The organism is Ochrobactrum sp. CGA5 (genome assembly GCF_006345815.1).
Classification (GTDB): Bacteria; Pseudomonadota; Alphaproteobacteria; order Rhizobiales; family Rhizobiaceae; genus Brucella.
In genome coordinates this window covers 450575-502734 of the sequence record NZ_VCIG01000038.1, presented here as the reverse complement: position 1 = coordinate 502734, position 52160 = coordinate 450575, and the positions used below count along the sequence as shown (strand labels likewise).

Below are 52160 nucleotides of genomic sequence, written 5' to 3'. Positions count from 1 at the left end.
GTTCCCAGAGGAGAGCTCGTGCCCATCATTGAGAAAACTCACGCCGCCTTGGTCAAGGGCGGTGTCGTTTGGGCAAGTTTCAAGACTGGTACGGTTGAAGGCTACGACGCACTCGGGCGCTATTACAACTATCTATCACCTGAAGAGCTTCGGATATGCTGGCGCAAGCATGCCCAGTGGTCTGATATCGAAATGGAATGCTGGACGGGCGGCGCTTACGATAAACGTCCCACTGAGTGGTCTGCCGTTATCGCAGTGCGATAAGTCCAAGAAAAATACAGAAAACTGAGCCTGACTGTTTGGTCCCTTCAGATGCGGGGGATCAAACAGTCAGTGTGTGGAATCCGAAATTCGCGTCACCCTAGAGCGAGATTATCAACGAATTTCCGACTTAAATCTCACCAGGTTCTCAGTTTTCCGCGCCGTAGGCGTCGAAATCGAAGTACTTGTCGTTGACTTCTTTGTACTTGCCGTTCGCGCGGATCGCTTTGATGGCATTGTTGAATTTTTCAACCAGCTCGGGACGCCCCTTCTTCAAGGCCACGCCAACACCGACGCCATGGATGTTATCATCCGACGGATAGGTTCCAGCCATCTTGCAGCAGGCGCCATCCGGTGTCTTAAGCCACTCACTCAGCGTTACACTGTCGTCGTTAACGGCATCAAGGCGGCCATTGGCCATATCGAGCCGATATTCCTCGGCAGTCGGATAGGCCTTGATTGTGCTGTCAGTGAAGGCGTGTTCGGCATAGTTGGCGTGCGTCGTGGATACTTGAACACCGATTGTCTTGCCCGCAAGATCTTCCTTGGTCACACCCTTGATATCGCTATCCTTGGGTACGGCAATGCCCGGAGGCGTGTTGTAATATTTGTTTGAGAAATCAACCTGTTTCTTTCGCTCGTCCGTGATCGACATGGAGGAAACATAAGCGTCGAACTTACCGGCCTGAAGCGCCGGGATAGTGCCGTCCCACTCCTGCGTGATGAACGTACACTCGGCCTTCATTTCCTCGCAGAGCGCCCTTGCGATATCGACATCGAAGCCCGATAGCGAACCATCTGGATTGGTGAAATTGAACGGCGGATATGCGCCTTCTGTTCCGATTACCAGTTTCAGCGGTTCTTCGGCATTTGCTATGCCCACTGCCAGACCACCTGTAGTTGCTACCATCCCCACAATCGAAGATACTGCAGCAATACGCTTTAGAATGTGCATTCAAATTCCTCCCATTTCATTGTGGCTTTCCAGAATTGATCTTCCGGTTCGGCTCCTTACGGAGGGGAGGCTTCGCGCTTGCGACCTTCATCGCCGACTCGTCCTGTTTCTCCCCCGCTGCTATCAATAGATGGTTCGGGAGAGCTTGCACATGTCTTTTCGTCTGCGGAAACGGTTATCGCATCAGTCGCCATTCTGGCTGGAATGAACACGCGCGTGCAGCCCTTCACGCGCCGGAACACAAGACACAAGGCAATAATATTTAGCTTAAGCCGCAAAGATAAATGGCGCACCCGACAGGATTCGAACCTGTGACCTCTGCCTTCGGAGGGCAGAAACGCAGCATTTATCACAATTGATTTCGATTGCAACTTATTGATTTTAAAACTGATTTTAGTATCCCGAAGTTACTCACTATTGCCACGAATTGCCCATTTATGCTACCTATTAGCTACCTAGGAAGCAAACTCAAGGGGCATCCCCATGGCACAGGCTAAGAAACGCATTGGTATTCGGGACATAGCGGCCTTGCCGGTTAACTCGGTTATATGGGATAGCACCGTGACAGGTTTCGGGGCGCGGCGGCAGCGCGGCGAGTCCGTCTCCTACATTCTATTTTTCCGCACCAAAGACGGACGCCAGCACAAGATCACCATTGGGCGGCACGGAGCGCCGTGGACCCCGGATACTGCGAGGGCCGAAGCGCAACGTCTCCTCGGCGAGGTAGTCGTGAAAGGTAAAAGTCCGACTGCCGCGCGCCTCTCAGTGCAGACCGTGGCCGAACTATGCGACCAGTACCTCAAGGACGCAGGGTCAACGATGCGTCGCCCGAAGAAAGCTTCGACCCTCGCCACGGACGCCGGGCGCATCGAACGCCATATTAAACCGCTCCTTGGTCGTAAGTCAGTGGCTCAAGTCACCCGCCAAGACATCGAAGATTTCATGAACGATGTGGCAAAGGGAAAAACTGCGAAGATCGAGAAGACAAAGAAGCTGAGGGGCAAGTCGGTGGTGCGGGGCGGGACCGGCACGGCGAGCCGAACGGTTGGCTTGCTTGGCGGCATCTTCACATACGCAGTTCGGCTAGGTCTGCGCCCGGACAATCCAGTCCACGGCGTGATGCGGCCAGCGGACGCCCGCAAGATGCGCCGCCTCAATGACGATGAATACAAAGAGCTTGGCAAGGCGTTGGCCCGTGACGACATGTGGCCCCCGGCGCTGGCAGCAATTCGCTTCCTCGCCCTTACGGGATGGAGGCGCAGCGAGGCCAGCTTATTGCGTTGGGAAGAAGTGAACCTTGAACGCCGCACGGCTACACTGGGTGATACAAAGACGGGCTTCAGCATCCGTCCACTTTCACAGGCAGCTTGTGATGCGCTTGGCCCGGCGAAATCCTCCGGCTTGGTTTTCATTCCAGCGCGAGGCGAAACCTTGGCGCTGCAAACGCACTGGGAGAAGCTGAAGCTTCCAGCGGGTATTACCCTCCACACACTTCGGCACAGCTTCGCCAGCCTTGCCGCCGATCTTGGCTACAGTGAGCCGACCATTGGCGCGCTGCTTGGTCACAAGAGCACAACGATCACGGCGAGGTACGTTCACTTTGCTGACGCAGTGCTGGTTGCGGCGGCTGATGCAGTGGCGGACGAAACGGTGAAAAGAATGGCGGTATAGTCGAAAATGAAAACACGACCGGAAATTAACGATAGGAGATGAAACAAGCAGCGGTAGCCGCCATTTCATTGAACGTAACCTGTCGTTGCGATAAATTTGAATGGGTAATTGCCTATGGGGGGCACCATGAAACAGGCACAAACATACCTTTATTTCAGTATTCGTCCATCTCTGATTGCGTGGATTTCTGCCGGAATAATCGCCTTACTAGTACTTCTGCACTCCGTGGTTATGGTGTGCTGGTACACAAAAGCTTGTGGCCCGGCGATGGAGCCGATCAATCGCGTCGGCCACATGTTTGACCTTAACCGCGAAATGAACGTTCCGACTTGGTTTTCCGTGCTTCAGCTATTTGCGACTGCGTGCGCTCTCGCATTGGTCGCGTGGGTCCAGCGCCTCAAATCACTTCCTTCGACTGCGTGGTGGGGATTGTCAGCGATCTTCTTCTATATGTCGCTCGACGAGGGAACGGACATGCATGGCTTATGGCGAGCGGATAATTACGCCATCCCTGGCACCGCCCATCCATTTTTCTCATGGATCATTCCAGCTGCTTTCGTGGTGATCGTTGTTGGAGTTATTTACGTCCGCTGGTTAATGGCACTGCCCCGACGCACAGCAAGCCAGTTCGTCCTTGCAGGAGCGGTTTTTGTGACCGGCGCTCTGGTCTTCGAGGGTATTGGAGCGTTCTTGGCTGACGAAACCTTTTTCAATGCGTCCTACCTCGTCGTTTCAACAATCGAAGAGACGCTGGAAATGTCGGGCGTTCTAATTATGCTTTTCGCAGTGCTCGAATATCTGGAAGACCAAGGCGTTAGGCTTGCGCTCGCCCCTGAACCATACGACTGAAAAATTCACACAAAATTTGCGAGGGGCATGGTCAGGCAGACGGGGGGTGCCATCCGGCGAAACCACCCCCTGCGTTCGCGCAATGCAAAGGGGGCGGGAGGGCCTCGGCCTACCCAGCTTTTTGGTCGTTGAGCCGATAGCGTCCCTTGGCGACGCGAACGAATAGCGCAACATCGGGCGGCTGCTTGTCGGTGCAATGGTCAGCGAGGAACTCGAAATACCGTGGATAGGTCCAGCCGGGTGCAACCCGTCGCACGTCAAGGGCGCGAAACGGCTCCGCCAGTTCCCCCTTCCGCACGGCCATGCAGACTGCCGAATAAATGTCAGTCCCACCCAGTCCCATAATAGAACACAATAAGCAATGAAACTCGATGAGGCAATGCTGGACCATACCGATCTTCGCCCCGCATCCGCCGCATGGCGCGATATTTCATTCGATGGATAGAACTACCGGCAATCATTGCCGCGCTTGATGGCGGCACCATTCCGTCCCGTTTCCCGATACATTCTATCCACGGTTAGCCATGCCATGCGTCGCCCAACCCCATGCGTATGGCTCAACCTCACAGCACCGTATCTCCGCGCAGTATCAATAGGGCAAGCCCTAGCGATTCTCGGAGTAAAGCCAACTGATGGTATCATACACATTGGAGTTGACTTTTTGATACGTCAGTATCACAGTATCTGTAAGTTATGTGAGACTATCGGAGTCCGCCATGTCCACCGCCGCAATCGTTGGCTATGCCCGCACATCAACCACCGACCAGAAAGCTGGCCTTGAAGCACAACTGCGCGACCTGTCCGCTGCGGGGGCTTCACGCATCTTCCAAGAGGAATTATCGTCTGTGGCTACTAAGCGCCCGGAATTGGAACGGGCGCTGGATTACGTACGCGAGGGCGACACGCTTATCGTCACCAAGCTTGACCGCCTCGCGCGATCCGTCGCAGACCTCGTGGCGATCACAGAGACGCTTCGCACGAAGGGGGTGACACTCCGCATCCTATCGATGAACCTCGACACCTCCACACCGACCGGCAAGTTGATGCTGAATTTGCTAGGGTCGATTGCCGAGTTTGAACGGGAGTTGATGCTGGAACGGCAACGCGAGGGGATCGCGAAGGCCAAAGCCGAGGGCAAATACAAGGGGCGAGCGCCGACTGCGCGGGCGAAAGCGGAAGATGTACTGCGGTTGAAGGCCGGGGGAATGACGGCGGACGCCATCGCGACGAAGCTGGGGATCGGGCGGGCGAGTGTGTTTAGGATCTTGCGGGAATATCTACGCTCAGATAAAAATATTTCGAACGGATCGGCCTCAAAGACTCTGTAGGATATAGACCTAGTAGGGCATTTCCCCATCTGAATGAATCGAAGGGGCTGTGATAACTAGTTCGAGCCTGATCACACTGCCTGCGGATGGAGGTCGCTCACAATGCCCCTTTACGGCGACCGCAATTCTCATAAAATGGAGTTTGCCTTACTAAGTATGACTTGGTTGGTTAGCATCGCGAATGCACCTTGTTCAAACTGCGTAACGCCCGGTCAGCAAAAGGCGTAAACATCAGCAAGAGGTCATTGTATCGCTTTCTTATTCGGCACGATTAAACTTCATAAATGACAACAGAACTGCAACCAGTAGGGTATATGCATACATGGACGCTGCATCAAAGCGAGTGGCGGCGAATGGCTCACCACAAGGTCATCACGACAACGGCGCTTGTTGCCATGCTGCGAAACACAGGGCTGTTTGGGCCGCTTGTCGTCGGCGGATCAAACCAATGGTAAGCGGCATGAAGCTAATATTCATGTTGCCAATACAGTTCAGGCTCCAATCTCAAAGAAAAAGTGTTCTCCAAACTGGAAACCCTTCTGCAAAAATCCGCAAACCGGACCGTCCGCGCGCTGGCAAGATGAGAATGAAAAATGTTAAACTCATCATCTCACAGGAATCTCAAAGCGACTTCTTATTCTCCGGCACAATCCAAAATTAAATGGAAGCGTTTCAATATAGTCACTCCATAATTGCAAATATAAATTCAAATACCTAGCCACAAGTAAAGTTCCCCTATGTGAACAGCAAAATCTCTGTTTTCCAATGCGCCGCCTTTATGTATTACACCAGAAACATTATTATCAGTATCAAGCAACGGACCGCCCGACATACCTTGTGCGAGTTTCTGAGTGACTTCAATATAATTAACAGCGGACTTAACAGGGCGTGAACTCACCGTACCTGGACGAATGTTTAATTTATCGCCGGGACCAAATCCAGGATACCCTGCGGCAATCAGTTCTTCACCAATCTGGGCGTCTTTGAGCGATCTTCGTAGTTCAAAGTATTCAACGCTCGGTATATTGTGTTCAATAATAGCCAAGTCCCTATGAGAGCAAATACTCTTTATTTTTCCAGAAAATTTATTTGAGGGTTTGGAAGGGTGATATAATTCAATTTCAGTTGAACCTTCAACACAGTGTGCAGCAGTAACCAAACCGACTGACTCTAAAAAGAACGCGCTACCTTGGCACATTTCTCCATCAAAATGTTCAATAACCCAAACAGCCCGATCCCTCATCTCTGCCTGCGTTGGTTGAATTTTTATCGCCGACTTAGCGAAGGATCTATTGAATCGAGCAGCCAACCCGCGAAAAATAGGATCAGACACTCCTTTAATGTGGCCAAGCCAAGCAATCTTACCGCGCAAATAATCTTCTATACTCGCATTGGAAGAAAATCTTGACATTAACTCCTTCTGCGCATCCTTCAGACCAATAGTTTCAATCTTATACAGAGCTGCTCTAACATTCCGAATGAATTTTCTGTCGATATTTAATACTTCATTGACCCGAATACCAGTAACTGTTCTTCGTGAGTGCTTGTCCGCATAATGAGCTTTGTTGTCGTTCAACGTGAATCCGTTGGAAGTAAACAAGTTTCTTAATCCTTCCGAAAGCTGGATTACCGGAAAATGCCCTGCTCTTGGAACAGATTCTGCAAAAAGAAGACTTAAAGGCTGATGGCTTGAAAAAGTTATATCGTCAGCATATCTCGTGTATATACATCTCGTCCGCTTCGCAAAAGCTTGAAGATTTTTATCCAAGCGAAAACATATCATATTAGATATCAACGGACTACTTGGCGCTCCCTGTGGAAGGCAGCCATCGTTACAGCAAATCCATGTGATCGCTGCACTTACATTCTCATCAAGGCCGATTGCCTCCAAAAGACCACGCACACGACTTTCCGTTATCGACGGAAAAAAATCCTTGATATCAATATTTAAAATATACTTTTGCTTTATGTGTGATTGCGCATTCGTCTTAACGGATCGATGTGAAACGAATCCGTGAACGGAATTCCTCGGTTTATAAATTTTCGCAAGCTGTATAGAAATTTTCTTTTGTAGCATTTTTAATCGGTAATTCGGCGAATTAATCGTTCTTTTTTTGCTTTTTCCCTTTGAAATATCGAATTTTCTATACATTCTTCCACGAAACCAACGAATTTTATTTAGCTCATCCGGAGACATCTCCAAATATGCTAATAGTTGGTTTAGATTGCTGAGAGGAAGCGGAAGGCTAACGCGCGATTGACCGCCAAATATATAAAATGGATTGTGCACGAGGTCCCCCTTCCAATCACCCCCGTTGCGTCATTACATCATGGGGCGTAACGATTCTATATTCGACGTTAGCTCTTACGCCGCAGTTACTACAGCGCGTATGCGAGGGGAGACCTCGTAGGCGCTCTCTAGCAAATTGAATTCAATTCGGAAAGATGGCATCTGTGAGCAACCAAAGATTAGCAGGTCCAGAGCGTGTTACGAAAAGAGTGAAACGGTTTTGGATAAGACGCGCATGAGAACAAATATTAGATCGGTTCCGATGATCCTGTCGAAACAGGAGCCGCCCAATTCACGGCTGTGAAGGTTAAAAAATCAGACCGTGCCGAGCGCGTATATTTATATCCTGTCCCACGCCATCCAATCCTGGAAAAAGATTTCTGCGATCAATTCCCATACCGAACAGTGTGGATCGTAAACGTACAGCATACTTCCCAAGTATAACTATTTTTACAAATCCGCGAATTGATTGGCTACCTGTCGTAAAAGTATTTCCAATATCAGTCCGTTGATCAAGCGGCACAAACGGCAGGTTCTTTGGTCCGTATGGATGAAATGTAAAGATAGACTTCTGCGCAGGAATACGTCGATCAATCGCAGGTGGTTGCATAGCTATCACGTTATAAGGCCCTACACTCAACACTTCTTCGGGTAAGTGCTGCGCGTCGGGGGCAATCATATATACGGCTACATCTATGTTCGCATCAGCCTGTTCTACCGCAAAGAAAAGCGCAACTAGCGGATCCTGCGACCAATCAAGCAGGCGAGTCGGGACTCCAAAATGCTGTGCGATCACACGGTCATTGCTGAAACTACGCCTTATCGGCGGAATATAGGGAAGTCCTTCACGAAAAAACAGTTCGATACACTGTTGTTCGTATAGATCGTAGCTCTTTGAAAGCGTCTCAGCTCCGATATTGGGTTGCTTTCCGCGATAAAGCGCAGGAAGCAAACTCCACTGACAGTTGCCTTGTCCTCGAAAAAGATGCCGATAGCTACCGGGCTGGCTTTCGATTATTGCGAGGTAAGATGCCAACGAAGCATCTGGCAGTTCTACCGTTCTCATGTTGAAATATTCGCCCACCCACAATCACTTCGATTCCCTCTGAATATAACTCAAACATTAGTTCATTGAGCAGTCGTAGGAGAAGCAAAAATTTATCGCCCCATGGGTGAGACGCTACCCGCCATTTCTAGTAAGAATCACAAGGTTGCCGCCGCTTCGACGTTGTGATGGCGTGGAGTGTGGATCGACTAGGCCGCTCGCTACAGGGCCTCGTCGCCTTCCTTTCCGACCTCCACGCCCTCCGCGTCGATCTATTCCTCCACCCGCGGAGGATCGACACCATCACCCCGGCAGGCAAGGCCATGTTCCAGAAGAAGTGCGTGTTCGCGGAATTTGAGCGGGCGATGATTAGCGAGCGCCTCAAGGCGGGCCTGTCCACCGCCCGCGCCAAAGGAAAAAAACTGGGTAAACCGGGGCTACGTCCCGAAACCGAGGCGGCGATCCTCTGTGACCTTCACGGCGAGACCCCGGCCTCGCTCCGCTCCCTCGCAGCCAAGCATGGTGTTAGCCTCGGCATGGTGCACCGGCTAAGCCGGGAGCTTAACGACGAGCCGCTTTAAGCCGCTCCGCAAGACCCACCGTTGACATTTCCAAGGCCGGGTTATCGGCGCTCTCGGCCCAGCCCGCTTCACTGGTTGGCCACTTGCCTTCGGCAACGAGAGCCAGCCGTTGCTTGGCTCGCCCTAGCCGCTCGGCGGTCTCCTTATTCGCGACAAGATAGGCCGCAGGGGGCGGCGCCACTCGCCTCGCCTCCACCTTCCGCAGCAGCTTCAACGCCTCCAGCCGCAAATCCGTTGATTGTTCCTCATCTTCGGCCACCCCGAGCAAATATCGGTGGGTGAGGTCGTAGACCCCTTGCGGCGCTTCATACTCAATAATCGCTTTCGCGGCCTCGACGCACTTGGCCTCTGCCACCTCGGTAGAGGTCATGATTTGCAACAGCGCGGCGAGCGCGGGGCTTAGGATTTCACCGGCTTCGCCGTTATCCTTTGTCATCGGGCCTTACCCTTTCTTTTTCTGTTCGAGCGAAGTTGGGCGGCGCGAGCACTTCGTTTTCGGCAGACTGGTGCGCTCGCACCGCAAACAGCCTTATTTTTTGAACCATACCAAGCTGACGCCAAGGGCGATTTCGTGCGCTACCCGGTTAGGGGCCTTCGCGGGGGTTTGTAAAATTCACTACATTTTCAATGATATAGACCACAATCCTAACCCCTAACCGCTCTAACTTCAGTTGATTAATGGTATTGTGTTTTGCGATAGACTTTTTAGAACTATGGGTCTAACGGGTAACGTGCGGTTATACGGTTAGGATTTATTAAAACATTGATTTAATTGTCTTTTTCATATCCCTTTACCGCCGTCCCCCCGATCCAAAGCGGCTTCGGCCCATCCCACCCCAGCCTGCGCATACATGCCGCCACCCGCTTATTCTCCCGCATCGCCACCTCACGCATATCCTTCATGAGGATTTGCCCGAAGATTGCCTGCGTCGTGATCCGCTGCTTGCCCTCGGCAACCTTGGCGAACCTCGGCAGGAGCGCAGCGAGCGTATCTTCCCACGGGTCAGCTTCAACTCGCGCCTTCGCCCGCTCGGCAGCAACCGCCCAAAGATGCGCGGGGATAGTTACCGGATCAGCTTCGCCGGGTTCCGCTGCCGCCGCCTCGGCCCAAAGTTGGTCACGCACTTTGCGCAACGCGGGGAGGTCAATTTTCCCGGCGCGCACTGGCCAGAACCTCCGGTTTCCAGTCGGGTCTTTCAGATATGTCGCATCATTCGTCGTACCGATTAGGATACAACGGCGCGGCACCTCTTCCGTTGACTTACCATAGGCTTTACGGCCCCGATCGTGGGTTTTGGAGATAAATTGCTTTGCATACTGGACGGCTGCTTGACTTAGCCCGCTCATTTCCGGCGCTTCCACAATCCATTTCCCCCCAAGTATCTCCATATGCTCCTTGTAGCTTTGGCGGAAATCCAGCGCGTCGGTGAAATTATCATCCCCTCCCGCCAGAACCTTTACTACCGCAGACTTCCCCAGCCCTTGATCCCCTTCCAGCACGAGCATCGCGTCAAACTTGCAGCCCGGACGCCGCACACGACGCACCCCGGCAATCAAAACCGCGCGACCAATCGCCCTTGTCAGTTCATCATCCTCTGCACCGAGATATACCGAAAGCCAAGTATTTAGCCTCGGCGTCCCATCCCACGTCAGCCCATCGAGATATTCTCGCACCGGATCAAACGAATTCTCCAGTGCCAGAACTCGAGTTGCATCCTCGATGAAACCCTGCCTCGGATCGAACCCGAACCGCTCCACCACGGCATTCCGCATCTTCAGCGCGGTGTCGGAAAACGGCTCTCCGCTCGGTTTCCCATACCCCTCGAATTCTATACGGTCGTGAAATACATCATATTTCGGGCGAACGCCGAGGGAAGTGATCGCGATCTTCGCATTTGCGAGCGACGGCTCGTAATCCTCTGCATTGCCCCTGCGAATAAAACCCGGACCGTTTTTCGCGCCCGGCGTCTGTTTCCGGGTCAGTTGCGTAGCAAACGCGTCAACCGCCCTCGGCTTCGCGGGTGCAGGCGGAAGAATTTCGCCCAACCCCAAATCCTCCAACCGCAGCGGCTTTTCACTCTTCCCTTCGTCACCCATGACGCGCACCTTTCTCGCGGCTCAACAATATACGCAGTCCCTCATAGAGCTTGTCGTACGCGCTCTGGGCGCGAGCCGTTGGTATGTCCTCGACCAATTCCAACGCATCGAAAATCAGCATCCATGCTTGGGCGAATGCATCATCGACCGGCTGCGAGCCACTGCGTCGCGCCCGAACTTCATCCAGTGAAACAATATTATTCATCACGTCACCTCCGGGGCTTCTACCTCGCTTGAGAAAAGTAAAGGGGCCGAACCAATCCGGCACTCATCGGTTCGGCCCCGGCGCGCACCCACGGACTAGGGGCGCAGCCTCAATTCGCTCGCCGTTTCCGCAGGGCTTCTTCCGCCTTTGCCGCCAAATCCGACACATCCGGCGTCGGCTCGCCCAGCACCCGCAGCGTGGTCATTGTCGCGACAAGCCGCTCAACCCACGGCAACGCCTTGCATTCCGCCAGCCAGTCCTCAGCCCGCGCCAGCACCAGCCCACGGAAAGCGACCTCGGCATCCGTCCATCCTGCGGAAGCCAGCATTTCCAGCGCTCGCATCACCTCGGTCCAGTTTGTATCGTCAAGATGGCGGAGGACCTGTCGCGCCACAGCATCCGGCTCGCCCCGGCTAAACCGCAGTTCCCGGAGCATTTCTTCGGCGGTCGCGGCCATCACCTATCCCCCTCATCAGGCTTCACGGTGCTCGTAAAGAGGCGGCTCGCTGCCGACTCCACGCCCCCGTAGGTCTCCAGCCCATGCGTCGGCGCTCCTCGCTCGGCCCCTCGGTCATATGCGCCCGTGGCGGTGGAGTCGGCAAAGGCGTTGATGACGTTCAGGGCGTGGTCGCTCATCGGCAGATTAGAACGCAAATAGTGCTCCAGCACTTCCCGGTGTCCGACCAGCTTGTGGTCCTGAATGTACCGGGCGACCCGCTCGTGCTCTTCTGGGTAAAGTGCCGCCGACTGCTGATAGCGGTACGCTATGGTGTCCAGTTGCTCCGACGTGAAGAGGCGGGCGCTGGCGGCGTGATAAAAGTCTTCGGATTTCATCGGGCCTGCTCCTTTTCCGCGAGCGCGGCAAGCCACGCCTCGACCTTGGGATAGTTGTACATAATGGACTGAAGCTCCGCTGGAGCGTCCGGGAATGCGGCGAAGACCGAGGCCTGCACCGCTTCACGAGCCTTTAGGCGTTCCATGTCCCGCTTGTGCATCGCCGCACTTTCGCTAATGCCCAACGCCACCGTGTCCGAGCCTTTATCGTACGCTGGCACGGTTTGGCCGTTCAGGTGATCCGTGGCCGAAATGCCGGGACCGGCCCGGAAGCTTCCGAGCTTCGCCTCCAACCGGGCGCTTTCAATCTTGTCGTCTGAAATGTAGTTCATGGCTTTCGCCTCCGTGGGGTTACGCGGCAGCGGCGCTGCGCAGGGTTTCGCATTCGGTGGTGGTTGTGCCGACTGGGGAGGATTTCGCCTCGGCCCATTCCAGAAGGTCCGCCCATCGATAGAGCGGCGTCCGTCCAAACCGCCGAAACTTTGGCCCGCCACCTCGGCAAGCCAGTTTTGCCAACGTTGTCGGCTTTACGGGATATCCTGCGGCGCTTAGTGCCGTCGCAGCATCCCGTCTTAGTAAAAGTGTTTCCTTTTCCATCATAGACCTACCTGTATGGCTCATTTTGCTTCAATATCACTTGAATTCAACCACCATGACTTGTCATTAATACTTAGTCAACAATGTTAATCAGGATCAAAAACAAGCAATTTCAAGCAAATTAAAGCTGATTTCAGCCTATAATTTGAGGTGGATAATTTGGATATACTTGGGAAGGGAGAAGCTGTTGATGGCGGCAAGTGCGCAAAAGGCTCGACCGGCAAAAGTTGCCTTATGACTCTTTGGTCAAGGCAATGGCCTTCAGGTTCATATGGTCCATTCGCGAGGCGTATTGTATGGTCGAGAGATTCGAACCGCGTGCTCATCCGGATAACTCTTTGGTCAAGGAAGCGCGCGATCAGCTTTATATGGCTGCTAACATTTTGTTATTGTATGGCCCAAAGACTCCCGAGACGACAAATGTTGGAAAGACTGGTCCGAATAGAAAGTGGGGCAGGTTCGTATGGTCGCTTTCGAATGGAAGGTGGCTATACAGGCCTGTCGCGAGAACAAACGTTAAAGGTTTATCAGAAATGAGCGTGGGTAAAGGTTGGTATGGTCCATCACATGATGTGATAAGCCATACATGACTGAAGCAACAACGAACGCTAAAGAGACTCGTCCGCAATGAAAGTGGGGCAGGTTTGATATGGCTTACCGCATGATGCGGTTGACCATACGAGACTCGGACGGCTATGCCGCCTTCAGGTTGGTATGGCTCTACGCATCATGCGTACAACCATACAGGACTCAGGCGTGGCTAGACGCTTGAAGGCCCTTGCGCCGCAAACGCAGCTTCCGACTCCCCAATTGTAATGCTTTGAGTCGGATCGTGACTAAGCGAACTCGCCCGCAAAGCCCGGACGAAACCCGCTACGGCGCTACCTATTTGCTACCTAGGCCAAATTCCTAATATCGTTAAGTACTTGATTTTTATGGCGCACCCGACAGGATTCGAACCTGTGACCTCTGCCTTCGGAGGGCAGCACTCTATCCAGCTGAGCTACGGGTGCATTGCTGGCAGGCTCGAAGCCTTTTCATGCGCGTTTCTAACTGAACCGCGCATGTGCATCAATGGCTTATTTTTACTAAGCGACGCAAATTTTGTCGGAAATCATGCGCTACGAACGCAATCCCGGGGCCTCCTGCCCCGTGCGCTCCACATATTCCGTATAGCCACCGCCATATTGATGAATGCCATCTGGCGTCAACTCCAGAACGCGGTTCGACAAGGCACCGAGAAAACGGCGGTCGTGCGATACAAACAGCATTGTGCCTTCATAGGCAGCAAGCGCCTTGATCAGCATTTCCTTTGTGTCGAGATCAAGGTGGTTGGTCGGTTCATCCAGAACAAGGAAATTCGGCGGATCAAACAGCATCGCCGCCATGACAAGACGCGCCTTCTCACCGCCCGAAAGCACGCGGCATTTTTTCTCGATATCGTCACCGGAAAATCCGAAGCAGCCAGCGAGTGCGCGAAGCGGTGCTTGCCCTGCTTTTGGAAAGCGCTCTTCCAGCCATTCCAGTATCGTTGCATCGCCGTCGAGCACGTCCATCGCATGCTGCGCGAAATAGCCGAGCTTGACGCTTGCGCCTACATTGACATTGCCTTTGTCCGGCTCGGCAGCGCCTGCGACCAGTTTCAGCAACGTTGATTTTCCTGCGCCGTTGATGCCCATGATACACCAGCGTTCACGGCGACGAACCATGAAGTCAAAACCCTCGTAGATGGTGCGACTTCCATAGGCTTTGTGTACGCCTTTCAGGCTCACGACATCCTCACCAGAACGCGGTGCCGGAGCAAAGTCGAAGGCGACAGTCTGGCGTCGGCGCGGCGGCTCTACGCGGTCGATTTTTTCCAGCTTCTTTACGCGACTTTGTACCTGCGAAGCATGGGAAGCGCGGGCCTTGAAACGTTCGATAAACTTGATTTCCTTGGCGAGCATGGCCTGCTGACGTTCAAACTGGGCCTGTTGCTGCTTTTCATTCAGCGCACGTTGGCCCTCATAGAAGGCATAATCACCGGAGTAGGTCGTGAGCGAGCCTCCGTCGATTTCTATAATCTTGGTCACGATGCGGTTCATGAACTCGCGGTCATGCGAAGTCATCAGCAGCGCGCCATCATAGTTTTTGAGGAATGCTTCCAGCCAGATGAGGCTTTCAAGATCAAGGTGGTTGCTCGGTTCATCGAGAAGCATCACATCAGGGCGCATCAGCAGAATACGCGCCAGCGCAACACGCATTTTCCAACCGCCGGAAAGCTTGCCGACATCACCGTCCATCATTTCCTGCGTGAAGCTGAGGCCCGCCAGAACCTCGCGCGCGCGGCCATCCAAGCCATAGCCATCCAGCTCCTCATAGCGCGCCTGCACTTCACCGTAGCGCTCGATGATCGCATCCATCTCGTCCATACGATCCGGATCGACCATAGCCGCTTCCAGTTCACGGAGTTCTGCCGCAACCACGCTGACAGGGCCCGCCCCCTCCATCACTTCCGCAACAGCGGAACGACCGCCCATTTCGCCGACGTTTTGGTCGAAATAGCCAACCGTCATCCCCTTTTCGACGGAGATCTGCCCCTCATCGGGCTGTTCATCGCCGGTAATCATGCGAAACAGGGTTGTCTTGCCCGCGCCATTGGGGCCCACAAGGCCGATCTTTTCGCCGCGGTTCAAAGCTGCGGAAGCCTCGATGAAGAGAATGCGATGGCTGTTGGACTTGCTGATATTGTCGATGCGGATCATGGAACGGGAGGACTTTTTGGATGGAGTGAAGCTAAAGCGGTCGCGTTGCGGCCACCCTATGCCACGACGGCACGGGCGAGTCACCCCGCTTCAGGATTGAAGAGCGGACAGATCGCTTACGGAATGTTGCGCAACCATTGCTCGGTAGAGAATTTCTCGACTACCAGCTTTTCCGCCGCAGCATATTCTTCGGAGGTGATCTTGCTGCTCACACCGCCATTCAGTGATACAAAGGTATCCTTCATGCGCTTGATAACTTCCTCGCGCGGCAGCCCCGTTTGGCTGCGGACAGGATCGACACGCTTGACGGCACTTGCCGTTCCTTTGTCGCTCAGCTTCTCGCGCCCGATTCGCAGGACTTTCACCATTTTTTCCGCATCCATGTCATAGGCCATGGTGACGTGGTGAAGGACTGTTCCCTTGGAAAAGCGCTTTTGCGCTGCGCCGCCGATCTTGCCCTTGGAGCTCGAAATATCGTTGAGTGGCTTGTAGAAGGCGTCGATGCCAAGCGAATTGAGTGCTTTCAGCACCCAGTCGTCAAGAAATGCGTAGGAATCAGCAAAGCTCATGTCACGGACAAGTTCTCCGGGCGCATAGAGCGAATAGGTTATAGTGCTGCCTGGCTCCACAAACATGGCTCCGCCGCCGGTAACACGTCGGACAGTCTCGACGCCGAATTCCCGCGTTGCTTCCATATCCACTTCATTGCGCAGGGACTGAAACGCGCCGATGATGATCGCCGGGCGTTCCCATTCCCAGAAGCGCAAAGTCGGCGCGCGGCGTCCCGTTGCAACTTCCTGTGCCAGAACCTCGTCGAGCGCGAGATGCATAGCGGGCGAAACAGCAGGCATTTCAACAATCTGCCATTCAAAATCCCGCCATGTGCGGGCAACGCCCAGCGCGCGTCGAACGGCAATCGCAACCGCTTCCGGGCTGAAACCGAGCATCATGGCATCGGGTCGCAGCCCTGCCCTCACCGCGTCAGCAATCTGCTCCGACGAGGCGTCTGCAGAGAGGCCTTCGACAGCATTACAGATGTCCTCCAGCGCGTCGTCCGGCTCCAGGAAAAAGTCCCCCGCCACCTGCACATCAATCAAACGCCCTTCACGAACATCCAGATCGACAACGACAAGTTTTCCGCCGTGGACTTTGTATTCGCCGTGCATGGGTGCAGCCTTCCGATAAGTGAACGTGAGTGTTTCACTCTCATTTCATGAAAACTGCGGGAGATAAAGCGGTTCAGGAATGGCCGCTGGATTATATTCCGGCCTCTGAGGGTACAATATGCTGAACAAGCGAGGTTTGTCGCACTTGCTTGGTCTTGTGGCCAACATACAACCCGGCAGCAATCATGGCCGCCAGAACAACGACAATCGATTTGAAACTGAAAGGTAGATGACGCATTTCCTATCCTCATTCCTGCCACAACCAAACCAGAGCGGGAAATGTTTGTCGACTCTGTCTCCTTGGATTTTTAACCACCACGCAAAATTCCCATTGGGTGTGGCACATTCATCCTCTGTTCAAGATACCAGAACTAAAGCATATTTCACCTATATCGGAGGGACCATCATGATACCTGCACTCAAGACTACTGTTGCTTCGCTTTGCGTTGGCGGCTTGGTGGCCGTCTTTTCACCGCTTGTCACACAAGCGTCCGCAGCCCAGTTGCAACGCTGCGCAAGTGAGAATGGCATCTGCCAGCTGCCCTACCCGGCGGAAGTGGTCTATGGCACCGGCGGACGAAACACGTCGCGCTTTATCGACCGCCCACAGGTCAGATGCTCCAACCGTGTCTTCGGTGACCCTGCACCTGGCAAAAAGAAAAGCTGCTCTTTCGTCGTCCAGGATCGCTGGGACAGACCCGATCGCCCCGGTCGTCCCGATCGTGACCGCGACTGGACCCGTTGCGCGAGGGAAGGTGAATTCTGCGATTTCTACGGTCGCAAGCGTGTCCGCTACGGCGCAAATGGCCGATACACGGAAGACGTTTTCCGTAATGGCGTCCCATGTGACAACAGCTCATTCGGCGATCCTGCGCGCGGCAAAGCTAAGGCCTGCTACATCCTCGACTGAATGTTGAGCCTGAAAACTCAAATGCCCGGACCGCGCCGCCCGGGCTTTTCAGCTAATGTAATTTATGGAAAATATCTCTAGTATTATGTTTTTATTATATATTTTTCCCGCTTACCCGAAAACACTATAACAGTTGCGGCTTTTACGCTTTGCTTCATAAAGTGCAATGTCGGCATTGCGGGCCAAGGATTGTGGCGTAGAACCGTCAAGCGGTGCGGGGACCACTCCAACACTTGCTGAAACATCCAGATTGACGCCGTGGATGACAAAAGGTTTGCAGGCTTAGCAGCCGCTGGCAACCCGCGCGCCCTCAACGAATAGTCAATTCAAATGCATGGAATGTTGATTCGTCATTGTGGAACTGACGAAGTGATTTTCCTCGGTCATTCTCCCGCTTCATAAAGATAACGAAGGCAGCAGGGGTATTAAAATGGTTCTATTATCTATCGTCATGGGCGTGTTGACATCTGCAGTGGTGATTGCCGCGTGCATCCTGCTTTGGAGATATGAACGGTCCTGAAATTTGCGACTGGGACAGCGGGCGCAACAGTCAAAACCAATAGAAACTCGATCTTCTTCAGTTGATTACCATGTATTTCGTTCGCTTCCGTAGTTGCAGAGAGGGTGGCAACTGGGATGCTCCTCTTCGCTTTTTTCCCAATGTCGGCGAACACGCCAAGCCGCAATACGTGCGTCCAATCGGCATATTATGCCACTGTGAAACGCATTCCATCACTTCGCTTCAAAATGTTTTCATTTGCCTTTGGGCGTATTGAATTGCCATGATCAGGTTCAAACTGGGTTCGCTGATATGCGCGGTTTGCTATCAGACCTTCAGGCAATCCCTTTGCGAACATTTCCTGAGCATGCCCCCCAAAACGGGACCCGGCTTTTTGTGCAGACACGCTAAAAAGCGAAAAGATCGAGCGTTTCCAACAACTCCGTTTTAACCGCCCCTCTAGCTCTGCTTTTTTTGATACTGGCTTATGCCCAATACCATAAGGACACTCTCCATGATGAGATCAGAAGACGTCTTGTTGCTGAATGCTATCAGCGCCCAGGCCGACCGGGCCGAATTGATTATGCCCAAGCCCCTTTCGCTAAATCCGATTGCCAAACGTCTACACGATGAATTTCCGCATCGATCCACGGCAGAAATAGAAACTCAGTGCCGAGTAGTCTGGCAGGACCGTTACCTGTTCTGGAACTGATATTGGTCGTCAACGGGACTTAGCGTGAGCGCATCACTATCGAGACACAGATAAAGCCGGTGAAGTAGCGCGATGAAGGATCAGCGCCGCTGCCCCCTTTGGTGGGCTTTTCGTTGCTGCGATTAGAGCGCGTCTCGATCTGATTGTATCCGATCAGCGCGCCTCAACTATTCGTGTTGAAACATCTTCCCAAAAGCCATTTCTCACTGCGACGGGCTCTATAGCTGCGTGCAATACGATAGGCGCTCACGTCCCACTTATTTCGTTGTTTTTCTTCTTTTTGTCTTCATCATAATGCCACTTGATGGCGAAGAACATGGCCACGCCCAGCACAATAACCTTGAACGCTACGAAGAATACAGGAATCCATTCCATTGTCTGATTATGTCCATACAGTTCTCAATTGTGGGAAGCATTATCCTAGAACTGCTGATTCAGCATCTTCTTTTTTGCCGGAATAATGCTTTGAAAACGGCGGGTCATGTCTGCGGTCGGTATGCGCTTATGATAGCATATGACGAGGCACAACATTCAATCATTGCCGGATTCAGTGACCTTATCAGTATGGGATATCTGTGAATGGTGGGCGTGACAGGGATTGAACCTGTGACCCCTCCCGTGTGAAGGGATTCGGTGCGCGCGTGTTTACAATAGCTTGCGCACCGATTCTATCATTTTCCACGGATTCTGCACGGATTTCTCATCCTGTGGAATTTTGGGGTCGTCTAAAAGCTGGCCCTGAAAAATCAATTTGACTCTCCCAACCGACCGTGAACAGAATAAGAACATCGGAAGGCGGCCCGATAACCACACAGACATGCTTGGTGGCGTGTGTGTCTGCTTCAATGGAGCAGAACAATGAATGCGGTTGCGCAGGAAAATGAATACGAAGACGAAATTGAATTGGTTCTCGCCTACCACAAGGGCGATGTGCGGGCTGCGATTGAGGCACTTCTGAAAGATCGGGATTTTCTCGTCAAGGAAATCGAGTATGCCAGTCTGGCTATGTCGATTGGCTTTGCACGCGGCTGGAAACCAACAATCTTCGTGAAGTGAAATGCGAACGCCACTGCGAGAACTGCGCCCGCGAAATGTGGTGCGCTTTAGCTGCTTGAGTTGTCGGCATTATCTGGAAAAGACAGCGCCACTTATGGCCGCCCGGTTCGGAGAGTGGGTAACGCTGGAAGAGATCGAGCCCCGGCTTGTTTGCAGCAAGTGCGGGAACAAAGCGGGCAACTTCATCAGTTACGGACTGCCTGAGAAATGATGCAGCTTAAATGGTGCCGAACGGTCGTCGGGGGTGAAACTTGCCCCGGTGACTTCATTGCTTATACGGACTGGGGAAGCTTCTGCCGGATCCTGCGAAACAATTTTGGCCCCAGCGCTGGAACGTGGCGCTGGAATTTGGTTTGCTCTCGAAGCCCTTTTCAGGACATTCCCTATGGCATGTGCGACAGCAAAGAAGAAGCCGTAAGCCTTGTGAAAAGGATGTTTGTAGAACTTCGTGACACCAACCGGCTGGAGTTTCAGCGACCATATACGTGGAATGATAGAAAGAGCTGGTACAAATGAGCGGGTATAAGAACGACAATGCACACGTAGCAAAGGCCGGGAAGCTGTTTGAACACTGGTGTGACGCCAAAGGCTGCAAGGAATGGGGAACCTTTGGCTATAAATTGTCGAACGGCCAGCTTTGGCTTTGTCGCGCTCATAAGCAGGAAGGCGAAGACGCTCTGACTGGACGGCGCAAATAACCGCGCTATTCTCTTCGTAAAGGGAGCGAACAATGATCAAGCCAAAGCACGAAGGCGACTACCCGGATCGGGATATGGACTTGCACGAGGCGCTTGCAGGGAAGCTTGTCGAAGCGTTGGACGCAGCCGAGGCCGCAGGCTGGGACAGGACCGATGCTGCAACGGCCATGGTCGAGGCAGCTATCGCAATTCATCAGGGCGAGACTGGAACGGACCCGGATGAGTGAGGCTTAGATCGCCTTCAGACCGCCGCTGATGATGAATGTCACAGCCGCTCCGAGGATGCCACTAACCACAATCCACATGATCCGCGATAGCGTTGACTGGATGCTCTTGTTCGCACTTTCCAGCCCATTGAACCGGGTATCGATACGGGCTTCCATGGCAACCCACTTTTCATCATGGCGAGCGCTGTCGATGTCTCTCTGGCGCTGCCATGTCTCCAGGATGGTCAACCGCTGATTGTTCGACTGTGTCGCATGTTCAAGCCCGACCACACGGGACCGGAGATCGCTTTCTTCAGGCATGTTCGTTGCTTCCATCCGCCCAGCTGCCCCTATTACTTCTTGTCGTGAATAGCGCACTCGTCTTTCGACCAGACGCCGCCTGCACAACCGCGCACTATGGTGCGGTCGATCTTGCGTTGATCCGCTTCGGTTGCCCCACGAGCGCCTAACAGATCGGTTCCGAGGACATTACGGACGCCGTTCACATTTGCCGGTCCTGAATGTCCACACCCCGCCAGCGTCAATGCACTCATCATAAGAATGGGAAGCATCCAGCGCTTTGCCTGTGGCTTCATTGTTCTGTCTTTCGATTTTGGTTTCTGTGCTGGCCGTTCCTGAGAGCCTTCCGGCCACATACCCACCCGCCAGAAGCAGAAACGCCGCCACAAGGGCAGCGAGCAAGTATTTCAGCCATGAGGGAATGAGCGCCCAGATCATGACGCTTCCAGTTCAGCTTTGATGTCTTTGATCGCCTTCACGATCCAGCCACGAAGCGCCAGACCGCCGAGTAGAACGACAATTGCAAGACCGCCCATAACGAGCAGTTCACGCCAGCCGAAGCCCGCAAGGCCGAGCGCACCGATACCGCCGCCGGAGAGGATTGAGCCAATCCAGCCAGCCAGGCTGAACTTCTTCTTCACTTCCTTTTCGACGGTCGGCGGGACAACTGGCTTGTCCACTTCCACAGCAACAATCTCTTTCGGCTGAGCCAGATCGTGACGCTTGCGGACTTCTGCCAGTACCTCGCGGACACGTGCCGACTTAACCGCCGCTCGCTGACCGCCGTAGTAGCCAACGTCTTTCGTCGTAGGCAGGCTTGCCCACTCCTGAGCCAGATTGTTGATGAGCGTGTCTTCCTTCAGACGGCCAGACAGATACTTGTCGATCCCGCGAACGCCGAGAAGGTAACAGGCGCATCGGTCCTGCAACGCCTCATTGAACAGGAGATTGTTCGACAGTTGCAGGGTGCGCTTGATTGTCCGAAGCGTGGTACGGACTATCTGATACCGACCGAGAGCCGAGCTATTCAGCTTGTTCTTCGGGTGCGCCAACATCTTGCCTTGCAGATCATCAATCTCTTTCAGGCTCATTTTCACCAGATCGACATCGCCGCCGGTGTATCCGCCATAGCCAAGCGTCTCATTATAACCGTCGCCCTTATCCGTCCCTTCGGTGAACCCGATCAGATCGAGCAGCGGGCGATACACGTAATACAGGTCTGGTGTTGAGACATGCGGCATCGCTTTGGCAAAGGTTCCCTTGGCCATTGTATTTCCTCTTTTGTGGATTACCTGTGGATAAATGTGAATTTACGATGCGTGGGGTTTGTGTTACCCACCGATCAGTTGATGGAGACTGCGATGTTTGAACCGGGGGTTAACAACGCATCTGATCTGTTGGCCGACTATCTCCTTGCAGAGATGCGGGAGCGCGGAGAAATTCTCACGCCGCTCAAACTACAGAAGATGATGTTCTACGCGGATGCTTGGCACCTTGCTTTGTATGATCGTGAGATCACTGGCGAGAAGTTCAAGGCGTGGGTTCACGGTCCTGTACTTATCAGCCAGTATCATCGCTTCAAAGATTTTCGGTGGATGCCAATCACCACTGAGATAAAAACACCTGAGATTTCTCCCGAGTTGAAAGCGCATCTAGACGAAATCGTTGAGATTTTCGGGAGCGAGACAGCCGTGGCTCTTGAACGGATGACCCACAAGGAAACTCCTTGGATTGAAGCTCGCGGCGATTTGCCGGACGATGAGCCTTGCGATAATTACATCTCCAAAAAGACCACCGCTGAATACTATCGCAACCTTGGCAAAGATAACTAAAACCCGCCTGACAAAATCGCTGGATAGTGGCATTCGTGCAGAGAAGCCCGATGCAGATTTGATGCGCTTCTCGTTCAAACTATTCGACCATTCAGACGATGAGGTCTGCCCGGCTGTGTTCCGGAATGGATACACCCGCGCTTTGATGAGCCGTCTCAGGGACCTGTCCACGTGGAAGGTTTCTGAATTCACGTCAAACCGGAGTAGCGCCATCAGAGCGCATCCGATTGACTGGAATGGCACGTCTCGCAAGGATGGCTTTGATCTTAACGAACAGTACCAAGCCTACACGCCATGGCAGTTCTCGATATCAGCGAATGAAGACGGTCGTGTTATTGGATTGCTGATTGACGACTGCTTCTATGTCGTTTGGCTCGATCATCACCATAAGGTCTATCCCGGCGCATAAAGCCGGAACGTTGGTTTTCCCTTTCGGCAAAGAAAAAGCCGCCTCAGTGGGCGGCTAACTGTCAGTTGAAGATTTAACTTTCTCGAATTAGTCTCCGCTCACAGGCTTGGGGAGACTTGATATGAAGCGCATTCTTTTCGCCGCGCTGATCGCTAGCGCGTGGGCAAATACAGCTATTGCAGAAGACTACGACTGGTCAGGCATCTACGGCGGGTTAAGCGTCGGGGCCAGATGGTCGAATATGAAATACGACGGGCCGTTCACGGTGGATTATTGGAGTAGCAAGTCATCAGGTTTTACCGGAGGCGGATTTGTGGGCTACAACTTCACTTCTGGCCCATGGGTTTTCGGCCCGGAAGTTTCGGCATCGTTTTCAGACGCAACCGGGGAAAGCAGGACACGGGAATTTTATCCTGAAGGCCGATCCAGGTTTGATCTGCGCTCCAGAGCTACCGTTTCGATTAATGGACGTCTCGGTTATACCGCTGGCCGTCTTCTTCCATATGTGACCGCTGGATACGCACGTGCTTGGTACGAGACTGGTAACATAAGTTCGTCAGCTTTCGGCAATCATGACAGCACATACTCTTTCGAGCGCAATGGCTGGAATATCGGTGTCGGAACGGATTGGGCTATCTTCGACCACGTGTTTGCTCGTGCTGAATATCGCTTCATCGACCTGGGGAAAGATGACATTGGCAACGGATGGTCGGCCAAATACAAGCAACACGCCACTACGTTAGGGATTGGCTACAAGTTCTGAGTTGAAAGCCGCATCAATGTGGGCTTCTGATGTGATTGATCCGGCTTCGATTGCGGCCAGCACTTGCGCCTCGATGCCGTAGCTTTTTCGCACATGAAGGCGAACGGCTGCGGCAAGTTCGTCCATCTGTTCATTCGTCAGTTGGCGAAACTCGCCGTCGGCAAACTTCCACGGGTCACCATCGACACGTTCGCCCTTCTCGATTGCTACAGCCTCAGCAATGATCTTGCTCTGGCTTTCACGGTCAGACAGCACCGGCCAGCCATTCCATACGGTTCCGCTGACTTCACGCTCCCATCGCTTGGCGGCGGCATATTCGGCCAGCGTCAAGCCGGGATGACTGGCTTGAGGTTCGCCGCCTTCAACAGGAACTGTCTTCATAGGCGGTTCTAAACCGAGAGCCGCATAATGCATCGGGTATCCCTTTTTGCCGACGCGAACGCTATCTATGACGTTTTCTGTTGCAGGCATCACGCATCCTCCTTTTCGAATTCAGGCACAAAACGGCCATCGCTGTCGGTATTGGGATCAAGGTCCGACTTGACGAACGGATCGTTGCGCTCTGCGATTACGACCCACGAAACAACATCGGTGCAGGCTTCATCCTCGCAAATGATTTCGAACGAACCGCCGCTGATCGGTCCCGGCTTCAGACGCGCAAAACCGTCCTGATTTTGCAGACTGGTAACGACAGCGTTCGTCGTGAGAGCAGCGAAAGTGCCGGAAGTCATTTTGCTGGCGGCGTCAATATCGACCGTGGCGCGACCGTTAACGAGCGGCACAGTCCCACGATAGATAAGATCATAACGAGGCGCTTCAACGAAGCCGTGACGGAGATTTCTGTTGTACGGGTCTACTGGATGATCGATAAGGAAAGTACCGCTGCCCTTGGCGAGCACTCCGGTAACCTGCATAGCCCCGGTCACTTTTACATCATATGAACCAATGGTGACGCCGCCTATAATCAATATCTCGGCATTTGTCAGGACACGCCTGATTACAAAACCGCCATCGACACTATTTGAGATGTTGCCATACAGATCATATCCGACATTGCCATTCGGTGACCGATATTGGGTAATGGGAACGTCTCTGCGGAAATTGATATTCCCTGTCAACGTTCCGCCCGCAAGCGCCAATTTTGCGTCTAGTGCATTCTGTGTCGCGGTACTGATAGGAAGCCCTGCCTTTGCCTGCAAGGTTCCATCGCCCTGTACGTATTGAGCACTTGTGCCGGTGGCGAGCGCAAGTAAAGCACGACCAAGTGCGCCCAGGTCAATAGGTGAAATGTCGCCATTGCCATCGGTAGCAATCGCTTTATTCGCCGCCAAGGCAACCTGTTTCAGATCGCCCGCTCCATCAGTCTGCAATATCTGTCGATTACCGAGCGTCAACGCCGCCAGCTTGCCAAGGCTGCCGTTAGGGTCTTGAATGCCGAAGGTTGACGTGGCTACAAGCTCATACTCACCCGTTGGACCGCCGACAGGCGCTTTCCCTTCCTCGACGCCTAGTTCTGCCAGATTGGTCAACACGCCGTTACCTAGCAGTTCGATCACTGTTGCCGCTTGTGTAGATACACGACTTCCATCGCCAAGCTGTCGGGCACGGTACGGGCCGTCAACAATGGTCGTGCCAGTCCACGGCTCAGTAAGAGTGAGTTGGGTATCACTATCAACACTAGCGATGACCGCCGTCAGGTTCTGGATTTGGAGAGTGTCGCCCTCCTCAAAGCGGGTCACTTCAAACAGTGTCCCAGTGCCGGTAACGGTCACTGACCCATTGGCGAGCGAAATCGTTCCCGACGTGTAGTCGGACAGAACAGCCATAGGTTTACTCCTGAAAAGTCAGCTATTGGGCGATGCCGAAGATGTAGTACCGGACGCCCTGTATCGGGGTGCCATAGTCTACGGTTTTCCAACTGCTTCCATCCGCATAAGCGTCAGACCACCCACTGTCAGGCTGACAGAAGAAGTCGACGTACGTATCGAAAACATGAGCGCGCATAGCGATATTGGACATACCTGCACCTACGCCAACCTCATATCGTAGCATCGGCGTGGTCACGCAATTTGGAAACACAATCGAGTATTTAAGAAACGGTACAAAACCTGCGTTGCTGAAGTTCAGCCGATAGGTTTTCGAGCCATAAGTCGCGCTGTTGGAGAAGTCTCCGACAGGGATATACCCTTGAGCGATTATCTGAAATTGAGGGAAGCGACTATCGAACAGGATATCATTCGGTCGGCTGGCTGGATCGCTAGTACCTGGCTTCTTGATTTGAACGAAATCCCGCGTCCCATCATTGCCGCGGAACATCACTTGATTGCCACCCGTTGACGTTCCGAAATCGTCAACGTTGAAAACCACGTAACGGATATCGATGACGTCTTTATGAGAGTTATAGAAGGTAACGGCGTTGTTTGATATTTCGTAACTGACAACAAATTTCCCGGCTTCAGTCGTATCGGATAGCAGTCCTGGGACGCACCATGTCTGCCCAGAAACTCGAAACATCACATCGGCAACAGCACGCTGCGATAGGATTACACCGGGAGGTGCCGATATGGTGACAGAGCCATTCACAGGAATGGAATTACGAACTCCATTCATGACGCACAGCGCCGGGGAACGGTTGCGGCTGCTTATGATCGTACCAAACTCATTAGTGGTATTCACGTCAAAGCCAGGACGCGCCAGAATAAATTCGCTGCTATTTGCTCGAAAACCCTCTAAACCCGCGACGTAGCCATATGAACGCATCGGGCTGTTATCTGCTGGCAAGTCCCAAACGTTAGGAAAGAAAGCATTGGGATCACGATTGTCCTTGTAGACGTTCTTTCTTTCCCAAACAAACCATTCACCGATGCCAACACGACCGCTGTCAGTATTAGAAATCTGACCTGCATAAACAGTCGGCATCGTCGTTTCGTTAGAAATATACCCTGTGCACCGTCCCATGATTGTATAGAATTGTTGCGCATCAACAATTCTATGGCCGCCTTCGGCTACATAGACCTTATTATAGAAGCTTCCGCACTCAACACGGTTATTCAAAAGATTAACCATTCTGAATTCAGACAGCGGAACATAACCTATACTCGGATAGGCACTTGCGATCTTGTAGTATGTCGTGACGTTATAAAACGTCGACGCTTCACCATAGCGGCCAGTAATAACCGTGTTACCCAGATTATTCGAAATATTGAATGAAGTCGGTAGCGCGGATATTTCGGCAGCTCGATAATAAAAGGCGTTTGTCGTAAAGACATATGACAGGTTCTGCGTCTCCGAATTGAAGAAGAACCTGTCATACGCCGTGTTTGCCAGTGTTAGCGGATCGTCAGTGTCATATTTCATACACTTCAGAACCGGGCCGATCCCCGGTTTGTAGCCAATGAATGTCTGGGTCATGTGAATATCCGCAGATCGGCTAAGTTGTCATAACCGCGCATGATCATCTTGCCGTTGTTGGACTGAAGCACGTCGAAATACAGGGTGCCGAGACGGGCGTTCTGAATGTAGACCTGCCCGTTCTGCACGACGAACGGATAGGTGAAGCTTCCATCATTGTTCGGATCGGCAATCGCAAACTGGTTCGACACGACGACGAACTGGCTTCCCGTCGGGGTGACGTTGATAAACCAACCGGCCTGCTTCCAAGTGTCACCGGTATTGATGCGAGCATAGGCCGATATTCTGGCCGATGTGCCGCCCGCACCAACCGTCGATGTCATACGCCAGCCGGAGTTTGCCACAGTGCCATCTACCGAGGCGTTCACATCAGTGATTGCATCTGCGACGGCAGAGTATTGACCCTCGACATTATCCACTCGCGTAGACAGAAGCGTCACCACGCTGGCGTCAGCCTTTTCGTCAAGCTCAGCGTTGAGTTGCGTCAACTGCTGCACGATCGCGCTGTTTGGCCCGGTAGCCACATAGATATCTTCAGACCACGAGGCTTTCGCTTTGCCGTAGGTGCTGGCAAGCTCCCGCCGCAATGACCGGCTATCGGCATAACCGGCCAGCATGCCGTCAGCGGTCTTGGTGGCGTTTTCCTGCGCTTGCCGAATAATCTCGCGCCGGTCATCGGTCATCCAGTTGATGAGGCCGGTTAGATCATCATTCAGACGGCCATAATCGACCGGACTGTCGTCACCGCGAGCATTCAGTGTGGTCACCATGACCGCAGCCGCCCAAGCGACAGGGCGCGTCCCAGAAGCTACCCGAAGGCGTGTGCGCACCCACCATTCTGTCAGACTGGTCAGGCCGTTCACGATCTGGAAGACGGTAACATCCTTGGTCACATAGTCGTTGAAGACCTGTGTCGGGTCATTATCAGGCCAGTACTGTATCTCGACACCCGCAACCGTCACGTCGTCAATCGCATCCCACAGCAAGCGAATGCCGGGGTGTTCGTCGCCGTCATCGCCTACGACCTTGTTCGGGATGGCGAAAAAACCTTGCACCTCGCCCAAATAGTCGGGAGGGCCAACCGGGATCGGTACAGGCGGGTTGGTTTCATATGCCGTCGGATCAAAGATGCCGTTTCCGACTTCCTGCACGGAAATAGTTACGTCGCGAGTGCCATCCTCACCAAGCGGTCCAAGGCCCTTCGACTGGATTTGGAACGTCTTGGTGAAGTTATAGCGCTCCGACTGGAACACACCCCACGAGCCTACTTTCAGTTCGAGAAACTTCGGGTGAATGGTGAACTGGCCGTTCGCCTGATAACGAGATGCCCGGATCGCAATATCTGCCAGCCGGTCACCAACGCGATGATCTACAACAGCGGTGTAATCAACTTTCGATGCCAAGCGTTCGCGGTCCTGTGCCAAGGCGATTTCATCAATACGCGTTGCCAGTGGAACGGTCTCATAGAAGGCATCGGGGCTGACATAGCTACCGGCAACTGTATTCACCAACTCGGCACGGGGCCGCGTCAGCGACAGCGTAAACGGTTTTTCCCAATTGATGTCGTCATCTGTGATTGTGAAAACAACGGCCTGATTAGCGCCAACAATCGGATACTCGCCGGTTACACCTTCGATCCACGATCCTGCACATGCCTCTCGCAGAGGTGTCATATTGCTGTCGTGAGTAACTCCATCACCAGAAGAAGCGATCAAAGCGGCAGTGTATCGTTTACTGCCGTCCGGCATGGTCTCATCGCAAATATTCATCGCGGTGAACCATTCCGACAGCGGGAGACGGCTCGCAGCTACTCCGCGACCGACGATCCTTTCCGTGCCGTTGTAGATGCCCCTTTCCAGGTTGTACATTATGACGGCTGGATTGTCGGTATATTCCCATGTGTTCTGATCAGACCAACGATGCGAGCCAGACCCGCCGACTGTTGTATCCTTGCGGGGATCGTAGGCAGGCGCGCCCTTTACCTCGAACATCAGGCTAGGTGGTGCAGTGAGATTGTCTGCCTCCATGCGGGAAGTGACGACGACATAGCAACAGCCAGCACCACGATGCGCAGGCGTCCAGCGTCCAGCCGGATTTGCATGAGCGATCAGTTGCGGGTCTGCCGCCTGATCCATCGTGCCAGCATGAAAACGTACCCAGACTTCGCCGCCTTCATGCACGCCGAGAACCTTGCGGCCCCACGTGTCGCCATACTTGGTTTCCTCGTTCGGCGATAGGTTCTTCCATTCGCCGTCCATCGACACGCGGAGCAATTCAAGGCAGCGGAAATCCGACAGTTTATAGACGTCCTGCACCATCCGGTTGCCCTTGCCGAAGGCATTACGGTAAACGTGATGGCCCATCGTTCCGAACGTGCCAAAGCCAACTTCGCGGACAAGGTTTTCGCCATATTGCGTCTCGGTCTTTGACGCCTGCGATTTCGGCTTTTGCTGGAATATCGACCCCAGAACGTACTTCGCCGCAGCGGCCAAGCCGCCTAAGACGATATTCGCGAGTACAGTCCCGCCGAACAGCCACGATCCTGCACTGCTGAGAGCGCCGACCACAAGAGTAATAGGGTCCGCCGCCGCAGGCGTTGCCAGCAGCGCAAACAGGATAACCAGCAAATATTTCATCAGGAAACCTTGAAAGCCTTCTCAGCCATCGTGCGCGGGAGGAAACGCAAGCCGTCTTCGCTTTTCACGGCGAACCCATACTCGCAGAAGTACCCAGCGGTGTTCTCGTAGACGCCCAAATCGCCCCGTTGCGCCATGGCTGCGGGGATTTCCTCAAATTGGCTGGACAAAACATCGGACACGGTATTGAAGCCGCGCTGTTTTATCAGGCGATAAGCACCGGCATTGCTCTTGTACTTGCCTCGGATATCCGACGCGGGATCATCGCCGCGAACGGCCTCCACCACGTCAGCGGCCAGCAGTACGCAATCAGACTTCCCCCAAACCATAGGCGTGTTTAGGTGCGCCTCCGTAACTGCTACGAGGCGTTTTTCCCATTCTGGATGTCTCATGATTTACGGTGCCGTTATGTGGAAGTTTTCGCGTTTGACGGTGGAGGCGTACTCGAAAAACCTATCGCCGGGAGAGATCAGTTGCTGATCTTCATGGGATGCTGTTCGGTAGCCGTCACGGTGGTTTTCCTGCGCAAGCGAAATGACATTCGCCTGAAGCATGAAGCCGTCGCCGTCGAAGACGTGATCAATTGTGTCGATCAACCCACGCCGCATCGGTTCGACATGCAGAAGTTCCCGCGTATCGGGATCGAAATATGCGTCGTATAGGATCACTAGGCGGTTTTTGTAATCCAAGCTTTCTATCTGGGCCAGCTTGTCAGGCGTCACGCCGAAATCAGCCGCTGACGGCATGGTAATGACGAAAGGAACGGCGTCCGAACCCATCTGGTAGTCAGGCTCTTCAATCGAAATGAGCTGGTTTGGAATATAGGTATTCCCGTTCCATACCAGTTCAGACATGCCGTTCCACATATACCACGCACCTGTCCCGAACATGAAATCACCCATAGATCGGACGATGATCCGTCCTTCGGTAAGGCACTGTTGCAATCGCGTAGGGAAAGCCATTAGCGCGGAACCTCCGTCAACTGGAAGGTTGCAGTCGGAAACGGCCCCCTACTCATCTGGAATGATCCCGGCACAAGGCGGGTATTCAGTTCGGGTTTCTTGAACCTGACAACAGCACCCGCCGCGATATAGGAGGCAATCGGCTGATCGACCGTAACGGTCAAATGTGTGCTTGCTGCCGTTGCGCCAACCGTGACTTGCGCCATCTGCCGATAGGTGCCGCTCGTGAATGAAATCAGATCACCCGCCATCAGTATCAGGCCGGGAACGACGTTCGTAAGCTGCACCTGATAGCCGTTCGTCACCGTGCCACGTGAAGCGGTACCGGTGATATGTGGATCGTCGGGATTGCCCCAATAGGCTTGAGGAATGCAGATGTGCGTTGGGCGATAGACAATGGTTTCTATCCCGCCACGGGCTGATGCAATGAAAGCCTGAAGCGCAACGGCCTCAGAAGCTCTCATTGGTATGGTTTCCATGTCGATTGTCCGAAAAGGATCGGCATATTCCACGAACGAAATAGCCCGGTTGCCGTATTTGGACATGCTGACCGGGCTGATAAGCTGGGGATAGGACGGCTGGAAACGAACCGTCGAAACAAGATCGATCATGTCTGATCTCTTTTCTGCGCTCTCTTCAACCGTTCAAATTCTCGATCACAATCAACAGGCTTAGCGAAGATGTGCAAATGAGCTTCTTCGCCCTCACCTTCGAGGATAATTCGCTGAGACTTAATTAAGGTCTTCATACCACTCCCCAGGTCTTTGCTTTCTGGCTGTCACGTCTCAGGCGAATAGGCCCGGTCTTGTCGTAAGCCTTGATCCCTCGCTTCGTTGTTTGCTGTGAGATGTTCTTCACGTAAGCCTGAAGGTTGCCGTCATTATCGACGCTGACGCCTACATCAACGCGCATCCCGCCGTTGCCATTCTCGTTTGCAGCAGAGGGGATGGATGGTACACGAGGGCCGCCGACAAGGCCGCCACCCGCATAGCCGCTAAACATCCTCTGGATGTTTGGCACACCGATACGGTCCACGATGTTCTTCGGAACCACATACTCGCCCTTATGGACTATGCCTGCCGGGTCGTACTTGCCGCCCTGCCCTGTGTACCCACCGTCTGCCCATAGCCCACCTATGCCACTGGCAAAGGCATTCGCCACTTGACCGCTATTCGCGAATGGGGAGCCACCAAGCCCACCGGCCAAGTTTTGGAACAGCGAATTAATGGCTTGGTTGAGTGCCATATCAATCAGCTTGTCGGCAAGACGTCCAGCCGCATTAGCGAGGGCGTCCATCGCAGAAACGCCGTTCATGAGGTCTTGCGTGAAGCCTTGTGCGAAATCTAGCGTAAGGTCTTTTGCTTCCGCCAGCTTTTCATTAAGGCGGATTTGGCCCGCAAGCATTTTTCCGTAATCGCTATCGGGATTTATCCCTGCGCTCCGCAACTGTCCGTAAACCCGCTGCTCTGTCGGGCTGCGGAACATCTGGGCGCGTTCAAACTGAAGCTCCTCGGCCAACGACATAGCCGCGACTTTTTCAGCAGCTTTCCCATATGCCTCTGCGAGTTTCTCGATTTCCGCCCGTTGGGCAGCACTGACATTGCGCCCCTTGTCCTGCGCCCGCTGAAGAAGCTCCAGCTTCATGCGCATGGTCTCGGCTGCTACGCCAGTCTTGCCTACTAACTGCTCTTCAAGCTTAAGCTGGTCGATACGGTCCTGAGCGGACTTGACCAGATCGCGGTAGGCGTTGGCGTCACGTTGGGCCTGCCGCTCTGAGGATGACTTTTTCTCCTTAGGAAGAGCAATGCTCTCAAGGTTGGGCTTTTCGCCCGGAGTAGGTAGACGTGAAAGACGCTCCTGATCGTAGATGCGTTCAAGTGCAGCTTGATACGCCCGGTAGGCATCGTCGCGCCCTTCTCTATCCGTCGCCCGGTTCTTGGCGATATTATACTGCTGTTCGGCCAGACCTCTTTCATCCAATTGAGGCAGGCCAATACCGGCAAGCTCCCTTATCGCGGCGGTGAATTGGCTAATCTGCTGAACTTGCGCGGCGGCGGCTGCCCCAATCAGGCCGATAGACGCTTTGGCCGCCCTGACCTTTTGATCGGCATCCTGCATCGCTTCAGCAAGCGTAATGGTCTTGTCGCCTATCTCCTGAAGGTTTTTCGGGTCGGTAGCAACGATCTCGTTTATCTGGCGATAAAACGCATCAAAATCCGGGCGGCCTGATTTCACGCTATCCCGCAAGCGATTGATCGCATCCTCAAACGGCTTGAAACGCTGATCGACTAGCCGGGTAGGCGCGCCACCTGTGATCGACGTGCTAAGGCTTACAGCGGTGCTGAATGCCTCCTGCGCCTCTTTTGACGCCTTTTGGAATACCTTCAGATTTTCACGAGCGTTTTTCTCCATTACAGCAGTACTTTGCTGCATGTAACGCTCCATGCCCTCGGTCGCCCCAGGCCAGCGCCTCCCTATCTCCTGCACTATGTCGGCATGTCGTTTTAGTGCTTCATCCACAGTCGGGAGATCAGACTTCAAGGACATGATGTACTGAGCTAGCGCGGTTCCACCAGCAATAATACCGATTGTCGCCAATGAAACAGGGCTTACAATCGACATGAAGGCAGCGCCGATGCCTTTAATAACGTCCCGCCCTTTCCCCATCTCATTGAACACGGCGGAAAGCTGGGTTCCCTGTTGCAAGGCGATCTGGATAGGCGACATACCCATAGCGGACGTGACGGCGATATCCTGAAACTGCGCAGCGATGTTTGCAGTGTTATAACGGCTCGGCCCATTGCTGGCAGACCGCATCGACGCAATAGCGCCATTCCGCTGCTTGATCGCGGTAATGCTATCCAGTGTGGCTTTACGCTCGCGCTGAATGGCCGCCGTCATTTCCTGGGTCGAGATAGCACCGAGGCGATGCGCCTGCTGAATATCAATAACCGTCGCTTGATACTGCTTCACGGCAGCGAAAACCGGATTGTACTTCGTCCGAAGGCGATCAAGCTCCGCGCCCTGCTGCGCAAGCGCTCCGGTCCATTCTTTGGCTGATTTCGTACCGATCCCGACCATGTTCTGAATACGGGTTTGAACCGAGGTCGGGATTGCCTTGTCGATTTTCTTCCCCAAAGCGTCAAAGCTTCGGGATGCGGCCTGAGTGATGTAGTCGATATCGCCCACAACGCGGTTGACGCCAGTCTTGATCGTCTTCGTATCAAGGGATACGCCAATGACAATATCGTCCTGATTGCCAGCCATCGTTGTCTTGCCCTATAAGAAAACCCGCCACGAAGGACGGGTTGGGAGAAAATTGAAATGCACAGAACGATAGCAGTCATCTTTTTGATGACCGCCTCCGCTTCGGCGCAGGTGATTGTCGATGAACCTAAGGATGTTGATGCAAAATTGGCTGAACAGATCGCTTCAGATGTTGCCGATCAGTTTACCGATCCGGTTTCCACTCAAATTAGGCGCATTCGTCCATCTGAAGAGCACGAAGGTTCGTTCTGTGGTGAGGTGAACACGAAAAATCAGTTCGGTGGATATGTCGGGTTCAAACCGTTTCGGTACATCGTTGACCGCCGAAAAGTTTATCTAGCCAATTCAGGTTGCGAATAAGAAAAGCGCCCCGCAGGGCGCTACCCATACTTGGCCAAAAGCTCATTCATCTGGGCTTTTGTCGGCCCTGTTTCCTTCTTGATGCCCTTCGCCTCGCAGTACCCGTCAATCGCTATGACGAGTTCGGTAAGGGTGGAACGCCAGAATGTTTCCGGCGTCCATCTGAGCGCACCGTAGGCAATAGATTGCCACTGCCGCCAAGGGAAGGCTTCTACTCCCCCGTCTTGGCGGCTTCCCCGTTTCCCTCATCGTCATCATCGAAGTGATGCTTCAGTGCTTCTGCAATGCCTTCCGCAATTGCAGGGAGATGCTTCAACTTCATCTTGGATACGGCTTTGCCCGCATCTCCGCGAACGGCCAATGCGGTGACTGCTAGGCTTGTGGCAGCAATTTCCGCGCCCGACAGGCGAAGGTATAAATCGTGAAGCGATTTGCATTCCAGGCGCGTCGAAAGGATCGAAAGGCCGCCAATGGTGGCGGCGATAACCACTTCCTCGCCGCCTACATTGATGAGGACTTCGCCACGCGCTCCGTTAACTTCGAGAGCCATTTCTTACACCTCTGCTTCGAAGGTGAGCACATCGGCGGCAACGAAAGTTGCATTGAAAGTCAAGTTTCCTTCCATTTCGCCGGTCAGCTCAAATTCAGAAACGAACCATGGACCGGTATAAGTGCCGAGACCCGGAACAACGACCTGTGCATTGAACTTAGTGGCATCATTGACGTGCTCAATGAATGCGGAATTGTCGGCACCGGCGATGAACTGGCCCTGACCGTTGAAGGTACGGTTCTTGATGCCTGGTTCGGCTGTCCGCTGCGGTGTTTCTGCTGGGTTCAAGCAGTTCGTAACAGTGGTTTCGACCTCATTGGCCGACATGTTGAAACTGCGTGTGGAAAGGCCGCAGAGGTTCTTGAAGGTTTCCGGGCCGGGTGTGGTGTTGCCGTCACCGATCTTGATGAGAAGAAGGCGGCCAATCTGCTGTCCGTCAGCCATGGGTAATATTCCTCTATTGCCGGATCGACTATCGAACCGGGTTAGTTGCTCTCAGATGTTTGGGATTGGCGGTTAGATCGCCTCGATGTACGCTTCGAACTCACAAACAGCGTGGGAAAGTATCCCATCCGGTGCGCGTAAGTTCTCGGTACCGATGTGGCTGATGCTGATCAGCCGATAGCTAGGAAGCACCAACGGGTAGTTGTGAAGCGCGTCCTCAATTCCTGCGGAAATGTCGTTCACCTCTGGATATCCGGGCTTTTCCGACCACGCATCCACTCGCAAGTACGCCCGCCACGATCTTTTGCAGGTCACATCGCTCTGTTTGATGTCGGCGTATCCAATGGTGATGTACGGGAATGGTGTATCCGCTCGCGGTAGGTCATAAACCTTCGTGCCGTTGAGCGGCGCATAGCCTGTCAGACGGTCGTATAGCGCCTTCTGTATCTCGTTCTTCAGCGAGGCCATTATTTACCCCTCACGCGCCTGATGGCTCGATATACGGCAGCATTGATTTTTCGACGTGCCTTTGGCCTCATCTCGCGCCAAACGCTGAATACGTGCAGCTGCGCCTCAGTGCCAGGGTGCTCTTTCCCAGCGAATATCCCGCTCTTCATCATGTGCGGCTTGGTGCCAAATTCGAGAAAGCGCCAGATATAGTTTGCAAAGACGGCTGCCGCGTATGGGTCTTTGGACTGTCGCTGATTTCGCCCACGCTGAGCGTTCGGATTGTCTTTCTGGTACCCGCCACGAATACTCGCCCTGTATGCGCCGGGAGCGCGTGGCTCCCCCGTCACTGGATCGGTTGAAGGCCCGACTGGAGCGCGAGCAGCAATAGCCTTTGCCGCCTCCTGCGCCACCTTCAGCTTCTCTTCAGCGGCTTCCTTTTCTGCCTCCGGTGCTATGGCGCGAAGCTCGCGGGCAAGCCGTTCTCGGCCTCTAATCCTCGCCTTCATCGCCATGGGTAGGCTCCTCGCCTTTGCGCGGCGCTTTCACTGCCTCGGCGCACCCCTTGGCAATTGCCTCGTCAGCGCAGTCCTTTTTGACGTTGAGCGTCATCCCAGCTTTGTAAGCGATGGTAAAAGACGGCTTCATGTAGTTGAAGTCTTTGACGAAATGTACCCAGGCCATCAGGTCGCAACTCCTCTTTCTACCAAGAACGAAATGTACTGTCGGTCCAGCTCTTCAGTGACATCGCGAACATTGAAAATCTGGCCATTACGGCTATCAACCAAGCGCCATTCACTGTTGATCAAGAGCGTCTGGCTTGACCGGCGAACGGTGACAATCATGGGATGTTTGTTCTGAAGCCGGGAGGCTATGACCGTTTCGCCGCCGCGCAGGTGTCGATATCCAGCACGCACAGTCGCAATGGTCTGCCAGTCTCCCGTGACTTCATTCCCCATGCCGTCATCGATCTTTTGACGGGTCTGGCACTCGACCTTGTAATAAAGGCTTCCTGCGGAGCGACGGTCTACCATCAGAACAGAACCCTTCGGTGCGGGGTTATCAGGGCATCAACTGCCAAAGGAAGCTTGCGAATATCGATCTCGCTTGTTGCTTCCCGGTTCTCATACCAGTGGCAGGCCAGAAGCAGGATCGCCACCTTGATCGACGGCGGAACCCTCGTGGCATCGGCACCGTAACCAGTGGTGAACGTGATCTGGATCGCTTCTAACGTGTCGCTGGAAAGCGCCGGACGGTCGAATGTGCTCCGATACCGGATCATCGCGCCGGTAGCCGTCTCCACGATCTCATAATCAGTGTCCGGCAACGTCTGCTCTGCGCCGGAAACATCGACATACTTGATCGTAGCTGCGGACACATCGCCAAACGGCAGCACGAAGCCGAAAGACGGCCACAGAGCGGAGGTAATCTTCCAGTCCTGATTGACTATCGCCCGACCAAGAATGCCGCTCCAGCCGTCCAAATGATCGATTGCAGCATCCAGATAGACGCCCAATATCGTATCATCATCGTTGAAATCGACCCGCGCAGCTTCCTTGAGTTCTTCCAAAGTGACAGGCTTGACCGCTGGAGCGGTTACACGGATCGGCTTCACGGCTTATTCCTTGTCCGATTTCTTGGCTTTCGGGCGTTCGACTTCGATAGCACCGGCCTCGGTCGCTGCCCGAATAAGGTTCTCTGGGCATTCGTCGCCAATGTTGAAATCTGTCGGGTATGGGCTTCCACCCGTCGCGCCCTTGAATGGCTTGATGAATTTCATCGGTCTTGCTCCGGTTGAATTTGGTGATCGGGCGGCGTGAACCGCCCGACTGCAAAGCCAACCTATTACGGATTAACGGCCACGCGGTGGTAACGGATGAACTCTGGGTTCCAGAGGCCACCGCCTACACGCTTGCGGGTGTAGAACATCACGTAAGGTTTGTTGGTGTATGGATCGCGGAGAACCTGAACGCCGAGGCGATCAAAGATGCGATAACCCTGCGCCATGTCACCGAAGATGACCGGGATGGCGTCTGCGGCCACATCCGGCATGCCCGACAACTCATTAACCGCATAGCCCAAAATCTGGGCAGGCTGTCCGGCCTGATAAGGCGGTTGCCACAGATAATTGTCCTGACCGTCCTTCATCTTGCGGATGATGGCATGGGTCTTGCGGTTAGTGTAGAAGGCCGATGCCTGGGTAACGCGCTCCGAAGGAATGCCATAAACCAGATCAATCAGGCCATCAGACGTGAGCGCAGCGGCATCGCCTGTATTGACTTCGAGCACGGGGCCGAGCGGGTGACGCTCCGCTGCCGGGAGCGCTGCCTCTGCCGTGGCATCGAACATCAACACGCCCTTCGGCTTGTTCACGCCGTCACCAGAGAGGAACGCAACGCCTTCCTGCTGGGCGAACTCCAGATCAACTTCGCCAGCCAGATAGGCCGCAATGTCGATTTCGCTGTCTTCCAGAAGGATTTGCGTCACGCCCGGATTGGCATAGATTTCACCGAACTTGAACGCATACTCGGCAAACTGTGGCGTGTTCGTCTGTGGCCGTGCGGCAGTTTCACCCACCCAGCCCGAACCGGCACCATGCATGTTGTACAGGTGCTTGAAGCCCTGACCGCGAACGTTCTGGATCGAAGCGAAACGGCGCATCGGGGAAACAAGAGCCAGCTTGTCGGTAATCTGGCGATCCCATTCCACCGGAGCAGTATATCCGCCGTCTGGGTTGGAGCCGACAGACATGGACGCCATGACGCCCGACTTGTTCGCCGAGCGGATTTTGCCCTCGCCTTCGCCGGTACGAACCCACTCGTTAAAGTCGGCCTTGTATTCCTTCATTTCGGCGGTTTCTGTGTCGCCTTCCTTGCCGGGGACATTGCCGAGAGCCATCTTAACGTTCAGTTCGTCAATGGCCTTGGACATTTTGCCAAGATCATCGTTGATGCGGTCAACCTTCTCAGCCTGTACAATGTCCTTGCGAACGTCTTCCAGTTCCTTCTTGTGTTCGGCCTTGAACTCTTCAAAGGCACGGTTCACACCGTCGATTGCAGCCTTGATATCGCCAGTTTCAGCGCGCACAGCCACGATCCCGCGCACCTTGCGCGAGTTGAAATGCTTGGTCATGGGAAACCTCCTGTTATGACCTGAGTGTGGAGATAAGCCGCTCAATGTCGGCTTTCAGATCAGCAGCGTCGTGCTTGCTGTGAACGGCAGCGTCCGGCATGCCGTCTTTGACCCCTGACAGAAGCGCACGGCGTTCCGTCCGAGGAATACCTGTCTTCGCCAATAAAGCGTCAACGCGGCGCACCGCATTGATCGACTGGTTGGCGTCTGCCTTGGTCTTGTCTTCTTTGACCTGATCGGCAGCTAGATAACTGTCTGCGAGACCGGCCTCTATGGCCTGTTCGCCGTTGAACCATGTCTCGGCGTCCATCCATTCGGCGGCCTTTGCCTTCTTGACGTTGGCACGCTCCGAATAAAGCGTTGCCATCGCGTCATCGAATGGTTCCATCGTCTTCGCTGCCTCGGCCAGATCGTGGCGGTTGCCCATAGCCACAACCCAGGCGTTGTGCACCATGATGAACCCTGCTTTGCCGATCAGGACTTCGTCACCTGCCATTGCGATGACAGATGCAGCAGAAGCGGCCATGCCGAGAATGCGTACCGTGACTTTCGCCGGGTGAGCGCGCAAAAGATTGTAGATCGCCACGCCTTCGAAGAAGTCGCCACCGGGAGAGTTGATATCGACAAAGATTTCATTGTTGCCGATGGCCCGAAGTGCCGCTGCAACCCGTTTCGACGTGACGCCACCGCCCGACCAATAGTCCTCACCGATCACATCAAGGATGGTGATTGTGTTCTCAGCGGTCTGCGATGCCTGAACACCCGCATTCCAACGGTCAATAGCGTCCGCATCCGGCTCGAAAGCGCAGATCGTCGGCAGGCGCTCGGCCTTAATCTCAGGCAGGGTTTTGAGGCTCATTGCCATTACCTTTCTGCGCTAGTGGGTTAGGCGCAATGTCTTTCTCAGGTAGGTCCATCGTTTCGCGAACCTCCTCGTAATCCATCCATGGCTGATGCCCGCCAGAACCGAGCGCCTTGGCGAAGAAGTCAGCCTGATCTTTCATCGAGCCGCGCAACAGAGCGCCAGCGTTGAATTTGACTTCGTATTGTTCGCGCTCTTTGTCGGTCATGCAGGATCGTTTGATTGCCTGCTCCCAGGCCGTGAACCACGGATTAAGCGCGTACCGAACGAATATCTGGCCCAGAACGTCGATACCTGAACCCCAGCTTGTATCGTCCACGCCAAGGAATGGACGCGGCACACCAAAGGCGCGGCCAATCTCCTCGATCTGCATGGATCGGCTTTCAATCTGCTGGCTGTCCTTGGCGCTGCCGGTGAACGGCTCAGGCTTCATGCCTTCTTCGGCAATCATCCACTTTCCGGCGTTTTCCGAACCGCCGTACTGCTCATTCATCGACGCTTTTAGGCGCTCATAAGCCTCAGGAGACAGCTTATTGGGATGAAGCAATGCGCCACCGAGGTGCATATCGTTCTTGAATAGCCTGCGCTGTGACGTTTCCAGTTCGCGCGCCAGATCGATTGCGTTAGCCGCAATCTTCACCATCGACGTGCCCGAAATCCCATCATCACTATCCGCATACACATGCAGAACGTCTTTCGGCTTTAGAATACGAAGCTCGCCCTGTTTCGGCGTATATTCGTACTCAACAGACCAATCCCGGTTCTGCTTTACGCGGATCGTTGTCGGATCGAGTGGCACCAAGCGGATAACCCGGTCCATTGACCTGACGATAAGGGCATAGGCATTGCCATGGACGAGTGCATTCCGCTGCATATACTGCCTGAAATTGAAGGCCGTCTGCCAGTCATTCGGCATTGAGTGCAGCAATGAAAAAAGCCCGCTTTCGCGGGCCTTCTCTTTCGTCTCGGTATCAATGACATGCATCGGTAGCATGCCAATAGAATACGAAATCAAGGATACGCACCGAAACACCGCAGTATTCCGCATCGCCTCCTTGATCGACATCGGTGAAGCCACGCCATCACCGCCGTTGCGCATCCACTCCTTGAAGCGCGGATCATCGAACCCGATAAACTGTCCGTCCGACTGGGCATGAACCTGCGGCGCAGTCGCCTGCGGCTTACGGCGGAATATGTTCAGAATGTCCATCAAACCACCAATATTCCGCGAGTTTCGTAAATGGATGGGCCTTCATCAGCCTCTTGCTGGATGAACCAACCGAGGGACATAATGAGCGCCACCGCTCCGTCGATCTTGTTCTGTGGCATTTCCTTGCGCGGATAGACGTTCTCTTTCGCGTCGTAATGCCCGACCACGTTGCCAATCATCCAGTTCATCACTGCATTGCCGGTATGATGGATGCGGCCTTCGCGCATGAGTGCATCAAGCGTCTTTGTCGCCTCGCTCATGGTTGCCACTGTCTGCCGGTATTCCTCCGCTGGCATTCCGTCCCGCTTGAGGTTCTGGATCATCTGCTGGGCCTGCCAAGGATCAGTAGCAACCGCCTGCAAGTTCAAGCCGGGTGCTTCCGCCCTGATATCGTCTTCGATCACTCCGAAGTCGATTGTCTCACCGGCTGTCGCGGTGATATCGCCCTGCATCTCCCAGCCGCGATACATCGGATGACGATCTTCGTCTATTGCAACCCGTGGTAGGTAAAAACGAGGGAAAATATAGTAATGCGCCTTCCCGTTTATCAACCTGCGGTATGTATTCACACGAGCCGCAATGTCGATCTTGCTGGCGAGATCAAGGCCGATGACACATTCATCTTCGGTAAAATCAGCCTCATCCAGCGACCGATCCTCGCATTTCCTCCACCACTCGGTGTCGAACAGCGCCGAATTGGCATCAACCCAGACATTCAGATGCTTGGTGAGGTAATTCGCCCTCGCCGTCGCAACCTGACGCGCCTTGCCTGCCGTCTGCATCACGATTTTTGGATCGACCGACACGCCCCAATTCGGGTTGGCCTTGCGCAAAGTCTCCTCTGAAAAGGGATCATCACCCTCATCAATCGTGTAAATGATCCCGAATACGGCTTCGGCAGCCTCTCCGCTGACGTGACCGGCCAGAACATCAAGGACGAACTTGCGCACCTCGTAGCAGATGCCATGCTTGTTGCTGCCCGCCGTGGTGATCATCCAGAGCATCGACTGAGGACGCTTGCCAAGGCCGGTTTCCAGTACGTCGTAGACATCGCGGTTCTTGTGAGCGTGAAGCTCGTCCACAATCGCCAGATGGATATTCAGACCATCCAGCGTGTGGCCTTCTGCCGACAGCGCCTTGAAAGCACTGGAGGATTTCAACTGCACAATTGCTTGCGCCGTCACGTCCACACTGAAGCGATTGCGGTATCCTGGCATCTTGCGAGCCATGGCTTGCGCATCACGGAATACGATACGGGCCTGATCGCGGGTTGTGGCCGCCGAATAGACTTCTGCACCGGCTTCGCCATCCAGCGCCAGCATGTAAAGACCCACCGGGGACGAGAACGACGACTTGCCGTTACCTCTGGGAACCTCGACATACACCCGACGAAACCGCCTATTACCATCTGCATCAACCCAGCCGAATGCCGTGCTCAGGACGAATACCTGCCACGGCTCCAGTATCATGAGATCGCCACGGGATGCGGCAGGCCCCTTGATATGTGGGCAAAGCTCGACAAACCGGCATACCCGATCAGCCCGAACAGCATCGAAATGATACCCTGCTGGCGGGTTATCCAGATCGTTCAACTGTCTTGCACATGCCTGATAGACATACTTGCAAGCCGGTATTGCGCCCGAAACCACGCCGCGAGCGTACTGATGCGCCTTCTGCGAATAGTTCAATGCGCCCTACCGTCAAATTCTGCGAATGGATCGTCTTCCTCGCCCTCGTGAGGCTGGTAAACCTTCGTTCTGTCCACTGGCGTTGCACCAAGTGAGGAAAGCGCCATGCGGTAATTCCCGAAGAAGCTGGCAGGAAGTTCAGCGGTATTCCCGTCCATAATATGCGCTCTCATCAATGAGACGATTTCCACCGCGCCCCGATCCTCGAAGGTCAGCCACGGCAATTCGTCTGCAAACGTGGCCCACGCTTTCTTGGCCGTCTTTGGCAGGTAATCCGGGGCTTTCCCCAGACCTCTCCCTGACGTGATTGGCTCGCTGCGGGGCTTAAACCGTCCAGGGTTTACCTTGTCAGCGCCGGTCAGCGCCGCTTTTGCAGTCGGCGTTCGCGGTCGTGCCATTTCAGCCCTTTGCCTTTTTTTGAATTGCAGATGCGTGTAAATGCCTGGCACGCGGGTCTACAGCCGAACGCGATCCAGACTTTTCACCGCCCCCGCCCCATGCTGTTTGCCTCATATCAAGCCACAGAGAGCGATTTGCTAGTTTTATTATGCGATACATCCAATCAAACCAAACGCTTGCCAGCGGTCAGATATGAAGGTTTATATCAACCCATCGATCTTTTGGCGCGGTTGGGTATCCATCCAGTCCGACGATGCGATGCTCTATCTTCTTGCGTCTGATCAAGTCAGGGCTTCGATAGTGAAGGCGCTCGATAGACTGACATGCTCCATCGTGGCAGCTATCACATACTGCCCATAGGTTAGAGGGTGAGAAGAACAGAGCCTCATCACCCTTGTGCGGTATCAGATGGTCGCATACTGCGGGTCTTAGCCCGGTTGCGCCCTTTTCCGATCTACCTTCTCTCAGGATCACGCCGCACATCTGGCAGGTGAACAGGTCACGGACGAGGATGGACCAACGTAGCTTCTGCCATCTCGCTGTCTTGTACCATTGCCTATAAGGCTGCGCTGTATCTCGGTCTGACCTGTGTGACCTTCGCCTATCGGCCATCGCTGATCCTTGGCTTCATCGTGGATACGAGAGGCTTGAGGGTGCGGAGCTTAGCCATTCGGCCTCGTGCAATCTGGTACGAAGTTTAGCGCGTTCTCTACATGCTCAGTCAGGTCTTCAACTATGGCGTCACGCCATGCCGGTTCTTCATTTGGCATCGGCAGGAGACCACGGCCAGTGCTGAAGTATCTACGTGTCTGCACTTGAAGGACTATCTTGCCATCTGTGTCTACGCGATACCGGCGATTTCCAGTTAGTCGAACCATCCTCTAATCCTTCAGCGCGTCTCTCAACAAAGGACAAAGCGCCCATCTGTGTAGGTGTATTGGTAGGTTGCTTGCTCGGTAACTATGATTGCTGACTGAAAGCCTTGCTGGTCTGGCGTCGTCGTCACTGACACGGTGATAACGGATGTACTATCCGGCTTTGTGATGCCGACATCCTTCATCGTGTTTTCCAGACAATAGGCCATGCCTCTACCCCTTCGCCTTTAGCTCTGCTGCTACTGCTGCCTCTGTCTGGTGATCTAGGTAGGCGTCTAGACAGCTATGCATGGTCTCCCGGATTTCATCGGCTATATCCATGTTCCCGCGCAGTACCGCCGCACGGTGGAGGTGCCGTGATCCGAGTATGTCTTCCCATGTGGCTTGCATGAACTGGATGGGCTTGGGCATTAGAGCGTTACCGAATAGTGCAGATTGCCTGCCTCTCGGATGAGAAGGCCAGCCTCGATGCGCTCGTGTAAGTCCTTCGTTGCTCTTACTCGGTAAGGGTCAAGCCGAACGATTTCCTTTACCTTTTCACGAACGAGCCGGTTCACTTCCGCATCATGATTAGGCCCAACGGTTATTGTGACTTCCAGCTTATCAATCTCGGTCGGCTTCTCCGGCCTTGGCAGCGCCATTGCAGGAACGGCAGCAGCTACAGGAGCGAAGCCGAGGAAGGAAAGGAAGCGTCTGCGGTTCATATCAGGCCCCTTTGCTTGGCTGACTTGTATAGGCGGGCGAAGTCGGCAACTTCATCGATTGTTGCACCCCAGCGGCGCTCCGATCTGATCTTGTCATCGATAAGGGCGATGGCCGCGTCTAACTGCGCATCGGACATCTGGCCGTCTCTGTGAGCTACCAAGCAAACATCCGTGCCAATCGCGACATTCACGTATCCATGCCTAAGCACATAATAGAGCCGTTCGGCGTCTGTCATTTCTTCGGCCATATCCGATCCTCTGTTGGTATCTTCCGGGCTTGCCCACTTCACACCGTGATATGCAGGGTTCTCACCCCGGAGCGACCAGTGTTGAGTTCTACACCCGCGAGTGAAAGCCATGGTCTAGCCGCCCGGTGGGCTAGTGAAAGGAGTGTCGCTCCCTATGAAGGCTATTGAAATTTGCGCTCTGACTGTGCTGAATTGTCAGCGGGAGGCTTATCATGTTTGAAAACCAGACAATCGGGGTGACTTGCCCTAAATGTGGAAATCAGATCGAGCAGACTATCGGCTGGCTTAAATCCAACGACAATGTCACCTGTCCTGGGTGCGGTTCTGATTTCATCATCAATAGCGAAAAGTTCTTCGCCGGAATTGAGAAGGCCGAGGAGGCCATCGCGAAATTCGGGAAATCGATCCCAAATATCGGAAAGCGAAGATAACACTTCATGCAATCCATTCGTATCAACGGAAAGCCTTAGATAACATAATGCCATCTGAACGCTCCAAACAGAAAACCCCGCGCGGTGGCGGGGCTGATTGTTGATCACATATTTGATGATGCGCTATCCTGATGAAAACAGGAGGGCAGCAATGTATCAGATCAAAGTATTGGAACTTCTCGAAGACGGCACATCACGGCCATATGAGTTCACCGAGATGGAAACCGCTCAGGATTTCGTCAGACACGCAACCTTCGACTTGAAGGTCTGGATAGAAAAGTACGGCATCTTTGACCGCGATGACTTCTTGAAACTCCGGTCTATGCCGCAGGATGAAGCCATCCCGTTTTAATTCTGTGTGGCACTCTCTCCACCCGTCACCTTGCGCTTATCTACAGGTCAGCTAACCAGTCCGTCGAACTGATGCCTCCATTCGGGAGCGTCAAAGGTCCAAACCCGATTTGGCGGAAGGTGTAGGATTTGAACCTACGGGACGTTGCCGTCCGACGAGTTAGCAACCCGCTGCAATAAGCCGCTCTGCCAACCTTCCGTGTCTGGCGCTGTGGGAGGATTTGCACCTCCCGGCAACCGGTTGGACATTCGGTCGCCTGCTACTTGCACCCGCTTATGTCTACCGCCCCTGTAGGACTTTGACTATGTTCGGGGTTACCTGCCCACGTGAAGCAGCATTGATATCGGCATGTGTGAGGCGTCCAGACGCCATGCCATTCGTCAATCTGGTGCAGTACACCCTTGGGGCGGATGATACCGACGTATTCGCTATTTTCGCTATTCCTTGACGCGTCTTAAACGGCTTACTGCGTATTCTCTGCGTGCAAGTGCGGATGAAATCGCTCTTTACTGCCGGACTTCCCTTTAATGCTTGCTGCCCTGTCGCGTAGGTCGATGCGCTCACGCCGCAACCGGATAAGAAAATCCCCGCTATAATCGCCGGAATAAGTGCTTTCCCCATGTCCTCTCTCCTTTTAGAGAGAAGATTGGGGTAACCAAACGGGCTGGTCAATGAAAAATCAGCCCCGAAGCCAACACCACTTAGCCTAAATGCCTGCCCAAAATGATCGTAAGCCCTGCCACTAATGCGATCACCGCCAGATACACGAACTTAAACAAGGTTGGCATTGGCAGCTTAAGGCAAAGATACGCCACAGGCACACAGATCAGCAATGTGAAGGCCGCTAAAAATGCGGTGAACATCGGCTCGCCTAAAACAACAAAGCGGCCCGAAAGCCGCTGAAAATCAGACACAAGCCACCATGCGCAAGAAGCCGTTTGGCCTCTCTGGGTCAAGGTATACGCCTATAGCGCAGGGGTCCTTGGTCGTCCTGTGCAGAATTTTTAACTGCTTTGCAGTTACCTGTCAAGCTGCTTCAAGTAAACCAGCATCAATCTTGATCTTATGCTGGGCGCCGAACAGGTCCATGAAAACATAAGCGTCCCTGCCCTTTAGTTCATGCACCGGGACAATCATGCCATCGAACGGGCCATCGCAGATGCGTACCAGATCTCCAGCCTTATATTCGGCATGGGTGCGCATGTACTTCTCTTCCTTCGGGCGCTGAATGCCGTTTGGATAGCGGCGAAGCAAACCTTCCATGGCAGCATGATCGAGCTTCATCGGTTTACCGTTGATGCCTACGCAGCCCTGAATGCATGGAAGCTGGAAGAGATTGAACCACGCCGGGACACCTGGAACGAAACCAGCGAAGACATACCGGACAACCATCGGGTACGAGATAAGCTGTTTTTCCTTGGTGTAGCGGTTTTGTCGGCGCCATCGCTTGTCTGCCGGGCAGAATGTGACCACACCACGCTGTGTAAGGATTTCCTGAGCAACAAATTCCTTCTGTGGCGGCGTCCTGATCGCATACCACTCCAGATCCATCACCATATCAGCCAGTTTCCCGCTTTCCATAACGGGCGACTGTCTGCGTTGAAGTCTGCCTTGTGCCGCCATGTCCGTTCCTCGCTGACTGGGGTTATTGCCGTGCCTGTTCGAAGCCGTGGATGACCTTGCCAGCGAAACCGCCTATTTCCTCCGGGGGCGTGCGCATCGCCCAGATCAAGATCATCAGCATTCCTATTGCTATTACGAGCCTCATCGCCCTCTCCTATGCCGCTTGTTTGGAAAGGCGGGCCATGGTCGCCTCTCTGCCATGAAGTGAAATGAAGGCCGCTGCTTGCTCCCTGCTCTCAAAACCGAACAGGTTCACCGAATGAAGAATTGTCGTGTGATCGCGACCACCAAAATGCCGGCCGATTGCTGGCAAGCTCATATCAGGGCGGAAGGCCCATGCTGACAGGACAGCGAAATGACGGATATTGCTCATGGAGCGCGTTCGGCGTGCGCCTACAACATCGTCATGTGTAAAGGACGATCCCGCCACCGCATCGGAAATAATATCCCTGATCGATAGGCGAGTTTCAGCATTTCGAATCCCTACTTCGCGATATGATGCGATGATGTTGCGATAGATTTCCTGCCGTTTGCGCTCGGCTTCTTTTCGCTCTTGTTCGCGGCGCTTGGCCTCAAGGAGCAATTGCTCCTTGCGTTCTCTCTCCGCTTCAATGCGATCAGCGTTGCGTTTGGCAATCAGCGCCTTGGCTGCTCTGTCAGTGTTTCGTGAATAGGCTGCGGCGAACATCACGCGGACTCCTCATTGAGTGCACGAATTTTGGCCATTGCCTTTTCGTACTGATCTGGAAAGAAAGCCTTGAGACGGGCCAGACGCTTGCGCTTCCCGCGTGTGAGGCCCTGTGCGTCAGTCTTAGGTGAAGCTTTCAGCTGTCTGAAACCGTCGCCGCCACGCAACGCCGCGAAATGGCTTTGGCGACGGCTAATCGCTATTTCATCCATCAGGGGGTTACCGAGGGTGATTTCTTTCTTCGTCTGATCAATTACAATTTTGTTGAAGATGTTCATTATGCGGCCTTCCCTACTTGTTTGACGGGTCCGTAGACCGTTGCTGTTTTTGCTACCCAGAGCGACCCAGTTGGATAATCGTGTTTCGCTCTCGAAACCCATGTGAGATGATCAATCCCAACCGCCAGCACATCTCGGCCTGCGGTATTGTCTCGCTTCGATGAATTGCGGCGATGCTCGGCTGTCGCCACCTTCGCTTTCTCCACTTCGCGGGTATAGGTCAGGCTGTCGAGGATCGGCTTCATTACGCGCTCGCACTCGCGCCGAAGTTCTGGCGGTGCGGGCATGAACGAATGCTCGCAATGCGAATGTCCGGTGATGAAGTTCTGCACAGCCATTTCCAAGCTGTGCCGAGTGACGCCACGCAAGGCCATCATGTAGACCGCCCTCGTCAACTTCTGGTCAGTAGGTCCGCGTCCCGGCAATCCTGAGAGGGTGTACATTGCCTTCTCGATATCCGTGTCGGTCACCAGCATCGAGTAAGTCTGGTTCGTGGCTATCTGGTTCATCGGGTAGAATTCCTTTTTCGCGCAACGCAATGGCCCAAACATCTGTGTGGGTCATGGGCTTTGGAGGAGGCTCCTTGCGGTGGTTGACTTTTCGGTTTTCGATCCACTCGGCCTTGATGCCTTGCCAGCCATGAAGGATCATCATGTCGGCGGCTTCCCGTGGGTTGGCGCACTTACGCAGCTCCCTTGCCATGAGCTTTCCGGCCTTGGCTGTGATCGGGGCGCGCTTTTTCTTCCGGTGATCGATGATGGCTTCGATAGTTTCGGCATCAAGCAGCTCAGAAAGTTCAGAAACGAAATCCTGCTTCGGAGTTGAGCGCACTTGCGCGTCAACATCTGAACGAAGTGAAGATGTATTTGGTGTATTGGTGTATTTAGTGCGTCCGTCTTGCGTCCGCTCTGCGTCCTGAGTGCGTCCTGCTTCCTGATATTTCGAGTAATTACAAATAATTACGTGCGTCTTTCCTGCGTCCGTTTTTGTCACGATCATTCCGTTGTTTTCGAGGGCTTTTAGGAATGTCCGGACGCGCTTGTCGGATTTCCAATTCCACTCTTTTGCTAAGCCTCGGAGTGTAACGAACATCTCGCCCACGGCGACCCTGACAGTGTCAGTACCTATGCGATGTAGCGTCGGAGACCATGCGGCATGCGTGATAAGCCATATCCAAGCATCGCTTTCTGAGCGCTCAGCATTGGCGAACATTGGATGGTCAAGAATGTCGGATTGAATGCGGACCCAGCGGCTCATTTCACTACCTCCACATCAATACCAAGGAATGACTTCACCAGCTTGCGCTTGAGGCGGAATACAGGTGTTTCAACACCCTTCACGTCGATCACGCGGAAGCGGTCTTCCTCGAAATCCCAGAAGGCAAAATCTGCCCTGTAAGTGGTGATGAGTTCACCCTTAGGCCCGAGGATGACGAATGGACGCTGTAGCTCCACCCCGCCGACTTCTCCGGCCTTCTCGCGCTGTTTAAGCTCAGCGTAGAAGCGAGCTTCTGCCTTGCTATCGAAGGTGATGCCGTCGAGCGTGGTTTTCTTCGCGCCGTACTTGTTGCGGCGGGCTGTCTGGTGAAATTCTGCGGCTGACATTCTCATGCCACCTCGCCTTCTGCCTTGCGGGCGAATAGAGGCATAGACAGTGCATCGAGCTTTGCCGCGCAGTGGGGGTTGATCCACAGCACTTCGGTTCGCTCTCTGGCACCATCTGCAAATGCGGCACGCTCTATTCGGCGCCAATCTGGCAAAAAGTCGTCGTAGACCTGAGACGGATAACCGGAAAGAACAACCATCCCTTCAAGCCCGCATAGCACCTTAAGCAGATGCTCGTGGTCGTCATTGCTCAACTCATGGGAATAATCGTCTTTCGCATCCGTTCTTGTATCGAACATGTAGGGTGGATCGACATAATGCAGAGTGTCCACGCCATCGTGAGCCTGCATAACGTCTTTGCCGTCACGATTCAGGATGACAACGCCTTTTAGTCGCTCAATCGTCTTGAGCAGTGCATCAGGATAATTAACCCAATCATGCGCTGGCGAAGTGCCTGAACGATTGCTGTTTGAACGGAAGCCACTCGGCTGCGCATGGCTATTTGATCCAAAGCCCATGAAGCTGCGAATAACGAGCCGACGCGCTTTCTCCAGCGCGCAATCTGTAGGTTCATAAGCGTTGCTGAATTCCGTTGAAGCAAACGGCGTAAGTCTGAGCTGCTCAACCAGTCGTGCCGCATCGTCAGAGCGCAGGACACGAAATAGATTGACGACATGTTCGTCCAGATCATTCCAGACCTCTGCATAGCTGCGCTCTTTACGCATCAGCACAGATCCCGCGCCGCCGAACGGCTCGACGTAGACGCGATGCTTTGGAAAGTGTGAAATAATCCATGGTGCAAGCATCCACTTGCCACCATGCCAACGAAGAACAGGACGAGTAACGGCCGTCATGAGAACCTCGCCGCAATGAGCAAGCCGATCAAACAGACCAGCAGGATTGTCAGGAGAGTTGAGAGAATGGCGGCGAGAAAAGGGTTCATCGTTCACCCTTCTCTATTCGTGTCGGGAAGGTCTTTTCGTCCTTCTTTCGTTGAACCAGTCTCAACCAGTACTGGCGCAATTTCCGCCACGCTGCTTGCAAAAGGCGTTCCAGCCAGAGCATCCGCGATGCCAAGAAGTTTCGAATTGCGCGCATGGGCTAGTTCCCTCTCAGCCGCATAGGCTCTTTCTGATGCTTCAAGCGCCGCTTTGTAGGCGCGAGCGATGGCCGCATATGCGGAAACAGGCATATCTTTGATCGATCGATAGCGGAGGCGATGCATCCAAGATGCCGGAGCGCCATACATGCGCTCAGCCCGGTGCATGGCAGCGTCAACGGTATCACCCGGCCCCCGGTAGGTGCTTTGAAGGATGAAATCACTCATCCCTCTGGCGCTGCTGACAAACTCGACACTCATTTTGTCAAATCCTTCAAAACCTTTGTCGGACATTGCAAAGCTCTCCAGCTACGTTTCAGGACAGCAAAGAGAGCCTGAGACAAAACGAGAGCAGGAGTTGAGATTTGGAGCACATCGGGCATGCCGCATGGCGCGTTTTGCAGAACGCACGAAAAGCAGCGATTGCCCGAAACGAAAAAGGCGCGGGTGCCGAAACGCGCAACGAAGAGGTTGTTCCAGGTATCTCTGCCTTGAACGCTGCGCTTCGCCCGGAGGCACCCGCTACCGTCGAATATCCGGGCGAACGGAAAAGATCGCGACACAAAGGACGCTCGACGGGTTCTTGAATTGGAGATTGAGCGAGGCTTGTTCCTCATCGCCGCCCCTCGCTCGAAAAGGGAGCCGCGCCACGCTTATTGAAGGTGGCGCGGCTTTCTTCGTCAGTGTGGGAGGAGTTCACCAACGAATGGAAATTCTGCAATGCATGTTCATGCGTGCGACCGCTCGCGCTCCTGCCGGTCTTACGGCAAGAGGCAATAAATGTTCCGTCATGGGTTGGAAAAACGGTCGCAGACATGGCTTACGACATCCCCAAAGCGTCCATGTAAAGCTGAAGTATCGCTTCTTCTTCCTGACGCTCAT

General features: G+C 53.8%; 69 protein-coding genes, 3 tRNA genes and 1 pseudogene (2 of these 73 running past the window's edge). 17 read left to right on the top strand and 56 right to left on the bottom strand.

Going from position 1 to position 52160, the window contains the following annotated elements; translation table 11 throughout:
* Positions 1 to 264: the 3' portion of a hypothetical protein gene (locus FJQ48_RS22770; RefSeq protein ID WP_247870396.1), read on the top strand. It extends 69 nt beyond the left edge of the window; 264 of the gene's 333 nt are visible here — the last part of the coding sequence; its start codon lies beyond the left edge, outside the window; the stop codon is at positions 262 to 264.
* Positions 265 to 409: 145 nt separating this feature from the next.
* On the opposite strand, the gene FJQ48_RS15545 is transcribed toward FJQ48_RS22770, so the two are convergent.
* Together FJQ48_RS15545 and FJQ48_RS22455 are read right to left on the bottom strand one after the other, a co-directional pair.
* Complete coding sequence (locus tag FJQ48_RS15545) at positions 410 to 1171, bottom strand: ABC transporter substrate-binding protein (protein ID WP_139976312.1); 762 nt, start codon at positions 1169 to 1171, stop codon at positions 410 to 412.
* 330 nt (positions 1172 to 1501) lie between these two features.
* Positions 1502 to 1585 (bottom strand) — tRNA-Arg (locus tag FJQ48_RS22455).
* Between the two features lie 114 nt (positions 1586 to 1699).
* Between FJQ48_RS22455 and FJQ48_RS15540 the strand changes: the two genes are divergently transcribed.
* Together FJQ48_RS15540 and FJQ48_RS15535 are read left to right on the top strand one after the other, a co-directional pair.
* Positions 1700 to 2887, top strand: coding sequence for a site-specific integrase (locus FJQ48_RS15540; RefSeq protein WP_139975874.1), 1188 nt, complete (start codon positions 1700 to 1702; stop codon positions 2885 to 2887).
* A gap of 126 nt (positions 2888 to 3013) precedes the next feature.
* Positions 3014 to 3736, top strand: a complete 723-nt coding sequence (locus tag FJQ48_RS15535; RefSeq protein ID WP_139975873.1) for a hypothetical protein — start codon at positions 3014 to 3016, stop codon at positions 3734 to 3736.
* 109 nt (positions 3737 to 3845) lie between these two features.
* Here the strand turns inward: FJQ48_RS15535 and FJQ48_RS15530 are convergent, their stop codons facing one another.
* Complete coding sequence (locus FJQ48_RS15530; RefSeq protein ID WP_070997471.1) at positions 3846 to 4079, bottom strand: hypothetical protein; 234 nt, start codon at positions 4077 to 4079, stop codon at positions 3846 to 3848.
* 373 nt (positions 4080 to 4452) lie between these two features.
* Here FJQ48_RS15530 and FJQ48_RS15525 point away from each other — a divergent pair, with 373 nt between their 5' ends.
* Positions 4453 to 5064 (top strand): recombinase family protein, encoded by a 612-nt coding sequence (locus tag FJQ48_RS15525; RefSeq protein WP_139975872.1) that lies wholly within the window; start codon positions 4453 to 4455, stop codon positions 5062 to 5064.
* A gap of 706 nt (positions 5065 to 5770) precedes the next feature.
* Here the strand turns inward: FJQ48_RS15525 and FJQ48_RS15520 are convergent.
* Entirely contained in the window at positions 5771 to 7354 is a 1584-nt protein-coding gene (locus FJQ48_RS15520; RefSeq protein ID WP_247870395.1) for a reverse transcriptase domain-containing protein, read from the bottom strand.
* A gap of 307 nt (positions 7355 to 7661) precedes the next feature.
* A complete protein-coding gene (locus tag FJQ48_RS15515; RefSeq protein WP_139975871.1) occupies positions 7662 to 8420 on the bottom strand; it encodes an FRG domain-containing protein in 759 nt (252 codons plus the stop codon).
* Positions 8421 to 8578: 158 nt separating this feature from the next.
* Between FJQ48_RS15515 and FJQ48_RS15510 the strand changes: the two are divergent.
* Positions 8579 to 8980 (top strand): annotated as a pseudogene (locus FJQ48_RS15510) (recombinase family protein); the annotation flags it as partial.
* On the opposite strand, the gene FJQ48_RS15505 reads toward FJQ48_RS15510, so the two are convergent.
* The 10 genes from FJQ48_RS15505 to FJQ48_RS15460 all read right to left on the bottom strand — a co-directional run bounded on the left by FJQ48_RS15505 (position 8961) and on the right by FJQ48_RS15460 (position 16623).
* Complete coding sequence (locus FJQ48_RS15505; RefSeq protein ID WP_139975869.1) at positions 8961 to 9416, bottom strand: hypothetical protein; 456 nt, start codon at positions 9414 to 9416, stop codon at positions 8961 to 8963. The pseudogene FJQ48_RS15510 and the gene FJQ48_RS15505 sit on opposite strands and share 20 nt — an antisense overlap.
* A 332-nt stretch (positions 9417 to 9748) precedes the next feature.
* Positions 9749 to 11077 (bottom strand): virulence-associated E family protein, encoded by a 1329-nt coding sequence (locus FJQ48_RS15500; RefSeq protein WP_139975868.1) that lies wholly within the window; start codon positions 11075 to 11077, stop codon positions 9749 to 9751.
* Entirely contained in the window at positions 11070 to 11282 is a 213-nt protein-coding gene (locus tag FJQ48_RS15495) for a hypothetical protein (RefSeq protein WP_104756829.1), read from the bottom strand. Before FJQ48_RS15495 ends, FJQ48_RS15500 begins: the two co-directional genes overlap by 8 nt.
* 109 nt (positions 11283 to 11391) lie before the next feature.
* Positions 11392 to 11739: a hypothetical protein gene (locus tag FJQ48_RS15490; protein ID WP_139975867.1), complete on the bottom strand. Its 348-nt coding sequence runs from the start codon at positions 11737 to 11739 to the stop codon at positions 11392 to 11394.
* A complete protein-coding gene (locus FJQ48_RS15485) occupies positions 11739 to 12116 on the bottom strand; it encodes a hypothetical protein (RefSeq protein ID WP_139975866.1) in 378 nt (125 codons plus the stop codon). The genes FJQ48_RS15490 and FJQ48_RS15485 overlap by 1 nt, the downstream gene beginning before the upstream one ends.
* Positions 12113 to 12448, bottom strand: coding sequence for a hypothetical protein (locus tag FJQ48_RS15480; RefSeq protein ID WP_139975865.1), 336 nt, complete (start codon positions 12446 to 12448; stop codon positions 12113 to 12115). Before FJQ48_RS15480 ends, FJQ48_RS15485 begins: the two co-directional genes overlap by 4 nt.
* A gap of 19 nt (positions 12449 to 12467) precedes the next feature.
* Positions 12468 to 12716 (bottom strand): DNA-binding protein, encoded by a 249-nt coding sequence (locus tag FJQ48_RS22450; protein ID WP_180350219.1) that lies wholly within the window; start codon positions 12714 to 12716, stop codon positions 12468 to 12470.
* A gap of 933 nt (positions 12717 to 13649) precedes the next feature.
* Positions 13650 to 13726 (bottom strand) — tRNA-Arg (locus FJQ48_RS15470).
* A 108-nt stretch (positions 13727 to 13834) separates the two neighbouring features.
* Positions 13835 to 15457: an ABC-F family ATP-binding cassette domain-containing protein gene (locus FJQ48_RS15465; protein ID WP_139975864.1), complete on the bottom strand. Its 1623-nt coding sequence runs from the start codon at positions 15455 to 15457 to the stop codon at positions 13835 to 13837.
* A 116-nt stretch (positions 15458 to 15573) separates the two neighbouring features.
* The gene (locus FJQ48_RS15460; RefSeq protein WP_139975863.1) at positions 15574 to 16623 is read right to left on the bottom strand and encodes a biotin/lipoate A/B protein ligase family protein; all 1050 of its coding nucleotides are present in this window, start codon (positions 16621 to 16623) and stop codon (positions 15574 to 15576) included.
* Positions 16624 to 17029: 406 nt separating this feature from the next.
* Between FJQ48_RS15460 and FJQ48_RS15455 the strand changes: the two genes are divergently transcribed.
* Entirely contained in the window at positions 17030 to 17533 is a 504-nt protein-coding gene (locus tag FJQ48_RS15455; RefSeq protein WP_139975862.1) for a hypothetical protein, read from the top strand.
* A 111-nt stretch (positions 17534 to 17644) separates the two neighbouring features.
* Here the strand turns inward: FJQ48_RS15455 and FJQ48_RS15450 are convergent, their stop codons facing one another.
* Positions 17645 to 17797, bottom strand: a complete 153-nt coding sequence (locus FJQ48_RS15450; protein WP_139976310.1) for a diguanylate cyclase — start codon at positions 17795 to 17797, stop codon at positions 17645 to 17647.
* A gap of 749 nt (positions 17798 to 18546) precedes the next feature.
* Here FJQ48_RS15450 and FJQ48_RS22590 point away from each other — a divergent pair.
* Entirely contained in the window at positions 18547 to 18744 is a 198-nt protein-coding gene (locus tag FJQ48_RS22590; RefSeq protein WP_139975861.1) for a hypothetical protein, read from the top strand.
* Between the two features lie 246 nt (positions 18745 to 18990).
* On the opposite strand, the gene FJQ48_RS22865 is transcribed toward FJQ48_RS22590, so the two are convergent.
* Positions 18991 to 19119 carry a hypothetical protein gene (locus FJQ48_RS22865; protein ID WP_273792553.1) on the bottom strand — a complete coding sequence of 43 codons (129 nt, stop codon included), beginning with the start codon at positions 19117 to 19119 and terminating at the stop codon, positions 18991 to 18993.
* A gap of 483 nt (positions 19120 to 19602) precedes the next feature.
* Here FJQ48_RS22865 and FJQ48_RS15440 point away from each other — a divergent pair, with 483 nt between their 5' ends.
* The 3 genes from FJQ48_RS15440 to FJQ48_RS15425 all read left to right on the top strand — a co-directional run bounded on the left by FJQ48_RS15440 (position 19603) and on the right by FJQ48_RS15425 (position 20725).
* The gene (locus FJQ48_RS15440) at positions 19603 to 19800 is read left to right on the top strand and encodes a CUE domain-containing protein (RefSeq protein WP_139975860.1); all 198 of its coding nucleotides are present in this window, start codon (positions 19603 to 19605) and stop codon (positions 19798 to 19800) included.
* 512 nt (positions 19801 to 20312) lie between these two features.
* Positions 20313 to 20498, top strand: coding sequence for a hypothetical protein (locus FJQ48_RS15430; protein WP_139975859.1), 186 nt, complete (start codon positions 20313 to 20315; stop codon positions 20496 to 20498).
* 32 nt (positions 20499 to 20530) lie between these two features.
* Positions 20531 to 20725 (top strand): hypothetical protein, encoded by a 195-nt coding sequence (locus FJQ48_RS15425; protein WP_139975858.1) that lies wholly within the window; start codon positions 20531 to 20533, stop codon positions 20723 to 20725.
* A gap of 3 nt (positions 20726 to 20728) precedes the next feature.
* On the opposite strand, the gene FJQ48_RS15420 is transcribed toward FJQ48_RS15425, so the two are convergent.
* The 3 genes from FJQ48_RS15420 to FJQ48_RS15405 all read right to left on the bottom strand — a co-directional run bounded on the left by FJQ48_RS15420 (position 20729) and on the right by FJQ48_RS15405 (position 22272).
* Positions 20729 to 21025 carry a hypothetical protein gene (locus tag FJQ48_RS15420; protein ID WP_139975857.1) on the bottom strand — a complete coding sequence of 99 codons (297 nt, stop codon included), beginning with the start codon at positions 21023 to 21025 and terminating at the stop codon, positions 20729 to 20731.
* A gap of 32 nt (positions 21026 to 21057) precedes the next feature.
* On the bottom strand, positions 21058 to 21300 hold the full coding sequence (locus FJQ48_RS15415) for a hypothetical protein (RefSeq protein WP_139975856.1): 243 nt from the start codon (positions 21298 to 21300) through the stop codon (positions 21058 to 21060).
* Between the two features lie 138 nt (positions 21301 to 21438).
* Positions 21439 to 22272: a hypothetical protein gene (locus FJQ48_RS15405; protein WP_139975854.1), complete on the bottom strand. Its 834-nt coding sequence runs from the start codon at positions 22270 to 22272 to the stop codon at positions 21439 to 21441.
* A 93-nt stretch (positions 22273 to 22365) separates the two neighbouring features.
* Here FJQ48_RS15405 and FJQ48_RS15400 point away from each other — a divergent pair, with 93 nt between their 5' ends.
* The 3 genes from FJQ48_RS15400 (at position 22366) to FJQ48_RS15390 (ending at position 24008) form a co-directional block, all read left to right on the top strand.
* The gene (locus tag FJQ48_RS15400; protein ID WP_139975853.1) at positions 22366 to 22836 is read left to right on the top strand and encodes a type II toxin-antitoxin system antitoxin SocA domain-containing protein; all 471 of its coding nucleotides are present in this window, start codon (positions 22366 to 22368) and stop codon (positions 22834 to 22836) included.
* Positions 22820 to 23245 (top strand): hypothetical protein, encoded by a 426-nt coding sequence (locus tag FJQ48_RS22585; RefSeq protein ID WP_210236263.1) that lies wholly within the window; start codon positions 22820 to 22822, stop codon positions 23243 to 23245. Before FJQ48_RS15400 ends, FJQ48_RS22585 begins: the two co-directional genes overlap by 17 nt.
* Before the next feature lie 121 nt (positions 23246 to 23366).
* On the top strand, positions 23367 to 24008 hold the full coding sequence (locus tag FJQ48_RS15390; RefSeq protein WP_139975852.1) for an outer membrane protein: 642 nt from the start codon (positions 23367 to 23369) through the stop codon (positions 24006 to 24008).
* Here FJQ48_RS15390 and FJQ48_RS15385 read toward each other — a convergent pair.
* The 8 genes from FJQ48_RS15385 to FJQ48_RS15350 form a co-directional block, all read right to left on the bottom strand.
* Complete coding sequence (locus FJQ48_RS15385) at positions 23985 to 24479, bottom strand: DUF4376 domain-containing protein (RefSeq protein ID WP_139975851.1); 495 nt, start codon at positions 24477 to 24479, stop codon at positions 23985 to 23987. The two genes, FJQ48_RS15390 and FJQ48_RS15385, sit on opposite strands and share 24 nt — an antisense overlap.
* On the bottom strand, positions 24479 to 25834 hold the full coding sequence (locus tag FJQ48_RS22765; protein WP_247870393.1) for a hypothetical protein: 1356 nt from the start codon (positions 25832 to 25834) through the stop codon (positions 24479 to 24481). The genes FJQ48_RS15385 and FJQ48_RS22765 overlap by 1 nt, the downstream gene beginning before the upstream one ends.
* A 22-nt stretch (positions 25835 to 25856) precedes the next feature.
* A complete protein-coding gene (locus tag FJQ48_RS15375; protein WP_139975850.1) occupies positions 25857 to 27419 on the bottom strand; it encodes a hypothetical protein in 1563 nt (520 codons plus the stop codon).
* The gene (locus tag FJQ48_RS15370; RefSeq protein ID WP_139975849.1) at positions 27416 to 30055 is read right to left on the bottom strand and encodes a DUF1983 domain-containing protein; all 2640 of its coding nucleotides are present in this window, start codon (positions 30053 to 30055) and stop codon (positions 27416 to 27418) included. Before FJQ48_RS15370 ends, FJQ48_RS15375 begins: the two co-directional genes overlap by 4 nt.
* Positions 30055 to 30447, bottom strand: coding sequence for a hypothetical protein (locus FJQ48_RS15365; RefSeq protein ID WP_139975848.1), 393 nt, complete (start codon positions 30445 to 30447; stop codon positions 30055 to 30057). The genes FJQ48_RS15370 and FJQ48_RS15365 overlap by 1 nt, the downstream gene beginning before the upstream one ends.
* 3 nt (positions 30448 to 30450) lie before the next feature.
* A complete protein-coding gene (locus tag FJQ48_RS15360; protein ID WP_139975847.1) occupies positions 30451 to 31017 on the bottom strand; it encodes a hypothetical protein in 567 nt (188 codons plus the stop codon).
* A complete protein-coding gene (locus tag FJQ48_RS15355; protein WP_139975846.1) occupies positions 31017 to 31628 on the bottom strand; it encodes a hypothetical protein in 612 nt (203 codons plus the stop codon). Before FJQ48_RS15355 ends, FJQ48_RS15360 begins: the two co-directional genes overlap by 1 nt.
* A 133-nt stretch (positions 31629 to 31761) precedes the next feature.
* Positions 31762 to 34284, bottom strand: coding sequence for a phage tail length tape measure family protein (locus FJQ48_RS15350; RefSeq protein ID WP_139975845.1), 2523 nt, complete (start codon positions 34282 to 34284; stop codon positions 31762 to 31764).
* Positions 34285 to 34371: 87 nt separating this feature from the next.
* Here FJQ48_RS15350 and FJQ48_RS15345 point away from each other — a divergent pair, with 87 nt between their 5' ends.
* Positions 34372 to 34644 carry a hypothetical protein gene (locus FJQ48_RS15345; protein ID WP_139975844.1) on the top strand — a complete coding sequence of 91 codons (273 nt, stop codon included), beginning with the start codon at positions 34372 to 34374 and terminating at the stop codon, positions 34642 to 34644.
* A 211-nt stretch (positions 34645 to 34855) separates the two neighbouring features.
* Here the strand turns inward: FJQ48_RS15345 and FJQ48_RS15335 are convergent, their stop codons facing one another.
* From FJQ48_RS15335 to FJQ48_RS15260, 16 genes are all read right to left on the bottom strand, one after another.
* Complete coding sequence (locus FJQ48_RS15335; protein WP_139975843.1) at positions 34856 to 35194, bottom strand: hypothetical protein; 339 nt, start codon at positions 35192 to 35194, stop codon at positions 34856 to 34858.
* Between the two features lie 3 nt (positions 35195 to 35197).
* The gene (locus FJQ48_RS15330; protein ID WP_139975842.1) at positions 35198 to 35638 is read right to left on the bottom strand and encodes a phage tail tube protein; all 441 of its coding nucleotides are present in this window, start codon (positions 35636 to 35638) and stop codon (positions 35198 to 35200) included.
* A 72-nt stretch (positions 35639 to 35710) separates the two neighbouring features.
* Complete coding sequence (locus FJQ48_RS15325; protein WP_139975841.1) at positions 35711 to 36106, bottom strand: DUF3168 domain-containing protein; 396 nt, start codon at positions 36104 to 36106, stop codon at positions 35711 to 35713.
* Positions 36106 to 36600 carry an HK97 gp10 family phage protein gene (locus tag FJQ48_RS15320; protein ID WP_139975840.1) on the bottom strand — a complete coding sequence of 165 codons (495 nt, stop codon included), beginning with the start codon at positions 36598 to 36600 and terminating at the stop codon, positions 36106 to 36108. Before FJQ48_RS15320 ends, FJQ48_RS15325 begins: the two co-directional genes overlap by 1 nt.
* On the bottom strand, positions 36578 to 36769 hold the full coding sequence (locus tag FJQ48_RS15315) for a hypothetical protein (RefSeq protein WP_139975839.1): 192 nt from the start codon (positions 36767 to 36769) through the stop codon (positions 36578 to 36580). Before FJQ48_RS15315 ends, FJQ48_RS15320 begins: the two co-directional genes overlap by 23 nt.
* A complete protein-coding gene (locus FJQ48_RS15310; protein WP_139975838.1) occupies positions 36769 to 37119 on the bottom strand; it encodes a head-tail adaptor protein in 351 nt (116 codons plus the stop codon). The genes FJQ48_RS15315 and FJQ48_RS15310 overlap by 1 nt, the downstream gene beginning before the upstream one ends.
* Positions 37119 to 37700: a head-tail connector protein gene (locus FJQ48_RS15305; protein WP_139975837.1), complete on the bottom strand. Its 582-nt coding sequence runs from the start codon at positions 37698 to 37700 to the stop codon at positions 37119 to 37121. Before FJQ48_RS15305 ends, FJQ48_RS15310 begins: the two co-directional genes overlap by 1 nt.
* Positions 37701 to 37703: 3 nt before the next feature.
* The gene (locus FJQ48_RS22445; RefSeq protein WP_176588419.1) at positions 37704 to 37865 is read right to left on the bottom strand and encodes a hypothetical protein; all 162 of its coding nucleotides are present in this window, start codon (positions 37863 to 37865) and stop codon (positions 37704 to 37706) included.
* Between the two features lie 65 nt (positions 37866 to 37930).
* Positions 37931 to 39217: a phage major capsid protein gene (locus FJQ48_RS15300; protein ID WP_139975836.1), complete on the bottom strand. Its 1287-nt coding sequence runs from the start codon at positions 39215 to 39217 to the stop codon at positions 37931 to 37933.
* A 13-nt stretch (positions 39218 to 39230) separates the two neighbouring features.
* Entirely contained in the window at positions 39231 to 40076 is an 846-nt protein-coding gene (locus FJQ48_RS15295) for a head maturation protease, ClpP-related (RefSeq protein ID WP_139975835.1), read from the bottom strand.
* Positions 40054 to 41289 carry a phage portal protein gene (locus tag FJQ48_RS15290; protein WP_139975834.1) on the bottom strand — a complete coding sequence of 412 codons (1236 nt, stop codon included), beginning with the start codon at positions 41287 to 41289 and terminating at the stop codon, positions 40054 to 40056. The genes FJQ48_RS15295 and FJQ48_RS15290 overlap by 23 nt, the downstream gene beginning before the upstream one ends.
* Complete coding sequence (locus FJQ48_RS15285) at positions 41289 to 42977, bottom strand: terminase TerL endonuclease subunit (protein WP_139975833.1); 1689 nt, start codon at positions 42975 to 42977, stop codon at positions 41289 to 41291. The genes FJQ48_RS15290 and FJQ48_RS15285 overlap by 1 nt, the downstream gene beginning before the upstream one ends.
* Positions 42974 to 43375, bottom strand: coding sequence for a hypothetical protein (locus tag FJQ48_RS15280; RefSeq protein WP_036586388.1), 402 nt, complete (start codon positions 43373 to 43375; stop codon positions 42974 to 42976). Before FJQ48_RS15280 ends, FJQ48_RS15285 begins: the two co-directional genes overlap by 4 nt.
* 902 nt (positions 43376 to 44277) lie before the next feature.
* Positions 44278 to 44460: a hypothetical protein gene (locus tag FJQ48_RS15270; RefSeq protein WP_139975832.1), complete on the bottom strand. Its 183-nt coding sequence runs from the start codon at positions 44458 to 44460 to the stop codon at positions 44278 to 44280.
* Positions 44461 to 44661: 201 nt separating this feature from the next.
* Positions 44662 to 44955, bottom strand: a complete 294-nt coding sequence (locus FJQ48_RS15265; RefSeq protein WP_139975831.1) for a hypothetical protein — start codon at positions 44953 to 44955, stop codon at positions 44662 to 44664.
* Positions 44952 to 45203, bottom strand: coding sequence for a hypothetical protein (locus FJQ48_RS15260; protein WP_139975830.1), 252 nt, complete (start codon positions 45201 to 45203; stop codon positions 44952 to 44954). The genes FJQ48_RS15265 and FJQ48_RS15260 overlap by 4 nt, the downstream gene beginning before the upstream one ends.
* A 212-nt stretch (positions 45204 to 45415) precedes the next feature.
* Here FJQ48_RS15260 and FJQ48_RS15255 point away from each other — a divergent pair, with 212 nt between their 5' ends.
* Both FJQ48_RS15255 and FJQ48_RS15250 read left to right on the top strand, forming a co-directional pair.
* Positions 45416 to 45634 carry a YnfU family zinc-binding protein gene (locus FJQ48_RS15255; RefSeq protein ID WP_139975829.1) on the top strand — a complete coding sequence of 73 codons (219 nt, stop codon included), beginning with the start codon at positions 45416 to 45418 and terminating at the stop codon, positions 45632 to 45634.
* Between the two features lie 151 nt (positions 45635 to 45785).
* Positions 45786 to 45986, top strand: coding sequence for a hypothetical protein (locus FJQ48_RS15250; protein ID WP_139975828.1), 201 nt, complete (start codon positions 45786 to 45788; stop codon positions 45984 to 45986).
* 110 nt (positions 45987 to 46096) lie between these two features.
* On the opposite strand, the gene FJQ48_RS15245 is transcribed toward FJQ48_RS15250, so the two are convergent.
* From FJQ48_RS15245 to FJQ48_RS15200, 11 genes are all read right to left on the bottom strand, one after another.
* A tRNA-Ser gene (locus FJQ48_RS15245) sits at positions 46097 to 46184 on the bottom strand.
* A 503-nt stretch (positions 46185 to 46687) separates the two neighbouring features.
* A complete protein-coding gene (locus tag FJQ48_RS15240) occupies positions 46688 to 46900 on the bottom strand; it encodes a hypothetical protein (protein ID WP_180350218.1) in 213 nt (70 codons plus the stop codon).
* Positions 46901 to 47012: 112 nt separating this feature from the next.
* Positions 47013 to 47609 (bottom strand): transcription termination/antitermination NusG family protein, encoded by a 597-nt coding sequence (locus FJQ48_RS15235; RefSeq protein ID WP_139975826.1) that lies wholly within the window; start codon positions 47607 to 47609, stop codon positions 47013 to 47015.
* Between the two features lie 22 nt (positions 47610 to 47631).
* The gene (locus FJQ48_RS22860; protein ID WP_282183550.1) at positions 47632 to 47754 is read right to left on the bottom strand and encodes a hypothetical protein; all 123 of its coding nucleotides are present in this window, start codon (positions 47752 to 47754) and stop codon (positions 47632 to 47634) included.
* A gap of 9 nt (positions 47755 to 47763) precedes the next feature.
* Positions 47764 to 48297, bottom strand: a complete 534-nt coding sequence (locus tag FJQ48_RS15230; protein WP_247870411.1) for a helix-turn-helix domain-containing protein — start codon at positions 48295 to 48297, stop codon at positions 47764 to 47766.
* Positions 48297 to 48575, bottom strand: coding sequence for a hypothetical protein (locus FJQ48_RS15225; RefSeq protein WP_139975824.1), 279 nt, complete (start codon positions 48573 to 48575; stop codon positions 48297 to 48299). The genes FJQ48_RS15230 and FJQ48_RS15225 overlap by 1 nt, the downstream gene beginning before the upstream one ends.
* Positions 48575 to 48952 carry a hypothetical protein gene (locus FJQ48_RS15220; RefSeq protein ID WP_139975823.1) on the bottom strand — a complete coding sequence of 126 codons (378 nt, stop codon included), beginning with the start codon at positions 48950 to 48952 and terminating at the stop codon, positions 48575 to 48577. The genes FJQ48_RS15225 and FJQ48_RS15220 overlap by 1 nt, the downstream gene beginning before the upstream one ends.
* Positions 48953 to 48977: 25 nt before the next feature.
* The gene (locus FJQ48_RS15215) at positions 48978 to 49832 is read right to left on the bottom strand and encodes a hypothetical protein (RefSeq protein WP_139975822.1); all 855 of its coding nucleotides are present in this window, start codon (positions 49830 to 49832) and stop codon (positions 48978 to 48980) included.
* Entirely contained in the window at positions 49829 to 50185 is a 357-nt protein-coding gene (locus tag FJQ48_RS15210; RefSeq protein ID WP_139975821.1) for a DUF1064 domain-containing protein, read from the bottom strand. The genes FJQ48_RS15215 and FJQ48_RS15210 overlap by 4 nt, the downstream gene beginning before the upstream one ends.
* Complete coding sequence (locus tag FJQ48_RS15205) at positions 50182 to 51033, bottom strand: DNA adenine methylase (RefSeq protein WP_139975820.1); 852 nt, start codon at positions 51031 to 51033, stop codon at positions 50182 to 50184. Before FJQ48_RS15205 ends, FJQ48_RS15210 begins: the two co-directional genes overlap by 4 nt.
* Positions 51034 to 51125: 92 nt before the next feature.
* On the bottom strand, positions 51126 to 51572 hold the full coding sequence (locus FJQ48_RS15200; protein ID WP_139975819.1) for a hypothetical protein: 447 nt from the start codon (positions 51570 to 51572) through the stop codon (positions 51126 to 51128).
* Positions 51573 to 51643: 71 nt separating this feature from the next.
* On the opposite strand from FJQ48_RS15200, the gene FJQ48_RS15195 reads away from it, so the two are divergent.
* A complete protein-coding gene (locus FJQ48_RS15195) occupies positions 51644 to 51865 on the top strand; it encodes a hypothetical protein (RefSeq protein WP_139975818.1) in 222 nt (73 codons plus the stop codon).
* A gap of 233 nt (positions 51866 to 52098) precedes the next feature.
* Here FJQ48_RS15195 and FJQ48_RS15190 read toward each other — a convergent pair whose 3' ends face one another.
* On the bottom strand, positions 52099 to 52160 hold the end of the coding sequence (locus FJQ48_RS15190; RefSeq protein WP_139975817.1) for a DUF2312 domain-containing protein. 199 nt of this gene lie beyond the right edge of the window; 62 of the gene's 261 nt are visible here — the last part of the coding sequence; the start codon falls outside the window, past its right edge; the stop codon is at positions 52099 to 52101.

Excerpts from the sequence above, each read along its gene's own strand:
- FJQ48_RS15455 (WP_139975862.1), top strand. The coding sequence starts at position 17,030 with ATGATACCTGCACTCAAGACTACTGTTGCTTCGCTTTGCGTTGGCGGC.
- FJQ48_RS15525 (WP_139975872.1), top strand. The coding sequence starts at position 4,453 with ATGTCCACCGCCGCAATCGTTGGCTATGCCCGCACATCAACCACCGAC.
- FJQ48_RS15530 (WP_070997471.1), bottom strand. The coding sequence starts at position 4,079 with ATGGGACTGGGTGGGACTGACATTTATTCGGCAGTCTGCATGGCCGTG.
- FJQ48_RS15370 (WP_139975849.1), bottom strand. The coding sequence starts at position 30,055 with ATGAAATATTTGCTGGTTATCCTGTTTGCGCTGCTGGCAACGCCTGCG.
- FJQ48_RS15205 (WP_139975820.1), bottom strand. The coding sequence starts at position 51,033 with ATGACGGCCGTTACTCGTCCTGTTCTTCGTTGGCATGGTGGCAAGTGG.
- FJQ48_RS22450 (WP_180350219.1), bottom strand. The coding sequence starts at position 12,716 with ATGATGGAAAAGGAAACACTTTTACTAAGACGGGATGCTGCGACGGCA.
- FJQ48_RS15270 (WP_139975832.1), bottom strand. The coding sequence starts at position 44,460 with ATGGCCTATTGTCTGGAAAACACGATGAAGGATGTCGGCATCACAAAG.
- FJQ48_RS15545 (WP_139976312.1), bottom strand. The coding sequence starts at position 1,171 with ATGGTAGCAACTACAGGTGGTCTGGCAGTGGGCATAGCAAATGCCGAA.
- FJQ48_RS15415 (WP_139975856.1), bottom strand. The coding sequence starts at position 21,300 with ATGAAGCCACAGGCAAAGCGCTGGATGCTTCCCATTCTTATGATGAGT.
- FJQ48_RS15225 (WP_139975824.1), bottom strand. The coding sequence starts at position 48,575 with ATGAACATCTTCAACAAAATTGTAATTGATCAGACGAAGAAAGAAATC.
- FJQ48_RS15535 (WP_139975873.1), top strand. The coding sequence starts at position 3,014 with ATGAAACAGGCACAAACATACCTTTATTTCAGTATTCGTCCATCTCTG.
- FJQ48_RS22865 (WP_273792553.1), bottom strand. The coding sequence starts at position 19,119 with ATGGAATGGATTCCTGTATTCTTCGTAGCGTTCAAGGTTATTGTGCTG.
- FJQ48_RS15280 (WP_036586388.1), bottom strand. The coding sequence starts at position 43,375 with ATGGCACGACCGCGAACGCCGACTGCAAAAGCGGCGCTGACCGGCGCT.
- FJQ48_RS15315 (WP_139975839.1), bottom strand. The coding sequence starts at position 36,769 with ATGGCCTGGGTACATTTCGTCAAAGACTTCAACTACATGAAGCCGTCT.
- FJQ48_RS15215 (WP_139975822.1), bottom strand. The coding sequence starts at position 49,832 with ATGAGCCGCTGGGTCCGCATTCAATCCGACATTCTTGACCATCCAATG.
- FJQ48_RS22590 (WP_139975861.1), top strand. The coding sequence starts at position 18,547 with ATGATGAGATCAGAAGACGTCTTGTTGCTGAATGCTATCAGCGCCCAG.
- FJQ48_RS15325 (WP_139975841.1), bottom strand. The coding sequence starts at position 36,106 with ATGGCCTCGCTGAAGAACGAGATACAGAAGGCGCTATACGACCGTCTG.
- FJQ48_RS22445 (WP_176588419.1), bottom strand. The coding sequence starts at position 37,865 with ATGAAATTCATCAAGCCATTCAAGGGCGCGACGGGTGGAAGCCCATAC.
- FJQ48_RS15260 (WP_139975830.1), bottom strand. The coding sequence starts at position 45,203 with ATGGCCGAAGAAATGACAGACGCCGAACGGCTCTATTATGTGCTTAGG.
- FJQ48_RS15540 (WP_139975874.1), top strand. The coding sequence starts at position 1,700 with ATGGCACAGGCTAAGAAACGCATTGGTATTCGGGACATAGCGGCCTTG.
- FJQ48_RS15385 (WP_139975851.1), bottom strand. The coding sequence starts at position 24,479 with ATGCCTGCAACAGAAAACGTCATAGATAGCGTTCGCGTCGGCAAAAAG.
- FJQ48_RS15375 (WP_139975850.1), bottom strand. The coding sequence starts at position 27,419 with ATGACCCAGACATTCATTGGCTACAAACCGGGGATCGGCCCGGTTCTG.
- FJQ48_RS15480 (WP_139975865.1), bottom strand. The coding sequence starts at position 12,448 with ATGAACTACATTTCAGACGACAAGATTGAAAGCGCCCGGTTGGAGGCG.
- FJQ48_RS15405 (WP_139975854.1), bottom strand. The coding sequence starts at position 22,272 with ATGGCCAAGGGAACCTTTGCCAAAGCGATGCCGCATGTCTCAACACCA.
- FJQ48_RS15350 (WP_139975845.1), bottom strand. The coding sequence starts at position 34,284 with ATGGCTGGCAATCAGGACGATATTGTCATTGGCGTATCCCTTGATACG.
- FJQ48_RS15265 (WP_139975831.1), bottom strand. The coding sequence starts at position 44,955 with ATGAACCGCAGACGCTTCCTTTCCTTCCTCGGCTTCGCTCCTGTAGCT.
- FJQ48_RS15230 (WP_247870411.1), bottom strand. The coding sequence starts at position 48,297 with ATGTTCGCCGCAGCCTATTCACGAAACACTGACAGAGCAGCCAAGGCG.
- FJQ48_RS15495 (WP_104756829.1), bottom strand. The coding sequence starts at position 11,282 with ATGAATAATATTGTTTCACTGGATGAAGTTCGGGCGCGACGCAGTGGC.
- FJQ48_RS15255 (WP_139975829.1), top strand. The coding sequence starts at position 45,416 with ATGTTTGAAAACCAGACAATCGGGGTGACTTGCCCTAAATGTGGAAAT.
- FJQ48_RS15210 (WP_139975821.1), bottom strand. The coding sequence starts at position 50,185 with ATGAGAATGTCAGCCGCAGAATTTCACCAGACAGCCCGCCGCAACAAG.
- FJQ48_RS15220 (WP_139975823.1), bottom strand. The coding sequence starts at position 48,952 with ATGATGGCCTTGCGTGGCGTCACTCGGCACAGCTTGGAAATGGCTGTG.
- FJQ48_RS15295 (WP_139975835.1), bottom strand. The coding sequence starts at position 40,076 with ATGAGCCTCAAAACCCTGCCTGAGATTAAGGCCGAGCGCCTGCCGACG.
- FJQ48_RS15400 (WP_139975853.1), top strand. The coding sequence starts at position 22,366 with ATGTTTGAACCGGGGGTTAACAACGCATCTGATCTGTTGGCCGACTAT.
- FJQ48_RS15345 (WP_139975844.1), top strand. The coding sequence starts at position 34,372 with ATGACCGCCTCCGCTTCGGCGCAGGTGATTGTCGATGAACCTAAGGAT.
- FJQ48_RS15390 (WP_139975852.1), top strand. The coding sequence starts at position 23,367 with ATGAAGCGCATTCTTTTCGCCGCGCTGATCGCTAGCGCGTGGGCAAAT.
- FJQ48_RS15290 (WP_139975834.1), bottom strand. The coding sequence starts at position 41,289 with ATGGACATTCTGAACATATTCCGCCGTAAGCCGCAGGCGACTGCGCCG.
- FJQ48_RS15250 (WP_139975828.1), top strand. The coding sequence starts at position 45,786 with ATGTATCAGATCAAAGTATTGGAACTTCTCGAAGACGGCACATCACGG.
- FJQ48_RS15360 (WP_139975847.1), bottom strand. The coding sequence starts at position 31,017 with ATGGCTTTCCCTACGCGATTGCAACAGTGCCTTACCGAAGGACGGATC.
- FJQ48_RS15330 (WP_139975842.1), bottom strand. The coding sequence starts at position 35,638 with ATGGCTGACGGACAGCAGATTGGCCGCCTTCTTCTCATCAAGATCGGT.
- FJQ48_RS15200 (WP_139975819.1), bottom strand. The coding sequence starts at position 51,572 with ATGTCCGACAAAGGTTTTGAAGGATTTGACAAAATGAGTGTCGAGTTT.
- FJQ48_RS15235 (WP_139975826.1), bottom strand. The coding sequence starts at position 47,609 with ATGGCGGCACAAGGCAGACTTCAACGCAGACAGTCGCCCGTTATGGAA.
- FJQ48_RS15310 (WP_139975838.1), bottom strand. The coding sequence starts at position 37,119 with ATGGTAGACCGTCGCTCCGCAGGAAGCCTTTATTACAAGGTCGAGTGC.
- FJQ48_RS15320 (WP_139975840.1), bottom strand. The coding sequence starts at position 36,600 with ATGGCGATGAAGGCGAGGATTAGAGGCCGAGAACGGCTTGCCCGCGAG.
- FJQ48_RS15460 (WP_139975863.1), bottom strand. The coding sequence starts at position 16,623 with ATGCACGGCGAATACAAAGTCCACGGCGGAAAACTTGTCGTTGTCGAT.
- FJQ48_RS22860 (WP_282183550.1), bottom strand. The coding sequence starts at position 47,754 with ATGAGGCTCGTAATAGCAATAGGAATGCTGATGATCTTGATCTGGGCG.
- FJQ48_RS15420 (WP_139975857.1), bottom strand. The coding sequence starts at position 21,025 with ATGCCTGAAGAAAGCGATCTCCGGTCCCGTGTGGTCGGGCTTGAACAT.
- FJQ48_RS15515 (WP_139975871.1), bottom strand. The coding sequence starts at position 8,420 with ATGAGAACGGTAGAACTGCCAGATGCTTCGTTGGCATCTTACCTCGCA.
- FJQ48_RS15440 (WP_139975860.1), top strand. The coding sequence starts at position 19,603 with ATGAATGCGGTTGCGCAGGAAAATGAATACGAAGACGAAATTGAATTG.
- FJQ48_RS15355 (WP_139975846.1), bottom strand. The coding sequence starts at position 31,628 with ATGATCGATCTTGTTTCGACGGTTCGTTTCCAGCCGTCCTATCCCCAG.
- FJQ48_RS15335 (WP_139975843.1), bottom strand. The coding sequence starts at position 35,194 with ATGGCTCTCGAAGTTAACGGAGCGCGTGGCGAAGTCCTCATCAATGTA.
- FJQ48_RS15465 (WP_139975864.1), bottom strand. The coding sequence starts at position 15,457 with ATGATCCGCATCGACAATATCAGCAAGTCCAACAGCCATCGCATTCTC.
- FJQ48_RS15505 (WP_139975869.1), bottom strand. The coding sequence starts at position 9,416 with ATGACAAAGGATAACGGCGAAGCCGGTGAAATCCTAAGCCCCGCGCTC.
- FJQ48_RS15500 (WP_139975868.1), bottom strand. The coding sequence starts at position 11,077 with ATGGGTGACGAAGGGAAGAGTGAAAAGCCGCTGCGGTTGGAGGATTTG.
- FJQ48_RS15300 (WP_139975836.1), bottom strand. The coding sequence starts at position 39,217 with ATGACCAAGCATTTCAACTCGCGCAAGGTGCGCGGGATCGTGGCTGTG.
- FJQ48_RS15430 (WP_139975859.1), top strand. The coding sequence starts at position 20,313 with ATGAGCGGGTATAAGAACGACAATGCACACGTAGCAAAGGCCGGGAAG.
- FJQ48_RS22765 (WP_247870393.1), bottom strand. The coding sequence starts at position 25,834 with ATGGCTGTTCTGTCCGACTACACGTCGGGAACGATTTCGCTCGCCAAT.
- FJQ48_RS15425 (WP_139975858.1), top strand. The coding sequence starts at position 20,531 with ATGATCAAGCCAAAGCACGAAGGCGACTACCCGGATCGGGATATGGAC.
- FJQ48_RS15485 (WP_139975866.1), bottom strand. The coding sequence starts at position 12,116 with ATGAAATCCGAAGACTTTTATCACGCCGCCAGCGCCCGCCTCTTCACG.
- FJQ48_RS15365 (WP_139975848.1), bottom strand. The coding sequence starts at position 30,447 with ATGAGACATCCAGAATGGGAAAAACGCCTCGTAGCAGTTACGGAGGCG.
- FJQ48_RS15490 (WP_139975867.1), bottom strand. The coding sequence starts at position 11,739 with ATGGCCGCGACCGCCGAAGAAATGCTCCGGGAACTGCGGTTTAGCCGG.